The 55,801-nt window shown below is 62.9% G+C and carries 53 protein-coding genes (2 of these 53 only partly in view); 23 read left to right on the plus strand and 30 right to left on the minus strand.

Translation table 11 applies throughout. The annotated features are described in order from the left end of the window. Together WDB88_RS04880 and WDB88_RS04885 are read left to right on the plus strand one after the other, a co-directional pair. Window positions 1-313, plus strand: partial view of an aldo/keto reductase gene (locus tag WDB88_RS04880; RefSeq protein WP_339109082.1) — the final stretch only. The gene continues 632 nt to the left of window position 1, outside the view; only the last 313 of its 945 coding nucleotides appear in the window; its start codon lies beyond the left edge, outside the window; the stop codon is at window positions 311-313. A gap of 1 nt (window position 314) precedes the next feature. Beyond that, the gene (locus tag WDB88_RS04885) at window positions 315-671 is read left to right on the plus strand and encodes a YigZ family protein (protein WP_339109473.1); all 357 of its coding nucleotides are present in this window, start codon (window positions 315-317) and stop codon (window positions 669-671) included. Window positions 672-761: 90 nt separating this feature from the next. Here the strand turns inward: WDB88_RS04885 and WDB88_RS04890 are convergent, their stop codons facing one another. The 7 genes from WDB88_RS04890 to smc form a co-directional block, all read right to left on the minus strand. Further along, on the minus strand, window positions 762-1,175 hold the full coding sequence (locus WDB88_RS04890; protein ID WP_339109083.1) for a 4a-hydroxytetrahydrobiopterin dehydratase: 414 nt from the start codon (window positions 1,173-1,175) through the stop codon (window positions 762-764). Between the two features lie 78 nt (window positions 1,176-1,253). After that, complete coding sequence (locus WDB88_RS04895) at window positions 1,254-2,210, minus strand: mechanosensitive ion channel domain-containing protein (protein WP_339109084.1); 957 nt, start codon at window positions 2,208-2,210, stop codon at window positions 1,254-1,256. Between the two features lie 85 nt (window positions 2,211-2,295). After that, complete coding sequence (locus tag WDB88_RS04900) at window positions 2,296-3,462, minus strand: GNAT family N-acetyltransferase (RefSeq protein WP_339109085.1); 1,167 nt, start codon at window positions 3,460-3,462, stop codon at window positions 2,296-2,298. Between the two features lie 45 nt (window positions 3,463-3,507). Beyond that, window positions 3,508-4,275: a glycerophosphodiester phosphodiesterase family protein gene (locus tag WDB88_RS04905; RefSeq protein WP_339109086.1), complete on the minus strand. Its 768-nt coding sequence runs from the start codon at window positions 4,273-4,275 to the stop codon at window positions 3,508-3,510. Beyond that, entirely contained in the window at window positions 4,268-4,732 is a 465-nt protein-coding gene (locus tag WDB88_RS04910; RefSeq protein WP_339109087.1) for a RidA family protein, read from the minus strand. Before WDB88_RS04910 ends, WDB88_RS04905 begins: the two co-directional genes overlap by 8 nt. 118 nt (window positions 4,733-4,850) lie before the next feature. Further along, window positions 4,851-5,318 carry a YbjN domain-containing protein gene (locus tag WDB88_RS04915; RefSeq protein ID WP_339109088.1) on the minus strand — a complete coding sequence of 156 codons (468 nt, stop codon included), beginning with the start codon at window positions 5,316-5,318 and terminating at the stop codon, window positions 4,851-4,853. A 20-nt stretch (window positions 5,319-5,338) separates the two neighbouring features. Continuing rightward, on the minus strand, window positions 5,339-8,797 hold the full coding sequence (gene smc / locus WDB88_RS04920) for a chromosome segregation protein SMC (RefSeq protein ID WP_339109089.1): 3,459 nt from the start codon (window positions 8,795-8,797) through the stop codon (window positions 5,339-5,341). A 273-nt stretch (window positions 8,798-9,070) separates the two neighbouring features. On the opposite strand from smc, the gene WDB88_RS04925 reads away from it, so the two are divergent. Continuing rightward, complete coding sequence (locus WDB88_RS04925; protein WP_339109090.1) at window positions 9,071-9,427, plus strand: CidA/LrgA family protein; 357 nt, start codon at window positions 9,071-9,073, stop codon at window positions 9,425-9,427. Continuing rightward, complete coding sequence (locus WDB88_RS04930; protein WP_339109091.1) at window positions 9,424-10,140, plus strand: LrgB family protein; 717 nt, start codon at window positions 9,424-9,426, stop codon at window positions 10,138-10,140. The genes WDB88_RS04925 and WDB88_RS04930 overlap by 4 nt, the downstream gene beginning before the upstream one ends. Before the next feature lie 97 nt (window positions 10,141-10,237). Here WDB88_RS04930 and rnhA read toward each other — a convergent pair whose 3' ends face one another. The 4 genes from rnhA to trpS all read right to left on the minus strand — a co-directional run bounded on the left by rnhA (window position 10,238) and on the right by trpS (window position 13,321). Beyond that, window positions 10,238-10,696, minus strand: a complete 459-nt coding sequence (gene rnhA, locus WDB88_RS04935; RefSeq protein WP_339109092.1) for a ribonuclease HI — start codon at window positions 10,694-10,696, stop codon at window positions 10,238-10,240. 54 nt (window positions 10,697-10,750) lie between these two features. Continuing rightward, window positions 10,751-11,185: a hypothetical protein gene (locus WDB88_RS04940; protein ID WP_339109093.1), complete on the minus strand. Its 435-nt coding sequence runs from the start codon at window positions 11,183-11,185 to the stop codon at window positions 10,751-10,753. Further along, complete coding sequence (gene ispH / locus WDB88_RS04945) at window positions 11,185-12,132, minus strand: 4-hydroxy-3-methylbut-2-enyl diphosphate reductase (protein ID WP_339109094.1); 948 nt, start codon at window positions 12,130-12,132, stop codon at window positions 11,185-11,187. The genes WDB88_RS04940 and ispH overlap by 1 nt, the downstream gene beginning before the upstream one ends. 136 nt (window positions 12,133-12,268) lie before the next feature. Continuing rightward, window positions 12,269-13,321 (minus strand): tryptophan--tRNA ligase, encoded by a 1,053-nt coding sequence (trpS, locus tag WDB88_RS04950; protein WP_339109095.1) that lies wholly within the window; start codon window positions 13,319-13,321, stop codon window positions 12,269-12,271. Window positions 13,322-13,489: 168 nt separating this feature from the next. On the opposite strand from trpS, the gene WDB88_RS04955 reads away from it, so the two are divergent. Further along, complete coding sequence (locus WDB88_RS04955; RefSeq protein ID WP_339109096.1) at window positions 13,490-14,173, plus strand: rhomboid family intramembrane serine protease; 684 nt, start codon at window positions 13,490-13,492, stop codon at window positions 14,171-14,173. A gap of 33 nt (window positions 14,174-14,206) precedes the next feature. Here the strand turns inward: WDB88_RS04955 and murJ are convergent, their stop codons facing one another. From murJ to WDB88_RS04970, 3 genes are all read right to left on the minus strand, one after another. Continuing rightward, the gene (gene murJ, locus WDB88_RS04960; RefSeq protein WP_339109097.1) at window positions 14,207-15,754 is read right to left on the minus strand and encodes a murein biosynthesis integral membrane protein MurJ; all 1,548 of its coding nucleotides are present in this window, start codon (window positions 15,752-15,754) and stop codon (window positions 14,207-14,209) included. Between the two features lie 13 nt (window positions 15,755-15,767). Then, the gene (locus WDB88_RS04965; protein ID WP_339109098.1) at window positions 15,768-18,551 is read right to left on the minus strand and encodes a [protein-PII] uridylyltransferase; all 2,784 of its coding nucleotides are present in this window, start codon (window positions 18,549-18,551) and stop codon (window positions 15,768-15,770) included. Window positions 18,552-18,673: 122 nt separating this feature from the next. After that, window positions 18,674-19,855 (minus strand): penicillin-binding protein activator, encoded by a 1,182-nt coding sequence (locus tag WDB88_RS04970; RefSeq protein ID WP_339109099.1) that lies wholly within the window; start codon window positions 19,853-19,855, stop codon window positions 18,674-18,676. 89 nt (window positions 19,856-19,944) lie between these two features. On the opposite strand from WDB88_RS04970, the gene rsmI reads away from it, so the two are divergent. From rsmI to WDB88_RS04990, 4 genes are all read left to right on the plus strand, one after another. After that, entirely contained in the window at window positions 19,945-20,844 is a 900-nt protein-coding gene (rsmI, locus tag WDB88_RS04975; protein WP_339109100.1) for a 16S rRNA (cytidine(1402)-2'-O)-methyltransferase, read from the plus strand. Further along, complete coding sequence (locus WDB88_RS04980; protein ID WP_339109101.1) at window positions 20,841-21,278, plus strand: YraN family protein; 438 nt, start codon at window positions 20,841-20,843, stop codon at window positions 21,276-21,278. Before rsmI ends, WDB88_RS04980 begins: the two co-directional genes overlap by 4 nt. Before the next feature lie 157 nt (window positions 21,279-21,435). After that, window positions 21,436-22,380: a glutathione synthase gene (gene gshB / locus WDB88_RS04985; RefSeq protein ID WP_339109102.1), complete on the plus strand. Its 945-nt coding sequence runs from the start codon at window positions 21,436-21,438 to the stop codon at window positions 22,378-22,380. Between the two features lie 35 nt (window positions 22,381-22,415). After that, window positions 22,416-23,339 carry an alpha/beta hydrolase gene (locus WDB88_RS04990; RefSeq protein WP_339109103.1) on the plus strand — a complete coding sequence of 308 codons (924 nt, stop codon included), beginning with the start codon at window positions 22,416-22,418 and terminating at the stop codon, window positions 23,337-23,339. Here the strand turns inward: WDB88_RS04990 and WDB88_RS04995 are convergent. Continuing rightward, a complete protein-coding gene (locus tag WDB88_RS04995; RefSeq protein WP_339109104.1) occupies window positions 23,290-24,819 on the minus strand; it encodes a YifB family Mg chelatase-like AAA ATPase in 1,530 nt (509 codons plus the stop codon). The genes WDB88_RS04990 and WDB88_RS04995 overlap by 50 nt on opposite strands. A 314-nt stretch (window positions 24,820-25,133) precedes the next feature. On the opposite strand from WDB88_RS04995, the gene WDB88_RS05000 reads away from it, so the two are divergent. From WDB88_RS05000 to WDB88_RS05020, 5 genes are all read left to right on the plus strand, one after another. Beyond that, a complete protein-coding gene (locus WDB88_RS05000; RefSeq protein ID WP_339109474.1) occupies window positions 25,134-26,012 on the plus strand; it encodes an RNA polymerase factor sigma-32 in 879 nt (292 codons plus the stop codon). Between the two features lie 184 nt (window positions 26,013-26,196). Next, complete coding sequence (gene coaBC / locus WDB88_RS05005) at window positions 26,197-27,402, plus strand: bifunctional phosphopantothenoylcysteine decarboxylase/phosphopantothenate--cysteine ligase CoaBC (protein ID WP_339109105.1); 1,206 nt, start codon at window positions 26,197-26,199, stop codon at window positions 27,400-27,402. Next, window positions 27,399-27,851 (plus strand): dUTP diphosphatase, encoded by a 453-nt coding sequence (dut, locus tag WDB88_RS05010; RefSeq protein WP_339109106.1) that lies wholly within the window; start codon window positions 27,399-27,401, stop codon window positions 27,849-27,851. The genes coaBC and dut overlap by 4 nt, the downstream gene beginning before the upstream one ends. After that, window positions 27,852-28,622 (plus strand): HesA/MoeB/ThiF family protein, encoded by a 771-nt coding sequence (locus WDB88_RS05015; protein WP_339109107.1) that lies wholly within the window; start codon window positions 27,852-27,854, stop codon window positions 28,620-28,622. A 57-nt stretch (window positions 28,623-28,679) separates the two neighbouring features. Next, the gene (locus WDB88_RS05020) at window positions 28,680-30,698 is read left to right on the plus strand and encodes a M3 family metallopeptidase (RefSeq protein WP_339109108.1); all 2,019 of its coding nucleotides are present in this window, start codon (window positions 28,680-28,682) and stop codon (window positions 30,696-30,698) included. 43 nt (window positions 30,699-30,741) lie between these two features. Here the strand turns inward: WDB88_RS05020 and WDB88_RS05025 are convergent, their stop codons facing one another. Further along, on the minus strand, window positions 30,742-31,632 hold the full coding sequence (locus WDB88_RS05025; protein WP_339109109.1) for a cation diffusion facilitator family transporter: 891 nt from the start codon (window positions 31,630-31,632) through the stop codon (window positions 30,742-30,744). A gap of 78 nt (window positions 31,633-31,710) precedes the next feature. Next, window positions 31,711-32,178 carry an SH3 domain-containing protein gene (locus WDB88_RS05030; RefSeq protein WP_339109475.1) on the minus strand — a complete coding sequence of 156 codons (468 nt, stop codon included), beginning with the start codon at window positions 32,176-32,178 and terminating at the stop codon, window positions 31,711-31,713. A 311-nt stretch (window positions 32,179-32,489) separates the two neighbouring features. Between WDB88_RS05030 and WDB88_RS05035 the strand changes: the two genes are divergently transcribed. Together WDB88_RS05035 and WDB88_RS05040 are read left to right on the plus strand one after the other, a co-directional pair. Further along, window positions 32,490-33,476, plus strand: a complete 987-nt coding sequence (locus WDB88_RS05035; RefSeq protein WP_339109110.1) for a D-glycerate dehydrogenase — start codon at window positions 32,490-32,492, stop codon at window positions 33,474-33,476. A gap of 6 nt (window positions 33,477-33,482) precedes the next feature. After that, entirely contained in the window at window positions 33,483-34,943 is a 1,461-nt protein-coding gene (locus tag WDB88_RS05040) for a glycosyltransferase family 39 protein (RefSeq protein ID WP_339109111.1), read from the plus strand. A gap of 102 nt (window positions 34,944-35,045) precedes the next feature. On the opposite strand, the gene WDB88_RS05045 is transcribed toward WDB88_RS05040, so the two are convergent. Together WDB88_RS05045 and WDB88_RS05050 are read right to left on the minus strand one after the other, a co-directional pair. Continuing rightward, the gene (locus WDB88_RS05045) at window positions 35,046-36,113 is read right to left on the minus strand and encodes a PRC-barrel domain-containing protein (protein WP_339109112.1); all 1,068 of its coding nucleotides are present in this window, start codon (window positions 36,111-36,113) and stop codon (window positions 35,046-35,048) included. Between the two features lie 153 nt (window positions 36,114-36,266). Beyond that, window positions 36,267-37,016 (minus strand): hypothetical protein, encoded by a 750-nt coding sequence (locus tag WDB88_RS05050; RefSeq protein ID WP_339109113.1) that lies wholly within the window; start codon window positions 37,014-37,016, stop codon window positions 36,267-36,269. Between the two features lie 230 nt (window positions 37,017-37,246). Here WDB88_RS05050 and WDB88_RS05055 point away from each other — a divergent pair, with 230 nt between their 5' ends. Further along, window positions 37,247-39,751 carry an FAD-dependent oxidoreductase gene (locus WDB88_RS05055; protein WP_339109114.1) on the plus strand — a complete coding sequence of 835 codons (2,505 nt, stop codon included), beginning with the start codon at window positions 37,247-37,249 and terminating at the stop codon, window positions 39,749-39,751. Between the two features lie 33 nt (window positions 39,752-39,784). Here WDB88_RS05055 and WDB88_RS05060 read toward each other — a convergent pair whose 3' ends face one another. Then, window positions 39,785-40,609, minus strand: coding sequence for a GH25 family lysozyme (locus tag WDB88_RS05060; RefSeq protein WP_339109115.1), 825 nt, complete (start codon window positions 40,607-40,609; stop codon window positions 39,785-39,787). Window positions 40,610-40,706: 97 nt separating this feature from the next. Continuing rightward, window positions 40,707-41,042 (minus strand): carboxymuconolactone decarboxylase family protein, encoded by a 336-nt coding sequence (locus WDB88_RS05065; RefSeq protein WP_339109116.1) that lies wholly within the window; start codon window positions 41,040-41,042, stop codon window positions 40,707-40,709. 177 nt (window positions 41,043-41,219) lie between these two features. On the opposite strand from WDB88_RS05065, the gene WDB88_RS05070 reads away from it, so the two are divergent. Continuing rightward, the gene (locus WDB88_RS05070) at window positions 41,220-41,657 is read left to right on the plus strand and encodes a hypothetical protein (RefSeq protein WP_339109117.1); all 438 of its coding nucleotides are present in this window, start codon (window positions 41,220-41,222) and stop codon (window positions 41,655-41,657) included. Between the two features lie 53 nt (window positions 41,658-41,710). Here the strand turns inward: WDB88_RS05070 and carB are convergent, their stop codons facing one another. Together carB and WDB88_RS05080 are read right to left on the minus strand one after the other, a co-directional pair. Continuing rightward, window positions 41,711-45,043 (minus strand): carbamoyl-phosphate synthase large subunit, encoded by a 3,333-nt coding sequence (gene carB / locus WDB88_RS05075; RefSeq protein ID WP_339109118.1) that lies wholly within the window; start codon window positions 45,041-45,043, stop codon window positions 41,711-41,713. A gap of 231 nt (window positions 45,044-45,274) precedes the next feature. Further along, complete coding sequence (locus tag WDB88_RS05080; RefSeq protein ID WP_339109119.1) at window positions 45,275-45,514, minus strand: hypothetical protein; 240 nt, start codon at window positions 45,512-45,514, stop codon at window positions 45,275-45,277. Between the two features lie 403 nt (window positions 45,515-45,917). On the opposite strand from WDB88_RS05080, the gene aspS reads away from it, so the two are divergent. Continuing rightward, a complete protein-coding gene (aspS, locus tag WDB88_RS05085; protein WP_339109120.1) occupies window positions 45,918-47,693 on the plus strand; it encodes an aspartate--tRNA ligase in 1,776 nt (591 codons plus the stop codon). Window positions 47,694-47,786: 93 nt separating this feature from the next. Here the strand turns inward: aspS and WDB88_RS05090 are convergent, their stop codons facing one another. From WDB88_RS05090 to mce, 3 genes are read right to left on the minus strand one after another with little or no spacing between them, the layout of a single operon-like run. Beyond that, the gene (locus WDB88_RS05090) at window positions 47,787-47,957 is read right to left on the minus strand and encodes a YqaE/Pmp3 family membrane protein (protein ID WP_339109121.1); all 171 of its coding nucleotides are present in this window, start codon (window positions 47,955-47,957) and stop codon (window positions 47,787-47,789) included. A gap of 54 nt (window positions 47,958-48,011) precedes the next feature. Next, window positions 48,012-48,263 carry a DUF167 domain-containing protein gene (locus tag WDB88_RS05095; protein ID WP_339109122.1) on the minus strand — a complete coding sequence of 84 codons (252 nt, stop codon included), beginning with the start codon at window positions 48,261-48,263 and terminating at the stop codon, window positions 48,012-48,014. Window positions 48,264-48,266: 3 nt separating this feature from the next. Next, the gene (gene mce, locus WDB88_RS05100; RefSeq protein WP_339109123.1) at window positions 48,267-48,671 is read right to left on the minus strand and encodes a methylmalonyl-CoA epimerase; all 405 of its coding nucleotides are present in this window, start codon (window positions 48,669-48,671) and stop codon (window positions 48,267-48,269) included. Window positions 48,672-48,849: 178 nt separating this feature from the next. Between mce and WDB88_RS05105 the strand changes: the two genes are divergently transcribed. Further along, the gene (locus WDB88_RS05105) at window positions 48,850-49,560 is read left to right on the plus strand and encodes a response regulator (RefSeq protein ID WP_339109124.1); all 711 of its coding nucleotides are present in this window, start codon (window positions 48,850-48,852) and stop codon (window positions 49,558-49,560) included. Window positions 49,561-49,567: 7 nt separating this feature from the next. Here the strand turns inward: WDB88_RS05105 and WDB88_RS05110 are convergent, their stop codons facing one another. From WDB88_RS05110 to WDB88_RS05125, 4 genes are all read right to left on the minus strand, one after another. Then, window positions 49,568-50,290 carry a GNAT family protein gene (locus WDB88_RS05110; protein WP_339109125.1) on the minus strand — a complete coding sequence of 241 codons (723 nt, stop codon included), beginning with the start codon at window positions 50,288-50,290 and terminating at the stop codon, window positions 49,568-49,570. Window positions 50,291-50,361: 71 nt separating this feature from the next. Further along, window positions 50,362-50,778, minus strand: coding sequence for a DUF1489 domain-containing protein (locus WDB88_RS05115; protein WP_339109126.1), 417 nt, complete (start codon window positions 50,776-50,778; stop codon window positions 50,362-50,364). Window positions 50,779-50,844: 66 nt separating this feature from the next. After that, window positions 50,845-52,299 carry an ATP-binding protein gene (locus WDB88_RS05120; RefSeq protein WP_339109127.1) on the minus strand — a complete coding sequence of 485 codons (1,455 nt, stop codon included), beginning with the start codon at window positions 52,297-52,299 and terminating at the stop codon, window positions 50,845-50,847. Beyond that, window positions 52,296-53,021, minus strand: coding sequence for a response regulator transcription factor (locus tag WDB88_RS05125; protein ID WP_339109128.1), 726 nt, complete (start codon window positions 53,019-53,021; stop codon window positions 52,296-52,298). The genes WDB88_RS05120 and WDB88_RS05125 overlap by 4 nt, the downstream gene beginning before the upstream one ends. Before the next feature lie 273 nt (window positions 53,022-53,294). Here WDB88_RS05125 and WDB88_RS05130 point away from each other — a divergent pair, with 273 nt between their 5' ends. The 3 genes from WDB88_RS05130 to WDB88_RS05140 all read left to right on the plus strand — a co-directional run. Then, entirely contained in the window at window positions 53,295-54,542 is a 1,248-nt protein-coding gene (locus WDB88_RS05130; RefSeq protein WP_339109129.1) for an ABC transporter substrate-binding protein, read from the plus strand. A gap of 68 nt (window positions 54,543-54,610) precedes the next feature. Then, window positions 54,611-55,483: a sugar ABC transporter permease gene (locus tag WDB88_RS05135; protein WP_339109130.1), complete on the plus strand. Its 873-nt coding sequence runs from the start codon at window positions 54,611-54,613 to the stop codon at window positions 55,481-55,483. Next, window positions 55,476-55,801, plus strand: partial view of a carbohydrate ABC transporter permease gene (locus tag WDB88_RS05140; protein WP_339109131.1) — the 5' end (the start) only. Its footprint extends 565 nt past the window's final position; only the first 326 of its 891 coding nucleotides appear in the window; it begins with the start codon at window positions 55,476-55,478; its stop codon lies beyond the right edge, outside the window. The genes WDB88_RS05135 and WDB88_RS05140 overlap by 8 nt, the downstream gene beginning before the upstream one ends.

Here is a 55,801-nt window from a genome sequence, read left to right on the forward strand (position 1 = left end):
GCTGGCGGCAGGGTTTCTGTCTGGCAAATACCGCAAGCCGGACGATTTCAACGGCATTCCCCGTGCCCGCCATGCGGCGAAATATCTGGATGCGCGGGGCCTTCGCATTCTGGGGGCATTGTCGGAGGTGGCGGATGGCATGGGTGCGCCTATGGCACAGGTGGCCACCGCTTGGGCGATGGCGCGGGAGGGCGTGTCGGCGCCGATTGTCTCGGCCTCGACTATGGCGCAGCTAGAGACCCTTCTGGACGCGATCGACCTGCACCTGAATGACGAGGCGATGGCCAAGCTGGAGGCGGCCTCGGATGGCTAAGCTGACCACCATCGACAATATCATCAGCGACCGCGGCTCGAAATATGCGGTCTCCGGCGCGCCCTGCGCCTCGGAAGACGAGGCCAAGGCGCTGATCAGGGACCTCTGCCGTACCAAGAAATTCGCCAAGGCCACGCATAACACATGGGGTCTTCTGACGCCCGAGGCGCCGGTGAAAAACGATGATGGCGAGTCGGGCGCGGGCATGGTGATCCTGCGGATGCTGGAACGCGAGGGGCTGGAGAACCATCTGATCGTGGTCACCCGCTGGTATGGCGGCAAACACTTGGGCGGCGACCGTTTCCGCCATGTGCAAGACGCCGTGCGGATCTATATCGAGGACCTGCGGGGGGCGTGATCCCCCCGCCGACCGAGGGGCCGGAACATGCGCGTGTTCCGGCAGAGCCGACCCCGCCGGCTATCTGCCGCGCGTTTTCGAACCTATTGCCTAGTCCAGAAAATCCTCGCTCAGATCGGTGCCCAGATCGGGGCGGGGGTCGGGTTCATCAACCTCGTCCTGACCGGGTTCGCGCTCGGGCAGGGGGGACTGGAACAGCACCTTGCCCTTATGCGGAATGGCATCCAGCGCGCGGGCCAGTTCGTAATCCAGAATGCTGAGACCTTTGCAGGAATGGGTCGAAAGCTCGACATCCACCACGTTATAGACATTGCGCCAGTCGGGGTGGTGGTCCATCTTCTCGGCCAGCAGCGCCGCCTGCGCCATGAAGCCCCAAGCCTGCTCGAAATTCTCGAATTTCCAGACCTTGCGAATGGCGTCCGATTGCTTGGCCGTCCGCCAGCCATTCTCCTGTAGAACCGGCAGAAGAGAGGCGCGTTCGTCTTGGTTCAGCTTGCTTGCCATATCCGGTGATCCCTTTGGAAAGCGGGCAGGAAATTCCCGCCCGCCTGTTGTGTCGCGCCAGTGTAGCCGATTTGCGGCTTACTTCAATTTGTCTTCCTGCGTCACCGCCCCGACACCGGTTTCCGTCCCGTTTTCCAAACCGGAGGAAAGCCGCTTTTGGGGGTTTTGGTCTTTCAGTTTGACCATCTCCAGTTTGTTGTCGAACACGATCTCGCGGGTGGGGAAGGGAATGCCGATGCCATTCGCGTCAAATTCCTTTTTGACAAATTCGAACAGCTCCCAGCGGAATTTCCAGTAGACATCGGTATTGCACCACGCGCGGAACAGCAGGTTGATCGAACTGTCGCCCAGCTCTTTTACCCCGATGGTCGGGGCGGGGTCTTTCAGCACGCGCGGGTCTTCGTCGACGATCTTCTGCAGGATCTCCTTGGCCAGTTTGATGTCGCTGTCATAGGAAATGCCGATGGTGAGATCCATCATGCGGGTGGTATTGGCCGAATAATTGGTGATCGAAGACGACCAGATATCCGAGTTCGGGACCACGATCTGGATGCCGTCATAGGTTTTTAGGATGACATAGAACAGCGAGATCTCGGTCACGGTGCCGGATTCGCTGCCCGCTGCGATGTAATCGCCCACGCGGAAGGGGCGGAACATGATGATCATCACCCCCGAGGCCAGCGAGGACAGCGTGCCCTGAAGCGCCAGGCCGATGGCCAGACCGGCGGCACCGATCAGAGCGGCCAGTGAGGTGGTCTGGATGCCGAAGCGGTTGAGAATGAAGATGAAGCCGATCGCGAGGATCAGATATTTCGCGATATTGCCCAGAAAGCCGAAAAGCGTGTCATCAAGGCGGCGATGCCGCGCCGCAAGCCGCGAGATACGTCCCTTCGCCCAGCCCGAAATGAACAGGGCGATGATCAGGATCACCAGCGCGGTGAGCACATTGAGCGTGGCCAGAACCACGGCATCGACCCGTTCGGGGGTAATCCATTGGCTTACATCTGTCAGGTTTTGCAGGTTCAGCTCGTCCATGCGTCTTCGGTCCTTTATCTATCTGGGCGCGGCATTTGTTTATGCAGGCCTTCTGCGCGGCGGATAGAGGCAGGCCAAGCAGACTTCAACCCTTGCTCCGGAAGGGCCCCATCTCGGTCATGACCTCGACATCCTCGTCGATTGCCGCGCGTTCAGCCTCCAGATAGTCCGAAATCGCGTGGCGCAAACCCGGGTGGGTGATCCAATGCGCCGAATGGGTGATATGGGGCAGATATCCGCGTGCCAGTTTGTGTTCGCCCTGCGCGCCCGCTTCCACGCGCGCCAGCCCGTGGGCCAGCGCGTAATCCACCGCCTGATGGTAGCACAGCTCGAAATGCAGATAGGGGTGATCCTCGATACAGCCCCAATAGCGGCCATAGAGACAATCGCGCCCGATCAGGTTAAGCGCGCCCGCAATGGGGCGGCCTTCGCGCAGCGCCAGCACCAGAAGCACATCCTCGCGCATCTCGTGCAGCGCGTCGAAAAAGGCCCGCGTCAGATAGGGGCTGCCCCATTTGCGCGCGCCTGTGTCCTGATAGAACTCCCAGAAGGCGTCCCAATGCTCCGGGCGGATGTCATCGCCTGTCAGCTGCCGGATCTCGCCGCCAAAGCCCTGAGCGCGGGCGCGTTCCTTTTTCAGCGCCTTGCGTTTGCGCGAGGAGAGCTGCGCAAGGAAGGCATCGAAATCGGCATAGCCCTGATTGTAGAAATGGAATTGCTGGCCATGGCGGTGCAGATAGCCCGCGCCTTCGGCCAGATCGGCCTCATCCTCAAGGCAGAAGGTCATATGAACCGAGGACAGCCCGTTGTTTTCCGCCACCTGCGCCATGCCCGCCAGAAGGGCGGCGCGGCCTGTCTCGGCGTGATCTGGTGCGGTTAACAGCCGCCTGCCCGTGCAGGGCGTGAAGGGCACCGCGCATTGCAGCTTGGGGTAATATTGCCCGCCCGCGCGCTCAAAAGCATCCGCCCAGCCGTGGTCAAAGACATATTCGCCCTGACTATGGGATTTGACGTAAAGCGGCGCCACGCCCAGCACCGTTTCGCCCGCGCGGGCCACAATGGGGCGCGGGTCCCAGCCCGTGCCGCGCCCGACCGACCCCGAGGCCTCAAGCGCCGAAAGGAAGCGATGCGTGGTGAAAGGGTCATAAGGGCGCCCGCCGTCGCGGGTCTCAGGGCAGGCGCAGCTATCCCACAAAGCGGGGTCGATGGCCGAGACGCCCTCGGCCAGTTCCAGTTCAATCTGATCGGTCATCGCAGGCTCCTGTCGGAGCCGATGATGACCGGATCACGCCGCAGGTCAAGCCGCGGGCAGGGCCGAGGCATAGCCCTCGAAGGTCACGTTTTCGGCAATCTCGCGGGCCTTGGCTTCCTCTGCGTCGCTGCGGATCGTCCAGCACAGGATATGCGCGCCCTCGGCCTTCAGGGCAGCCACCCGCGCCATGCCGAGGTCTTTCCAGTGGTGCGAGATAAAGCAGGCCCCCACACGGTCATAATCGGCGATCCCGCGCAAGCGGGCGCGCTGGTCCTCGCTCAGGGTGGGGAAATCTTCGGCCGACCATTCGGCATAGGTGGTCAGCCCGACCGCCACAGCGGGGGCTGCCGCATGGAACAGGGCGATGGAGGCGGGGTTGAACCCCATCACAGCGACCGGCCCCTGATACCCCGCAAGCGCCTCTGCCGCGGCCTGTTCCAGCGGGCCAAGCCCCGCCCCGTCGGGGTCATCCTGATTTTTGATCTCGACCAGAAGCGGCACCTGTCCTGCCACCAGATCCAGCACTTCGGCAAATGTCGGGATGCCCTCATCGGCATCACGCAGATAGATGGCCTGCAACTCGGCGGCACTGCGGGCATGCAGCGGGCCGGTCGCGTCGGTCAGGCGGTCCAGAGAATAGTCATGGAAGACCATCGCCACGCCATCTGCCGAAAGCTGCAGGTCGATCTCTATGCCATAGCCCGCCGCGATGGCGGCACGAATGGCGGCCAGGCTGTTTTCGGGGCGGCCCTTCGCGCGGTCATGAAAGGCCCGATGCGCGATGGGCAGGCTGAGGAAGCGCGGGTCAAGCATCTGCGATCTCGAAGACGGCGTCGATCTCTACGGCCACACCCAGCGGCAGGGCGGGCGTGGCGACCGCCGAACGGGCGTGGCGGCCCGCATCACCGAAGACCTCGACCATCAGGTCGGAGCAGCCATTCACCACTTTGGGTTGGTCGATGAACTCTGCGGTGGAATTGACGAAACCGCCGAGTTTGACCACGCGGGTGATGCGGTCCAGATCGCCAAGCGCGGCTTTCGCCTGCGCAATCAGCGCCAGCCCGCACAGGCGCGCGGCGGCAGCGCCTTCGGCCACATCCATCGTTTCGCCCAGACGGCCCGTGACCAGACCTTCGGCGCTGGCCGAGATCTGTCCCGAGACATAAAGCTGGTTTCCGGTGATCACATAGGGCACGTAATTCGCTGCAGGCGCGGGGGCGGCGGGCAGGGTGATGTTCAGGTCGGACAGGCGGGTTTCGATTTTCGACATGGGGTCCTCATGATGCGCGCAAAAAGCGTGCACCGGACGCTAGGCGCGCATGGATGCGGGCGCAAGGGGAATGCACCCGCCGCGCGCCCTTTCATGGACCTGTCATGCAGGCAGGGGCTTACCAGTCGATGAAATGCTCGAAATCGCGGGTGACGGCCTTCCACAGGTCCAGCGAGACATCGAAATTTTTCTCGTTCACGCCGTCGCCATCCAGATTGATGTCCATCTCGAGGAAGGGGTCGCCCTCGTCATCAAGATAGGCACGTCCGAAGCGGTTATTGCGGTTCCATTCGTTGATCATGGTCGCGCTCATCGGCTGGTCCAGATCGTAGCCGGTCGAGAACTGGATGGTCCGGCAGTTGGTATTGCCACGGCAGCCGTAGAAATAGACCGAGAAATGCGTGCCGTTGATCCGGCTGTCCAGCATCGGATCACCCGAGTCATCCGTGCCCTGCGTGACCGGCAGGCCATATGCTTCGAGGAAGGCGGAAACCGTGCTGGGTTTGGCCGTGACCGCCGCGGCCTGAACCGTCGCGGCGCTCGCCAGAAGGCCCATACAGGCAAGAGGAAGAAGAAACTGTTTCATGTGGGTCCTTATGGTCCGTCTCAGGCGACCATTGCTTCGGCTTTTTTCAGATCGACCGATACCAGCTGGCTTACACCCTGTTCCTGCATTGTCACACCGAAAAGACGGTCCATGCGGCTCATGGTCACGGCATGGTGGGTGATGATCAGAAAGCGGGTATCGGTGCGGCGGGTCATCTCGTCCAAGAGGTCGCAGAAGCGGGTGACATTGGCGTCATCCAGCGGCGCATCGACCTCGTCGAGCACACAGATCGGCGCGGGGTTCGCCATGAAGACGGCAAAGATCAGCGCCATCGCGGTCAGTGTCTGCTCGCCCCCCGACAGAAGCGACAGCGTCGACAGTTTCTTGCCCGGCGGCTGGCACATGATCTCTAGGCCCGCCTCCAGCGGATCATCGGATTCCACCAGCGCCAGACGCGCGTCGCCGCCCGAGAACAGATGGGTGAACAGCTGGCGGAAGTTCTGGTTGACCTGCTCGAAAGCGGCCAGCAGACGCTCGCGCCCCTCGCGGTTCAGCCCGTTGATCCCGCCGCGCAGCTTGGCGATGGCATCTTCCAGATCGCCCTTCTCGGTGAATAGCGTGTCATGTTCTTCCTGAATGCTTCGCGCGTCTTCCTCGGCGCGCAGGTTGACCGCCCCCAAAGCATCGCGGTCGCGTTTCAGCTCGGCCACCGCCTTCTCAAGCTTCGAAATCGTGGGCATATCCTCGGGCGCGATCTCCAGCGATTTCAGCAGGCTCTCGGGGGCCAGATCCATCTCGTCGCTGATCCAGTCCACCGCCAGCGTCAGCGCCTCACGCGCGGATTCCACGCGGGTTTCGGCCCGCGCCCGCGCTTCGCGGATTTCTGACGCCTGTTTTTCCGTCTCGCGTTCGACGGTCTGGGCGGTGCGCAGGCGGGTTTCGGCATCCTGTAGCGCAGTCGAGGCCTTGGATTTGCGCGCCTCTGCCTCCTGGATCTGTTCGCGCAGCTCGTCGCGGCGTTCGTTAAGCTCTTCGGGCAGGGCCATAGCCTCTTCCAGCTCTTCCAGCGCCTCGGCGCGGCGGTCGGCCAGTTCGGCGCCATGACGTTCGGCGGTGGCAAGGCGGGTCTTCCAGCCCGCAAGCTGCTCGGTGATTTCCGTCTGGCGGCGCGCGCGGGCCTCGCCCTCGCGGCGGACCTCATCCTGCGCCGAGCGCCGCGTCAGCATGGTCATCCGCGCGGCTTCCACGGTGATCTTCACCTGATCCACCTCTTGGCGAGCCTTGGACAAAGCGGGTAGGGCATTGATCGCGGCCTGCGCTTCTTCAAGCGCCTCGCGGGCGGCGCGGGCTTCCTCGCCATGGCGGCCCTCGGCCTGACGTGCGGCTTCAAGGCGGCCTTCGGTGACCGAGCGGTCGGCTTCGGCCTTCGACATCTGGCGCTGCGCCTCGCCCATGCGGCGGTCGGCTTCGCGGCGGGCGTCGCGCGCACGGGTATAGGCCAGATTGGCATCGGCCAGCTTCTGCTTCAGCTGTTCATGGTTGCGCACGGCGGATTGGGCGGCGGCCTCGGCCTCGGCCAGATCGGCGCGCAGATCGCTCAGGCGGTTTTGCTGGCGCAGACGTTGCGCGGCGGCAGAGGGCGCATCTTCGGCGCCCGCGCGCAGCCCGTCCCAGCGCCAGAGGTCGCCGGCAAGCGTTACGATCCGCTGGCCGGAGCGCAGGTCCTGATGCAGGCGGTCGCCCTGATCCCATGTCTCCACCACGCCGATCTGCGACAGGCGGCGGGCCAGAGCCTCGGGTGCCTGCACGTAATCGGCCAGCGCGGGCACGTCGGCGGGAAGAGCGGGGGCATCGCCAAGGGGCGGCAGGGTCAGCCAGCCCGAGCCCGCATTGCCCGCCGCTTCGGGGGCATTGAGGTCATCGGAAAGAGCCGCCCCCAAAGCGGCCTCATAGCCCTTGGAAACCGTAATGCTGTCAAGGATCTGTGGACCCGACATGGCCTCGCGGTCCAGAAGGCGCGTCAGGGCGCTGACTTCGGATTTCAGCGCGGTTATCACCCCTTCGGCCTCGGCGCGGGCCTCGCGGGCCTCGCCTTCGCGGGTCTCAAGGGTGGCGCGCAGGTCCTCGGCCCCATGCAGCGCCTCTTCGGCCTGATCGGCCATATCGGTGGCCTCGGAAGCAGCCTCGCGGGCGGCCTCCATCCGGTCATTGACCTCGGCCAGCGCCTCCTCGGCCTCGGCGGCATTGACGCGGGCAGCGGCGGCTGCGCGGTCGAAACGCTCGGTTGCGGCCTGACTATCGGCCAGCTGGCGTTCGGCAGACTGGTGGCGGGCGGCCAGCTGGGCCACATCGCCCGTCAGCTGGTCAAGAATCTCTTCGCGGTCACGGGCAACTTCGGCGGCCTCGGCGGCGGCCTCTTCGGCGGCGGCCAGCGCATCCTCATGGCCCGCGCTGTCACGGGTGATCTGGCGCAGCTCGTATTCCAGCCGTTCCAGGGTCTCGCCCGCATCGCGGTTCAGGCCGGTCTCGCGCTCCATATCGCGGTCGATCTGGGCAATCCGGCCCTTGAGCATCTCGATCTGGGTGCGGGCCTGCGCTTCCTGCTGCGACAGCTGGTCCTGCGACAGAACAAGCCGCTGTAGAATGGCGGTGGCAACCGTGTCTTCCTCGCGCAGGGGCGGCAGGATCTCTTCGAGATTGGCACGCAGCTCGGCACTGTCACGGGCGGCGCGTTCGGCCACACCCGCATTGGCGATGATGGCGCTGAGAGCCTTTTCGGCCTCTTGGCGGGTCTCATCGGCCTCAAGCCAGCGCCGGTACAGCAGCATCCCCTCGGAGCGGCGCAGCTCCTCGCCGATCTGGCGGTATTTCGCGGCCTGACGCGCCTGACGGGCAAGGCTGTTCAGCTGCGAGGCCAGCTGGTCGATCACATCATCGACGCGTTCCAGATTGGCCTCGGTGGCCTTCAGCCGCAGCTCTGCCTCATGGCGGCGCTGATAAAGGCCGGAAATCCCTGCGGCCTCTTCCAGAATGCGGCGGCGGGCTTTCGGTTTGGCGTTGATCAGCTCGTTGATCTGGCCCTGACGTACAAGTGCGGGCGAATGCGCCCCCGTCGAGGCATCGGCAAAGAGCATCTGCACATCGCGGGCGCGCACATCCTTGGTATTGACCTTATAGGCCGAGCCCACATCGCGGGTGATGCGGCGGGTGATCTCCAGAAGGTCGCTGTCGTTAAAGCCCGAGGGCGCGAGGCGTTCCTCGTTGTCGATCTGCAGCACGACCTCGGCAAAGTTACGCGCCCCGCGCGAGGAGGTGCCCGCAAAGATCACATCCTCCATGCCACCGCCGCGCATCGCCGAGGGGCGGTTTTCCCCCATCACCCAGCGCAGCGCCTCAAGCAGGTTCGACTTGCCGCAGCCATTGGGGCCGACAACCCCCGTCAGCCCGTCCTGAATGACCAGATCGGTGGGGTCGACGAAGCTTTTGAAGCCGTTCAGACGCAAGCGGGTGAAACGCAAGGGCACCATTCCTTCTACAGGATGCGCGAAGCGCGCAGATATCTTGGCCCCCGAGGGCACCGGATAAGGCCGCCTTTTCCCAGCCGATCTGTCATGTGTCAATTCAAAGACACAGTCGCGCGCGGGGAAAGGCCGATTTATCCCCAGATTATCGCATTTATCGCAAGTCTGTGTATTGCTTCGGAGGTCATTGCCTTGTGGAGCGTTGGTCACAGTGCCATAGCTGACGCATCGGGAGGACATCTTTTTACGGTTTCGGGTGCCGGAGGGATCATGGTCGCTGCCTTTGCTTTCATCTTGTTGTTCCAGCTTCTGGGCGAGGTCATCTCGCGCGGGGTGGGGCTACCTTTGCCGGGACCGGTTCTGGGCATGATCTTCATGCTGCTGGGGCTGTTTGCCTCGGCACGGCTGCGCGCGTTGGTGCAGCCGACGGCCAAGGGGCTGCTGTCGCATCTGTCGCTTCTCTTCGTGCCGGTCGGGGTGGGGGTGGTGGCGCATCTTCACACGCTGACAAGCCACGGGCTTGCGCTGGGGCTGTCGCTGTTCGGGTCGACCGCGCTGGCGCTGATGGCGGGGGCTGCGGCCTTTGCCATTACGCTGCGCCTCACCAAGGGAGGGCGCGGCAAATGAGGGATGCTTTCACGATCTGGTCCTATCTCGCCTCGCAGCCGCTTCTGTGGCTTTGTGCGACGCTTTTTGCCTATTGGGCGGGAGATGCGATTTTCCGTGCGTCGGGGCGGAAGCCCTGGGCCAATCCGGTTGCCCTTGCGGTGCTGTTTCTGGGGGTGCTGCTGACGCTGACCAACACGCCCTATGACCAGTATTTCGAGGGCGCGCAATTCGTGCATTTCATGCTGGGTCCGGCGACGGTCTGCCTCGCGGTGCCGCTTTATGCCAATCGCGGCGAGATCAAGCGGACATGGCTGCCGATCACGGTGGGGCTTGTGGTTGGCAGTGCCACGGCGGTGATCTCTGCGCTGAGCATTGCCTGGGCTTTGGGGGCCGATCACAGCCTGCTGGCCACGCTGGCACCGAAATCGGCCACCGCGCCTGTGGCAATCGGCATCAGCGAGAGCCTCGGAGGCGAGCCCACTTTGACGGCGGCGCTGGTGCTGCTGACGGGGATGATCGGGGCGATTATCGTGTCGCCTTTGCTGAACCTGATCGGCGTGCGCGACTGGCGCGCGCGGGGGCTTGCGACAGGGGTTGCGGCCCACGGGATCGGCACAGCGCGGGCCTTTCAGGTGCATGAGCAGGCGGGGGCATTTGCCTCGATCGGGATGGGGCTGAATGCGATCCTGACCGCGATCATCGCGCCATTGGTGATGGGCTGGTTTTTCTGAACCAGGCGGCGCGCCGACCCTGCGGGCCGGCGCAAGAGTTTCTTACGGCGCAGGCCTTTGGAGGGCCTGCGCGGCGCCTCTGGCCAATGTTTGCGCGTTATTTCGAAGGTTTGAACGGGGCCATGCCGGAGCGGGCCAATTCGTCGGCGCGTTCGTTTTCGGGGTGGCCTGCGTGGCCTTTGATCCATTCCCATGTGACATCATGGCGGGCTTGGGCCTCATCCAGCCGCTGCCAGAGGTCGACGTTTTTCACGGGCTTTTTGGCGGCGGTTTTCCAGCCGTTGCGTTTCCACCCAAAGATCCAGCCGGTGACGCCGTTTTTGACATAGGCGCTATCGGTGACGATGGTGATTTTAGAGGGCCGTGCGAGGGTTTCCAGCGCCGAGATGGCCGCCAGAAGTTCCATGCGGTTATTGGTGGTGTCCGCTTCGCCGCCTTCGAGTGTGCGTTCCTTGACGATGGTCTCGCCATCTTTGGCCAGAAGCAGGACCCCCCAGCCACCGGGGCCGGGATTGCCGGAGCAGGCTCCGTCGGTATAGGCGAATAGGTCGGGCATGGGGGTCTCCTTTGCGGCCTGTGATAGCGGCAAGGGCTATTGTGGTCCAGAGGCTCAGGGGATCAGCGCGTAGAGACAGGCGAGGATCAGGAGGCTTTCGCCCAGACGCAGGCGGGCCCACCATTCGGGGCGGCGGTTCTTCAGGATCAGGTCGATGATGAGTGTGACCAGATGCGCGGCAAAGAGACTTTGCATGACCGGCAGCCCTGCGCGGATTGCCGCGATTGTGGCGAAGAAGGGCAGGGTATGGGCCAGCAGGAGCGATGTGCTGGCCTGCATCTTTTGGGCTGCGCGAAAGGCCCAGAGCGCCAGCAGGATCAGCGCCCAGAAGGCGGCGAGGTCACGCGGGGTGATGGTGATGGGCAGGGTGAGCTGCCCGTCGCGTGTGGCGATCACGGCCCAGACCAGCGGCAGGCAGGCAAGGGCCGTGACAGCCAGTGCCTTGCGCGGGATCGAGGGGCGGCCGGAGTGGCTGCGCGAGGCCCGCATCAAGCGGTTTCGCGCAACACGCGGGGGACCTTGAATTCCACCCGTTCCTGCGCGGTTTCTACCTGTTCGACGGTGACATCATAGCGGTCGCGGAAAGCGTCGATGACCTCGTTGATCAGCACCTCGGGGGCCGAGGCCCCTGCGGTGATGCCGATGGAGGAGATGCCTTCGAGTGCGCGCCAGTCGATATCGGTGGCACGTTGGACCAGCTGGCTGTAGCTGCAGCCTTCGGAGGAGCCGACCTCGACCAGACGGCGGGAATTTGAAGAATTGGGCGCGCCGATCACCAGAAGCGCGTCGATTTTCGGCGCGATGGCTTTGACGGCGGCCTGACGGTTGGTGGTGGCGTAGCAGATGTCTTCCTTTGCGGGGCCGACGATCTTGGGGAAGCGTTTTTGCAGGGCCGCCACGATGCCTGCGGTGTCATCCACCGAGAGCGTGGTCTGGGTGATGAAGGCCAGTGCCTCGGGGTCGCGGGGGGTCAGATGGGGGACATCGGCTTCGGTCTCGACCAGCAGGACCTCGCCCTCGGGGAGCTGGCCCATGGTGCCCAGAACCTCGGGGTGGCCTGCGTGGCCGATCATGATCATCTGGAGGCCTGCGGCGTGGTGACGCTCGGCCTCGATATGGACCTTGGAGACCAGCGGGCAGGTGGCATCGACATAGACCATCTCGCGGCGGGCGGCCTCGGCGGGGACGGCTTTGGGGACGCCATGGGCCGAGAAGATCACGGGGCGGTCATCGGGGCATTCGTCGAGTTCCTCGACAAAGACCGCGCCCTTGTCGCGCAGGCTGTCGACGACGAATTTATTATGGACGATCTCATGGCGGACATAGACCGGCGCGCCCCATTTTTCCAAGGCCATTTCCACGATCTTGATGGCGCGGTCCACGCCTGCGCAGAAGCCACGGGGGGCTGCGAGATAGAGGTTGAGCGGCTGTTTCATGGAGATGTCCTTTGGGGCCATTAGGCTTGAAGGTAGGCAGGATGGCGGGTTCTGCCAAGGGGGTGCGGGCTTCGGGGGCATCGAGCCCCCGTTCTCCCGCGGTTACGGGCCGGTGCGGCCCGTAACTCGGGAAAAATCAGCGCGAGCGCACCATGCCCATGATGTCATAGGTTTTCTCGACGATCGGGCGGGCGATGGCATCGGCCTGTTCTGCGCCTTTGCCAAGGATGCGATCGATCTCGGTCACGTCATCCATCAGGCGTTTCATCTCGGTGGAGATCGGTGCCAGCTTGTCGACCGCCAGATCGGCCAGAGCCGGTTTGAAATCGCCAAAGCCCTTGCCTGCGAATTCGGACACCACCTGCGCCTGAGTCATATCGGCGAGGGCTGCGTAGATATTCACCAGATTGCGGGCCTCGGGGCGTTCGCTGAGGCCATCGACGGCTTCCGGCAGCGGCTCGGCATCGGTACGGGCCTTGCGGAACTTCTTGGCGATCGTGTCGGCGTCATCGGTCAGATTGATGCGGCTTGCATCCGAGGGGTCGGATTTCGACATTTTCTTCGACCCGTCGCGCAGGCTCATGACGCGGGTGGCCGCGCCCTCGATCAGCGGTTCGGGCTCGGGGAAGAAATCCACACCGAAGTCATGGTTGAACTTATTGGCGATATCGCGGGTCAGCTCGACATGCTGCTTCTGGTCCTCGCCCACCGGCACCATCGTCGCGTGATAGAGCAGGATATCGGCGGCCATCAGCGCGGGATAGGCGTAAAGACCCAGCGAGGCCTTCTCGGCATTCTTGCCCGCCTTATCCTTGAACTGGGTCATCCGGTTCATCCAGCCCAGACGCGCGGTGCAGTTGAAAAGCCATGCCAGCTCGGCATGGGCCCCCACTTGGGACTGGTTGAAGAGGATGGATTTCGACGGGTCCACGCCCGAGGCGATGAAGGCGGCAGCCGCCTCGCGGGTCTGGCGGCGCAGCGCCTCGGGGTCCTGCCAGACGGTGATCGCATGCATATCCACCAGACAGTAGATCGTCTCGATCCCCTCGTCCTGCTTCTGGGCAAAGCGCTTGAGGGCCCCAAGATAGTTGCCCAGCGTCAGATTGCCGGACGGCTGGATGCCGGAGAAGATCCGCGGCTTGAAATTTGCATTTGGAGTAACGGGCGGGGTTACGGTCGTATCGCTCATCTGCGGCTCCCCTGCATGCAGGCTGGTAATATCGTCCTTGCTCGCTTATCCCCAAATGCGGCGGGGATCAATGTCTGGCCCGGCTCTATATCGGTTCCCGGCCCTTTCTTGGTTGAACGGGCGGCCTTTGCGCCCCATATCGGCGCCACCCAATACGAAGGATCCTCTATGCGCTCCGGTTACACTGAAGGCCCGCTTAACAAATTACCGCCTATCGTCTGGTTGCTGGCGGCCCCCATCATCATCGGCGAGCTGATGTTCGGGCTGGGGCAGGCGGGGCTGTTCCAGAACGGTATCGTCTGGCGGCCCGAAGCCTTGCAACGCTTTGCCTACGACCCGAACCTGATGCGGGCGATGATGGAGGCGGGCGTGCATCCGTGGAAGCAGATGGCGCGGGTGGTGACCTATCCCTTTGTGCATGGCAGCTTCACCCATGCCGCCTTCGTGCTGGTGTTCATTCTGGCGCTTGGCAAAATGGTGGGCGAGGTGTTCCGTGGCTGGGCCGTGGCGGTGGTGTTCTTTGCCTCGTCCATTCTGGCGGCGCTGATCTATACCGCGCTGCCCTTCACCCAGAGCGCGCTTTATGGCGGCTATCCGGCGGCCTATGGGCTGATCGGGGCGTTCAGCTTTATCCAATGGACCTATCTCGGCCATACCCGTGGCAACCGGATGCAGGCCTTCCAGCTGATCGGGTTCCTGATGGGCATCCAGCTGCTGTTCAGCGTGATCTTCGGCGGCACCGACCAGTGGATCGCCGATCTGGCGGGGTTCATCGTGGGCTTTCTGGTCAGCTTCCTTGTCTCGCCCGGTGGCTGGGGGCGGGTGCTCGCGAAGCTGCGCAACCGTCGCTGAAGCAAACGGCGCCCTGTGGGGCGCCGTTTCTGTTTATTTCCGGCGACGGCGCAGATTGGCCTTGAACTCCGCCAGCCCGAAGACCCCGAGCGCGAAGGCGGTCAGGAAATAGACCACGATCCCCGAACCGCAGAGAAGCCCGAGCGCGCCCCAGCGGGCACCGCGATCTGCCAGCGTCGGCGCGAGCCAGTCGGCGGTATAGCGAAGCTGCACGCCCATCACCGCGCAGGCGATCGCGATCCGCCACAGGCGCTTCCAGAAGCGCGCATCAGGGCGGGCCGAGAGGCCCATATTACGCGCGCCCCACCAGAGTTGGGCCAGCATGACCCAGCCGGAAATCGTGGTGCCCAAAGCCGCTGCCGAAAAGCCGATCAGGGGCATCAGCCCGATGGCGGCACCGGCATTCACCATCATCGAGACCAGCGCATAATAGAAGGGACGGCGGGTGTCCTCACGGGCATAGAAGACCGGTTGCAGCACTTTTTGCAGCACGAAAGCCGGTAGACCTACGCCATAGATCGCCAGAACCAGCGCCGTGGCGACGGTGTCTTCGGCGCGCCATGCGCCACGGTCATAAAGCACCGAAATCAGTTGCGGCGCGATCACCACCAGCGCCACTGCCGAAGGTAGCGTGAGAAACAGCGCGAATTCCGCCCCGCGTGAAAAGCTCTCGCGGCCCTCGGCTTCCTCGCCTGCGCGCAGATGGCGCGAGAGGGTGGGCAAGAGCACGGTGCCGATGGCGATGCCCACGACGCCCAGAGGCAACTGGTAGAGACGGTCGGCATAGCTCAGCCATGCCACAGCCCCTTCGGTGAAAGAGGCCACCTGACGCCCCACCAGCAGGTTGATCTGCACCACGCCGCCCGCCAGCACTGCAGGGCCTGCAATGATCAGCAGGCGCTTGAGTTCCGGTGTCATGCGCGGGCGACCGGGCAAAAGCGTGTAGCCGAGCTTATGGGCGGCAACCCATGCGAAGGCGAATTGCACGACCCCCGTGGCGGGCACCGTCCATGCCAGCGTCGTGCCCATATCCCAGCCCGCCTGATTGGCCGCCAGCATGGCAAGGATGAACATGACATTCATCAGGATCGGCACGATAGAGGCTTCGGTGAATTTCCCGAACGTATTGAGAATGCCCGATAAAAGCGCCACCAGCGACACGAAGAGGATATAGACGAAAGTGATCCGCCCGAAATCGACCGCCATATCGAAGCGCGCATCGCCCACAAAGCCCGCCGCCATCGCCCAGACCAGCCACGGCATCGCCATCGTGCCGAGGATGGTAAACAGAAACAGCACGCCGAACAGCCCCTTGAAGGCATCGCGGGCCAAGCCATGCGGGTCTTCGCCCGCCTCGACGCGCTTTGCGAACATCGGCACGAACGCCATGTTGAACGCCCCTTCCGCGAAGAAGCGGCGGAACATATTGGGGAGCGAAAACGCCACCATGAAGGCCTCGGCCACCGGTCCGGTGCCCAGATAGGCCGCCATCATCATATCGCGCACAAAGCCCAGAACGCGGCTGCCCAGCGTCCATAGCCCCACCGTCAGGAAGCCCCTGACCAGCCGTCCTGCCTTCATCGCATGGCCTTCATCAGTTATTCGCCCGCTTTGCACCGCTTTCGATGTAATCGCGCAGCCGTTGTTCCAGTTTCTGCCGCTTGCTCTCGGCATGGAGCTTATGGCCGAACATATCCTTCACATAGAAGGTATCGACCACCTGCGCCCCATAGGTCGCGATCTGCGCCGAGGCGATGTAGATATTGCTCGAGGCCAGGGCCCGCGTCAGGTCATAAAGCAGGCCGGGGCGGTCGCGGGTATCCACCTCGACGATGGTGTAAAGTTCCGAGCCGTCATTGTCGAACATGATATGGGTGGGGAAGCGGAACTCGCGCTCGCGTTTCTTGACCTTGTCGCGGTCTTTCAGCGCATCGCGGGCCACGACCTCGCCCTTGAGCGTCTTGTCGATCATATTGCGCAGGCGCGGCAGGCGCGAGGCCTCGAAGGGGTGGCCATCGGCATCCTGCAACCAGAACACCGCCGTCGCATAGCCGTCTTTGGTGGTATAGGTGCGGGCATCCACCACATTGGCCCCCACCAGCGCGATCGCGCCCGACAGCCGCGCAAAAATGCCCGGATGATCCACCAGCGCGAAGGCCGCACGGGTGGCATCGTGATCGGCATCGACCTGCACATCGATGCGGATCTCGTCATCGGGCAGATCCTTGAGAAGATGTGCGAAGGCATATTGCGTCTGGGTGGACAGCCCCTGCCAGTAGGCGGGGGTATGGCGGGCCACCTCGGCGCGGCGCACCTTGGGTTCCCAGCCTTCGGCCTCCAGCCGGTCGCGCAGGGATTTGCGGGCATCCTGTTCGCGCTGGTCGCGGTTGATCGCCTCCAGCCCGTGCTCCAGCGCCTCCGCTGTCTCGGCATGCAGGCGCCGGATCAAGGTGGCCTTCCAGTTGTTCCACACATTCGGCCCCACGCCACGGATGTCGCAGACCGTCAGCACTGTCAACAGGTCCAGCCGCTGGCGGGTCTTCACCACCTTGGCGAACTCCTTGATGGTGCGCGGGTCGGAAATGTCGCGTTTCTGGGCCATGTCGGACATGACCAGATGGTTGCGCACCAGCCATTCCACCGTTTCGCATTCGCTTTCCTTCAGGCCCAGACGCGGGGTGACGCTGCGCGAGATCTTGGCCCCCAGAATGGAATGGTCCTCGGGGCGGCCCTTGCCGATATCGTGCAAGAGAAGCGCCACATACATGACCTTGCGGTTGATGCCCTCTTTCAGGATTTCCGACGAAAGCGGCAATTCCTCGATCAGCTCGCCGCGCTCGATCTGTGCGAGCGCCGAGATCACCTGAATGGTATGCTCGTCGACCGTATAGCTGTGATACATGTTGAACTGCATCATTGCCACGATGGGCTCGAATTCGGGGATGAAGGCCCCCAGCACGTTCAGCTCGTTCATCCGGCGCAGGGCCCGTTCCGGATTGCCATGCTTGAGCAGCAGATCAAGGAAGATCCGCCGTGCCTCCCGGTTCCGGCGCAGCTTGTCATCGAACAGATGCAGGTTGGATTGCACGAGCCGCATCACGTCGGGATGGATCAGCAGGCCGGTGCGCAGCGCCTCTTCGAAGACCCGCAGCAGGTTGAGGGGGTCCGACAGGAAGGTGCTTTCATCGACCACATTGATCCGGCGGTTATCGTCGATGAAGGGAGGCTTCAAGTGGCGTCGGCGGCGGAAGATGCGGGTCAGTTTGGGGGCGTGTTTGACATGCTGCGCTTCAAGCTTGGTCAGGAAGATCCGCGTTACATCGCCCACGATGGTGGCATGACGGAAATAGTCCTGCATGAAAATCTCGACGGCACGGCGTCCGGCGCTGTCTTTATACCCCATCCGGCTCGCCACCTCGACCTGCATATCGAAGGTCAGCTGGTCGGCGGCGCGGTTCGCGATCAGATGCAGGTGGCAGCGCACGGCCCAGAGATAATCCTCGGCGGTGCGGAAATTGCGGTATTCCTCTTCGGTGAAGGCCCCGAGCTTGACCAGCTCTGCAGCACGATTGACCGAATGCACGTATTTCGCGATCCAGTAGAGCGTCTGGAGATCGCGCAATCCGCCTTTGCCCTCTTTCACATTGGGCTCCAGAACATAGCGCTGCCCGCCCTGCCGCTGGTGGCGCTTGGCGCGCTCGTCGAGCTTTGCCTCGACAAATTCGGGGGCGGAATTGGCAAAGAGGTTCTTGCGAAGCTGGGTCGCCAGCTTGTCGGCCAGTGCCGCATCGCCACAGAGGAAACGCTGCTCCAGAAGCGCGGTGCGGATGGTGAAATCCTCGCGCCCCAGATGCAGGCAGTCCTCGATGGTGCGCGAGGCATGGCCCACCTTCAGCTTCAGGTCCCAGAGCATATAAAGCATGCTCTGGATCACGGCTTCGGTCCACGGGCTGAGCTTCTTGTCGCCCAGAAACAGCAGGTCGACATCGGAATGGGGGGCCATCTCGGCGCGGCCATAGCCGCCCACGCCCAGCACGGTAATGGTCTCCGGGGTCTTGGAGGTTTGCGGGTTGAGATAATCCGAGGCCACATGCACCACGGCCCGCACCATCCCATCGGTCATGCGCGCGTAATTCTCGACCGTGGCGCGGGCGATGCGCGGATGCCCTGCCAGATCGGCCTCGATCCACAGCCGCGCCGCATCGCGGGCGGTGTTGAGGAACCGCACCGTTGCGGTGCTGATCTCTTTGGGGTCGGTGATGCCGTCCAGCACATGGTCAAGAGCGGGGATCAGCTCGTCGCTTTTCAAAAGCAGCGGGGCCTCGGCAGGCAGCGGGGTGATTAGCCTTTGTTCGGCAGCAGCGCTTTGGTCCATCATCAACTCCCTTATCCGCCGTCTTTGCCACGGCTTTAACAGGCAAGGGGCGGCCCGCAGATGCGTGGCCGCCCCTCCTTGCGTTATCCTGTGTTACCAGTTGGCTGGCACGCGGGAAAGAGTGATCAGAAGCCTGCACCCGAGAAGCTGCGCGGGGCCGGATCGATCACCTGCACCTGACCGTTATTGACCTGTGCCACGGCAAGGCCACGCTCGTTGGTGCCATCCGAGCGCAGACGGAAGATGCCGTTCACACCCACAAAGCCCGAGCGCTGGGTCAGACCCGATTTCGACAGCGCATTCGGGTTGCCCGATTTCACGAGCGCGCCGATTGCCGCGATCCCGTCATAGGCCAGCCCTGCAATGGGCGAGGGAGCCTCGCCGAAGGCCGCCTGATAGCGCGCGCGGAACTGGGCGTTGAGGTTCGGGTCGGGCGTGGCGAACCAGCCGCCTTGCAGGCCCGGCAGTTGCAGCGTGGCTTGCGGCACATCCCAGCGGGTCAGGCCGATGAATTTCTTCTGCTGCGTATTCACGCCGCGTTCGGGCAGAAGCTGCGACAGAAGCGGCAGCGCGCCTGCGGTATCGGCGGTCATGAAGACAGCATCGACATCATCGGCTTTCGCACGGTCCGCGATCTGGCCTGCCGCGTTGATCACCCCCTGCTGCGAGAAGGGATAGGCCATATTGCCAGCCAGTTTCGCGCCAGAGCTGCTGATGGCGCTTTCAATGGCCTGCGCCCCTGCCTGACCGGCGGTGTTCTGTTCATGCACGACCAGAATGTTGCGTTTGCCATTGCGGGCGGCATAGCGCACCAGACGGTTGGCCGTGTTCTGGAAGGTCGGGCCCAGCACGAAGACGTTGCCGCCTGCGATCGAGGTGTTGTTCGAGAAGGCCAGCACGTTCACATCGCGCGCGGCCACGGCATTGCCCACGGCATTGGCCGATTGTGCGAAGACCGGACCAAGGATGATTTTCGCGCCATCATCCACGGCTTTGCTGGCGACCTGTGCGGCCTGAGCGGCATTGGCACTGGTATTGTAGACGCGCAGATCGATCTTCACCCCATCGAGATCGGAGATCGCGAGATCGGCAGCCTGCTTGAGCGAGCGCGCCAGAGCCTCGTCACCGGAATTGCCCGAGCCGCCCGGAAGCAGTAGGGCGACAGGAACCGGTTTGGAGGTGTCGATTCGTTGGCCCGATCCGCTGCCAGTCATCGCGTTCGGGTCACAGGCGGCGACCCAGAACGCAGACATCACGGCTGCGAGACGGATCAATGGGTTGCGGCGCTTTCGTAAAATCGCGAACATACGTGGTCCTCTGATCATTCGGCAGGGATTGAATTAGGGCAGACCCTATGCGTTTCCATAGGGGAAGTAAACGTGACGGAAGGGGCGCAATGAGCGGTAATTGGCAGGCCGGAAAAACGGTGACGGTGGGCGCGAAGGCCGGACAGGGGGCGCTGGCACCGGGGCTGCATTTCATTGCAACCCCCATCGGGGCGGCGCGCGATATCACTTTGCGGGCCCTCGATATGCTGGCCACAGCCGATGTGCTGGTGGCCGAAGACACCCGCTCTTTGCGACATCTTATGGAAATTCATGGGGTTGCACTGGATCACCGGCCTCTGATCTCCTATCACGACCAGAATGGCGATCAGGCGCGTCCCAAGGTGATGCACCATCTGGGCGAAGGCCGCTCGGTGGTCTATGCCTCGGAAGCCGGCACGCCGCTTGTGGCCGATCCGGGCTATCAGTTGGGGCGTGCGGCGATTGATGCGGGCGTGCCGGTCCATACCGCCCCCGGTCCGTCGGCGGCACTGGCGGCGCTGACCGTTTCGGGGCTGCCATCGGACCGGTTCCTGTTTGCGGGCTTTCCGCCGCGGGCGTCCAAGGCCAAGCAGGACTGGTTCCGCACGATGGATAACGTTGCCGCGACGATGATCTTTTACGAAAGCCCGAAGCGGGTGAAGGACACTCTGGCCGATCTGGCGGCGGCCTATGGTGCGGATCGTCAGGTGGTGATCTGCCGTGAACTGACCAAGCGGTTCGAGGAGGCTCTGCGCGGCAGCGTGGCCGAATTGCAGGCGCAGCTTGAGGACCGCGAGATCAAGGGCGAGATCGTTATTCTGGTGGATCGGGCGGGCAAGCGCGAGGCCGCCCCCGAAGATATCGAGACCGCGCTGCGCAAGCTTCTGCCGCATATGAGCGTCAAGGATGCCTCTGCCGAGGTCGCGCAGCTTTTGGGGCTGAAGCGCCGCGAGGTCTATCAGATCGCGCTGGGGCTTGAGGATCTATGAGCGAGGACCCCGAGGCGGCACGTCGCAAGGCGCGCGGGCTTCGGGCGCATCTTGCCGGTGCGGTGGCCGAGGCCCAGGTGGCGCGGCACTATGCGGCGCAGGGCTTTGTCTGCCGTGAGACACGCTGGCGGGGTGCCTATGGCGAGATCGATCTGGTTCTGGAAGGTCCGCTGCCGGAGGGCGGGGGCTGCGGTGGCGCGTCGGACGGGGCCTGTCTTGTCTTTGTCGAGGTGAAGCGGGCGCGCAGTTTTGCGGCTGCCGCGCCACGCCTCGGGGCGGCGCAGACCCGCCGTATCGGGCGCGCGGCACTGGATTATGTGGCCCGCCACCCCGAGTGCCAGCAGAAGCGGCTGCGCTTTGATCTGGCGCTGGTGGATGGCACGGGCGAAATCCGGCTGGTGACCGACGCTTTCCGTTTCGATGGCTGGCTGTAGTTTGCGGCCATAAATCCCCGGGCACAGGCGGGCACCGCTGTTACAACGGGGCTTGCAGGAAGATTCTGTGGAAAACTGAACAGACCATGCGGAGAACAGCACGATTGCATGTGCTTTTGGTTTCGGTGCACTAAGTCACCAACGAAAGGGGGCGCCCATGGCCTTGAAAGTTGCAATTCAGATGGATCCGATTGGTCCGATCAATATCGATGCAGACAGCACCTTCCGCATTGCCGAGGAAGCCCAAGCCCGTGGGCACGCGCTGTTCTATTACACGCCCGACCAGCTAAGCTACCGGGAAGGCGCGATTTATGCGCGGGGCTGGCCGCTGACCGTGAAGCGCGAAAAGGGCAACCATTTCACTTTGGGCGAGAAACAGGATGTCGATCTGTCCACATTCGATGTGGTCTGGCTGCGGCAGGACCCGCCGTTCGATATGGGCTATATCACCACCACCCACCTGCTGGATCGCATCCATCCGAAAACCCTTGTGGTCAACGACCCCTTCTGGGTGCGCAATTCGCCGGAAAAACTGCTGGTGCTGAATTTCCCCGATCTGACGCCCCCCACCATGATCGCCCGCGATCTGGAGACCCTGCGCGAGTTCAAGCACAAACATGGCGATATCATTCTCAAGCCGCTTTACGGGAATGGCGGCGCGGGGGTGTTCCGTCTGGACCCGAATGACCGCAATCTGGCCTCGCTGCACGAGCTGTTCTCGGGGATCAATCGCGAGCCGCTGATCGCGCAGAAATTCCTGCCCGCCGTGTCCAAAGGTGACAAGCGGATCATTCTGGTCGATGGCGAGCCCGTGGGAGCGATCAACCGTGTGCCTGCCGAGGGCGAGACGCGGTCCAACATGCATGTCGGCGGGCGTCCGGAAAAGGTCGAGCTGACCGAGCGGGATCGCGAGATCTGCGCGCGTATCGGCCCGCATCTGCGCGAGAAGGGCCAGATTTTTGTGGGGATCGATGTGATCGGGGACTGGCTGACCGAAATCAACGTAACCTCGCCCACCGGCATTCAGGAGCTTGAGCGGTTTGACGGGGTCAATATCGCCGCCAAGATCTGGCAGGCCATCGAAGCACGGCGCGCGGGCTGACGCGCCATCACCTTCCATAACGGGGAAGCCGGCGAATGAGCGCGCGTGTGCAGCTTTTCAATCTATTTCTGCGCCATTTGGTCAAACGCCGGTTTCGCAAGATTACAGGGCCGCAAGAGGCCCGCGCCGCCCTCGAGGCGGGCACCCATCGTCTGCCGATCCCGCCCGCGCTTCTGGTGCTGCGCCGCGATCTGGGGCAGGTGGCGGCGTTGTCGGTGCGGGCGGGGGCGATCACCGATTACGATCATGTCGTGCTGTATCTGCATGGCGGGGCCTATCTGGCGGGGTCGGCGTGGCATTACCGCGGGCTGGCCGGAGAGATCTCGCGGCATCTGGGCTGCGAGGTGGTATTGCCCGAATACCGTCTGGCCCCCGACCATCCCCTGCCTGCGGCACCGGAAGATGCGCTGGCGGCATGGGACGGGTTGCTGGCCAAAGGCTTTCGCCCCGACCGTATCGCGATTGTGGGGGATAGTGCGGGCGGGGGGCTGGCGCTTGTGCTGCTGGCGGCGCTTTGTGCGCGTGGCACGCCGCCCGGCGCGACCTGTGTGATGTCGCCCTGGACCGATCTGACGGGGCAGGGCGCGTCCATGCGCGACAATGCCGAGGCCGACCCGATCCTACCGCCAGAGCAGTTTGGCACGCTGGTTGACTGTCTGCTGGCGGGGATGGATCCGGAAGATCCGCAGGTCTCGCCGCTTTATTCGCGCTTCGAGGGGGCAGGGCCGGTGCTGATCCAGCACTCCCTGACCGAAATCCTGTGCGATGACAGTCTGCGCATGGCGGACCGTCTGCGCGGTTTCGGGGTGGAGGTGACAGTGCAGAGCTGGCCCGATACGCCGCATGTCTGGCAGATGTTCGCCCGCTACCTGCCCGAGGCGGAAGAGGCGATAGAGGACCTGTCGCGCTTCATTCGCCGCGCATGGTCTGCGGCCCCCCGAACAACAGCCGGTAACTGATGGCCTCGGACAGATGCGCCTTGCGGATAGGCTCTGTGCCCTCCAGATCGGCGATCGTGCGGGCCACGCGCAGGATGCGGTGATAGCCCCGCGCCGAAAGCCGCAGGCGCTGCGCGGCCTTTTCCAGCAGGGCGGCCCCTTCGGCATCGGGGCGGGCCACCGTGTCCAGCAAGACGCCGCTGACATCGGCATTGGCGTGGATCTCGGGACAGGCGGCATAGCGCGCAGCCTGTGCCTGACGGGCCTGCGTCACGCGTGCCAGAACGCGGGCGCTTGGTTCGCCGGCGGGGCGGGCGGCAAGCTCTGTATAGGCCACAGGGGGCACCTCGATGCGCAGGTCGAACCTGTCCAGCAGCGGCCCCGACAGTTTCCCCAGATAATCGGCACCACAATCGGGCGCACGGGCACAGGCGCGGGCGGGGTCGCCCAGATGGCCGCAGCGGCACGGGTTGGCCGCCGCCACCGCCAGAAAACGGCTGGGATAGGTGAGATGCGCATTGGCACGCGCAACGCTGACCTCGCCGGTTTCCATCGGCTGGCGCAGGGTCTCCAGCACATCGCGCTGGAATTCGGGCAGTTCGTCCAGAAACAGCACCCCGTTATGCGCAAGGCTCATCTCTCCCGGTGCGGCCCCGCGCCCGCCCCCCGTAAGGGCCGCTTTCGAGGCCGTATGATGTGGCGCACGATAGGGGGCCGCGCGCGACAGCCCGCCCTCGGGCAACTGCCCCGCCACCGACTGGATGACCGAGGTCTCGAGCGCCTCTGCCGGTGTCAGCGGGGGCATGATGCCGGGCAGGCAGCGCGCCAGCATGGATTTGCCCGCGCCCGGTGGCCCGACCATCAGCAGGTGATGGCGACCGGCGGCGGCGATTTCCAACGCGCGGCGGGCGCGTTCCTGCCCCTTCACGTCTGTCAGATCATAGCGCGGGGCATCGGTTTGCGCATTGGCAGGGACGGCTGGTACCAGCGGCGCAGCCCCCGACAGATGACGCACCATCGCATCCAGATGCGCGGCGGCAAAGACCAGATCCTTTCCCGCCCAAGCTGCCTCCGAGGCGCAGGCGGCGGGGCATAGAAGCACGCGGTCATGGGCGGCCGCAGTCATGGCACTGGGCAATGCGCCGGGCACCGCGACCAGCCGCCCGTCCAGAGACAGCTCGCCAATCGCCACCACCTGCGCCGCCTCCTCTTTGGGGATAATCCCCATTGCCGCCAGTAACGCCAGCGCAATGGGCAGGTCGTAATGCGCTCCGGTTTTGGGGAGATCCGCCGGTGCCAGATTGACAGTGATCCGTTCCAGCGGCAGCGCGATGGCCAAAGCCCCCAGCGCGGCCCGAATGCGTTCGCGCGCTTCGCTGACGGCCTTGTCCGGCAGGCCGACAATGGAAAAGCCCGGCAATCCTGGCGAAAGGGCGCATTGGATCTCGACAGGCAGAGCCTCCACGCCTTCGAAGGCTGTGGTGTAAATCGTTGCAACCATAAGATGCCCCTTGGCGGATGGCGATATGCCGAGTGTAAAGACAATCAAATTTCGCGCAATGGTTGCGTTACGCGCCGGAAGACGCCGATGCAGAGGATTTTTCTTGCTGGCAAGGCTTGACCCGCAGGAATGTGTCTAGAGGTCTGACGTTAAAAGAAAAATTGCCGTCGTTTTGGAAAGAACGGCGTGATTTTCCCGAAAAGGTTAAAAATCTTTTCCAGTTTCACGGAACCGTTTCGCTGCCGGTGCATTGTCAGATCATGAAACGGATTTGAATGCGGGCGCCAGTCTCGCTCAGGATCGGGAGATAGATGATGGCACTCGATGGTATGACCGATGAAACCCTGCCGCGCCGCGCGATGAAGGCCGAGTTTCTGGATGCGGAGACCGAGCTGGAATTGGCGAAAGCATGGCGCGAGAGCCGTGACGAGGTGGCCCTTCATCGTCTGATCAATGCCTATATGCGTCTGGCGATCTCGATGGCAGCCAAGTTCCGCCGCTACGGGGCCCCGATGAACGATCTGATCCAGGAGGCCAGCCTTGGTCTGATGAAAGCCGCCGAGAAATTCGACCCCGAACGTGGTGTGCGGTTCTCGACCTATGCCGTGTGGTGGATCAAGGCCTCGATCCAGGAATTCGTGATGCGCAACTGGTCAATGGTGCGCACCGGCTCGACCTCCTCGCAAAAAGCCTTGTTCTTCAATATGCGCCGCGTGCAGGCGCAGATCGAACGCGAGGTCGAGGCCGAGGGCGGCAAAATCGATGCAGCCAGCCTGCGCAAGCGCGTGGCCGAGGAAATCGGCGTGCCGCTGGCCGATGTCGAGATGATGGAAGGTCGTCTTTCGGGCAGTGACTTCTCGTTGAACGCCACGCAATCCTCCGAGGATGAGGGGCGTGAATGGGTCGACACGCTGGAAGATGAAAACGCCGATACGGAGGGCAGCGTTTCCGCCAATCAGGACGGTATCACGCTGCGGGCGTGGCTGGGCGAGGCGATGGGCCGTTTGACCGAGCGCGAGCGTTACATCATCCGCGAGCGCCGTCTGATCGAGGATCCCCGCACGCTTGAAAGCCTTGGCCAGGAGCTGGGTCTGTCGAAAGAGCGCATTCGCCAGCTTGAAGCGCAGGCCTTTGGCAAAATGCGCAAAAGTCTCGAGATGCACGGGACCGAGGTGCAGACCTATTTTGCCTGACCGTCCGGATTTCTCCGTCGTAATCAGTGGCTCCCTTTTACGTTCTCCCTGTTGAACTTGGCCCGGCGCTTGCGTCGGGCTTTTCTTTGGCGGGGGAGTTCGTGAATGGCGTGGCATCTGCGGGTGCTTGCACGGCTGGGGCAGGTGGCTTAGATCTGAAGGCCGTTTTCTGCGGAGAAAGATCATGCTGAACGGCAAACGCATTGCTTTGATCATCGGTGGCGGCATCGCGGCCTTCAAAGTGCCCGAGATGATCCGTGCCCTGCGCGCCGAGGGCTGTGCGGTGACGCCGATCGTCACTAAGGCGGGCGCCGAATTCGTGACGCCGCTGACGCTGTCGGTGGTGGCCGGAGAGCCCGCGCATGAAGATCTGTTCGATGTCTCGCGCGAGGCCGAGATCGGCCATATCCAGATGTCGCGCAATGCCGATCTCTTGGTCGTGGTGCCCGCGACCGCCGATCTGATGGCGAAGATGGCGCAGGGGCTGGCCAATGATCTGGCCTCGACGCTGCTTCTGGCGACCGATAAGCCCGTGCTGATCGCGCCCGCGATGAATGTGCGCATGTGGGACCATCCCGCGACACAGCGCAACATCCGCCAGCTTCAGGCCGATGGGGTGCGCTTTGTCGGGCCGGTCGAGGGGCCGATGGCCTGTGGAGAATTCGGAGAGGGGCGCATGAGCGACCCCGCCGAGATTATCGCCGCGATCCGTGCCGCGTTAACCGAAGGGCCGCTTTCGGGCCGCCATATCGTGGTGACCTCGGGGCCGACGCATGAGCCGATTGATCCGGTGCGCTATATCGCCAATCGCTCCTCGGGCGCGCAAGGGACGGCGCTGGCCTGTGCTTTGCGTGATCTGGGCGCGCAGATCACCTTTGTCACGGGGCCTGCCTCGGTGCCGCCGCCCGCAGGCGTGAAGGTGGTGCGGGTGGAGACCGCGCGGCAGATGCAGACAGCCGTGCAAGAGGCGCTGCCTGCCGATGCGGCGGTCTGTGCCGCAGCCGTGGCCGATTGGCATGTGCTCAATGCCGGTCAGCAGAAGATGAAGAAGGACGGCACGGGCCGCGCGCCCGCGCTCGAATTCGGTGAGAACCCCGATATTCTGGCGCAGGTCTCGCAGATGCCCGAGGGGCGGCCCGCCTTGGTGGTGGGCTTTGCAGCCGAGACGGAAAAGGTTATGGAGCACGCGACCGCCAAGCGGGCGCGCAAGGGCTGCGACTGGATCGTGGCCAATGATGTCAGCCCCGCAACCGGTATCATGGGCGGCTCCGAAAACGCCGTGACGATTATTGATGCGCAGGGTCCCGAGACCTGGCCCCGCCTTGCCAAGGAAGAGGTCGCCCGCCGTCTGGCGCTGCGCATCGCTTCCGCTTTGACGACGAAGGAATGACGATGGAAATCCGCTTCAAACGCGCCGAGGGCAATCTGGACCTGCCCCTGCCCAGCTATGCGACCGCCGGTGCGGCGGGTATGGACCTGCGCGCCTTTCTGCCCGACGGGCCGATCACCTTCGAGCCCGGGCAGTTCGAATTTATCTCGACGGGTTTCCATGTGGAGCTGCCCGCAGGGACCGAGATGCAGATCCGTCCGCGCTCGGGTCTGGCGCTGAAGCACGGGTTCATCATCCCCAATAGCCCCGGCACGGTGGACGAGGATTATCGCGGCGTGGTGCAGATCGGGCTGATGCTGCTGGGCAAGGTGCCGTTCCGTATCTCGCATGGCGACCGGATCGCGCAAGCGGTGATCGCGCAGGTGCATCGCTTTGACGTGACCGAGGTCGAGACCCTGTCCGATACCGCGCGCGGTGCGGGGGGCTTTGGCTCGACGGGTATCGGCTGAATGGCGGCCTTCTCCGACCGCGAGCTGGAACGCTACATGCGCCATATCCTTCTGCGGGAGGTGGGCGGCACGGGCCAGCGGCGGTTGAAGGAGGCGCATGTGATTGTGGTGGGCGCAGGCGGGCTTGGCGTGCCTGTGCTGATGTATCTGGCGGCCGCAGGGGTGGGCCGGATCACGGTGGTCGATGATGACCTTGTGTCGCGCTCGAACCTGCAGCGGCAGGTGATCTATACCGAAGCCGATATCGGCCAGCCCAAGGTGGCAGTGGCGGCCCGCTGGCTTAGGGCGCAAAACCCCGATGTCGAGATTGTGCCAATCAATGCCCGTCTGACGGCGGAAATAGCGGCTGATATGTTCGAAAACTGTCAGCTGGTGATTGATGGCTGCGATAATTTTCCGACCCGCTATCTGGTCAATCAGGCCTGTGTCGCGGCCCGCGTGCCGCTTTTGTCAGGCGCGATCACGCAATGGGAGGGGCAGCTCTCGCTTTATGATCCGGCGCATGGTGCGCCGTGTTTTGCCTGTGTCTTCCCCGAACCGCCCGCCGAAGGGCTTGCGCCCAGCTGTGCCGAGGCGGGCGTCATTGGCGCTTTGCCCGGCGTTCTGGGCGCGCAAATGGCCGCCGAGGCGATCAAGGAGATCACGGGGGCGGGCCAAAGCCTGCGCGGGTCTTTGCAGATGGTCGATATCCTCTGGGGTGAAAATCGCCGCATAAAACTGACCCGCGCTCCCGATTGCGCGATCTGCGGGGGAAAACCTCACGGCATTTGAAGCAGCCCCTTTCCATAGCCGAACCAAGCGCCTAGCTTCCTTGGAAAGGAGATCTGCATGACAAATCCGCTTCTGTCCGATTGGACCGGCCCGTTTTCCCTGCCACCTTTTGCGCAGATGGAGGATGACCAGTTCGGCCCCGCCATCGAGACCGGCCTGACCGTGGCTCGCGCCAATATCGCCGCCATTGCCGCCAACCCCGAGCCGCCGACCTTTGCCAATGTGATCGAGGCGCTGGAAGAGGCCGAAGAGCTGCTCAACCGCGTGGCGGGGCTGTTCTACACCGTCTCGGGCGCCGATAGCACGCCTGCGCGTGAGGCGCTGATGCGCGAACTGGCGCCCAAGATGTCGGCCTTTTCGTCGGAAATCATCATGAACGAAACGCTCTACCAGCGGATCGCCGTGCTGTGGCGCGCTCGGGAGACGCTGGGTCTGAGCGCCGAACAGGACCGGATGCTGGAGCTCTATCACCGCATGTTCATCCGTGCCGGAGCCGCGCTGACAGGGGCCGAGGCCGAGCGGATGACCGCGATCAAATCGCGTCTGGCGGTGCTTTACACCCAGTTCTCGCAGAACCTTCTGGCGGATGAGCGTGCGTGGTCGCATCCTTTGACCGAAGAGGATCTGGCAGGGCTTCCGGCCTCGCTGGCTGCGGCGGCGCGGGCCGCAGGTCAGGACCGCGAGGAAGACGGCCCCGTGCTGACGCTGTCGCGCTCGCTCGTGGTGCCTTTCCTGCAGTTTTCCGACAATCGGGAGCTGCGCCGGATTGCCTATGAGGCGTGGACTGCGCGGGGTGCCAATGGCAATGAGACCGACAATACCGCGCTGCTGGACGAGATCCTTGCCTTGCGCGAAGAACGCGCCAAGCTTTTGGGCTATGACAGTTTCGCGGCCTATAAGCTGGAGACCGAGATGGCGGGCAGCCCCGAGAAGGTGCGCGACCTTCTGATGGGCGTCTGGGGGCCTGCGAAGGCGGCGGCCGAGGCCGATGCCGAGGTGCTGACCGAGATGCTGCATCGTGACGGAACCAATGGTCCGCTAGAACCTTGGGACTGGCGCTACTATTCCGAAAAACGCCGTGTGGCGGAATTCGACTTCGATGAAGAGGCGCTAAAGCCCTATTTCTCGCTGGATGCGATGATTGGCGCGGCCTTTGATGTGGCCAACCGTTTGTTTGGGCTGGAATTCACTCCGATGGAGGGGCCTTTCTACCATGAGGATGTGCGCGGCTGGGAGGTCACCCGCAGGGGCCAGCATATCGCGGTCTTCCTGGGCGATTACCATGCACGCGGGTCCAAACGCTCGGGCGCTTGGTGCACGGCGATGCGCTCGCAGAAGAAGCTGGGCGGGGATACGCGCCCGATCGTGATGAATGTCTGCAACTTCGCCAAGGGCGATCCCACGCTTCTTAGCCATGATGACGCGCGGACCCTGTTCCATGAATTCGGCCATGCGCTGCATCAGATGCTGTCGGATGTGACCTATGAATTCATCTCGGGCACTTCGGTCGCGCGGGACTTCGTTGAACTGCCGAGCCAGCTTTACGAGCACTGGCTGGATGTGCCGGAGGTGCTGCAAAAACACGCTCGCCACTATCAAACGGGCGAGGCGATCCCGCAGGAGCTGCAGGACAAGCTGAAGGCTGCGGCCACCTATGATCAGGGCTTCTCGACGGTGGAATATCTGGCCTCGGCGCTGGTCGATCTGGACTTCCATGATGGCGCCGCGCCCAAAGATGCGCTGGCCCGTCAGGCGGAGGTTCTGGCAGACATCGGCATGCCCCATGCGATCCGTATGCGCCATGCGGCGCCGCATTTCGGGCATGTCTTCTCGGGCGATGGCTATAGCGCGGGCTATTACAGCTATATGTGGGCCGAGGTCATGGATGCCGATGCCTTCGAGGCCTTCGAGGAAGCAGGCGGCCCCTTCGATCCGGCGATGGCCGAAAAGCTGGAAGACTGGATTCTGTCGAAAGGGGGCTCGCAAGAGGCCGAGACGCTCTACAAGGGCTTCCGTGGCCGGATGCCGGGGGTCGAGGCTCTGCTGAAGGGCCGTGGTCTGCTGGATAAGGTCTGACCCCAAGGGGCGCCATATAGGTGGGCGGGCTTGCGGGCCTGCCCTATTTGCCAGAGCGCCAGACATCCTTATGGATGATGACATCCGCATTGGGATAGGTGTCGATGATCTTGTGCTTGAGGCGGGCCGCAATCTCATGCGCGTCCTCCAGCGTCTGCTCCCCATCCAGTTCGACATGCAGCTGCACGAACATCGTGGCCCCCGCAGTGCGGGTTTTCAGGTCGTGGAACGCGCGCACGCCCGGATGGGTGCTGGCGATATGGCGGATGTTCTTGACGATCTCGGGGGCAACAGCCCCGTCCATCAGGGCGTTCCAGCCGCCGGTGCCAATGGTCCACGCGCCTTTGAGCATCACCAGCGCCGCCAGCAGCGCCACCACCGCATCGACCTTGTGCCAGCCAAGCGATTTTGACGCCCAGAGCGCGAAGACCGCCCCAAGGGCGGGGATCATATCGCCCACATAATGCAGCCGGTCTGCTGCAACGACCTTATTGCCGGTGCTCTTGGCCACACGCCCCTGCCACCAGACCAGAACAAGCGTGAGAAGGACCGAGAAGATCATGATGGCGATGCCGGTGCCCTCGGCCTCCAGCTTGTAGCTGGCCGCGGGCATCAGCAAGCGTTCGACGGCTGTCCAGATGATGATGCCGGAAGAGGCCGCCACAAAAAGCGCCTGCCCCAACGAGACGAGATCTTCGGCAGAGCCGTGGCCGAAGGCATGGTCATGATCGGCGGGTTTGGCGGCGTAGAGGATGGTGATCAGGCCCAGAACCGAGATCAGCAGGTCCATCGCGCTATCGGCCAGAGAGGCCCCGATAGACACTGCCCCTGTCTGCCATAGCGCCCATGCCTTCAGCCCCACCAGCACCATCGCCACGGCTACCGAGGCCAGCCCCGCAGAGCTGTTAAGTTTCACGCTTTCAGAATCATACATGGGGCAGGCCCTCTTTTGGCCGATCAGCTATCTCCCTGCGCGGCAGACCTAGCCCAACCTGACAGACCGGTAAAGGCGCTAGTCGCGAATTTCGTCGGGATCGACGCCCCAGATTTCGGTTTTGCGCACCCAGCCTTCCGCGCCTTCCGCACGGATCTCGCACCAGTCATGGGTGCATTTGCCCAGATGCAGGATGGCACCGGATTCCGCGCGCGCGGTGATGGCGGCATTGTCATCGGGCTTCGCATGCAAAAGCGCCATATCCTCCTGGATGACCACGGTGCGGACCCCCGAGATCAGCGCATAATGGACCCAGCCCCCCGCGCCGTCACGGTCTTCGATCCGCCGCCAGTTGCCGTATTCGGCGGTGATCTTCAGCGGCATGCCCCGATGTTTGAAGACCCAGTCGATCCGGTGCGACAGGGAGGGGCCTCGGCGCACATTGCCGGTCGAGGTCTTCAGCGAGACATAGCGCGGAATGGGCAGGTTGGTGGCCGAACCGAGTTTGGTCTTGCCCGCATCGGCCCCTTCAGGCGCCAGATCCATCTCGGGGGTAGGGCCGTTATCCTCCTCGGACAAAAGCGCGCTTTCCTCCGGTGATTCCTGCGCATGGGAATAATGCCCGTAGACGAAAGTCAGGAAGCTGGCCGAAAGGATCGTCAGGAAGATCGCGCGCAAGGTTGCCCGTTTCGTAATCATGTGCTTGCTACCCATAGGTTAATGAGATCATCGCGCAACATAATTGCGATGATATAGCTGTTTTTGCCATTTTCTGCCTCGGCGGGTCTTGTATCTTTGACCCTTGAGGCGCAGTTTGCCTGTAAGGACGGAGAGTTGGAAGAGGGGGAGAGCAGACCATGCCGATCCAACGACTGAGTGTTGTTGTCACGCGACGGTTGCCCGAGGTTGTCGAGACCCGGATGAAAGAACTGTTTGATGTCGAGCTGCGCGATACGGATGCGCCGATGACGCGCGACGAACTTGTGGCCGCGATGAAGCGTGCCGATGTTCTGGTGCCGACCCTGACCGACAAGATCGACGCCAATATGCTGGCGCAGGCGGGCGACACCTTGAAACTGATCGCGAATTTCGGGGCAGGGGTGGATCATATCGATGTCGCCACCGCCCGTCAGCGCGGTATTCTGGTGTCCAATACGCCCGGTGTGGTGACCGACGATACGGCGGATATGACGATGGCGCTGATTCTGGCGGTCACGCGGCGGATCCCCGAAGGTCTTGTGGTGATGCAGTCGGGCCGCTGGGAGGGCTGGTCGCCCACCGCCTATCTGGGCGGTCGAATCGGCGGCAAGCGTCTGGGCATTCTGGGCATGGGCCGGATCGGGCAGGCGGTGGCGCGGCGGGCGCGTGCCTTCGGCATGCAGATCCATTATCACAACCGCCGCCGTCTGCGTCCCGAGATCGAGGGGGCGCTGGAGGCGACCTATTGGGAAAGCCTCGACCAGATGGTCAGCCGCGTCGATGTGATCTCGGTCAACTGTCCGCATACGCCTTCGACCTTCCATCTGCTGAATGCGCGCCGTCTCAAGCTGTTGAAGCCCTCGGCGGTGGTGGTGAATACCTCGCGCGGCGAGGTGATCGACGAAAATGCCCTGACGCGGATGTTGCGCGCGGGCGAGATTGCCGGTGCCGGTCTTGATGTCTTCGAAGGGCGCTCCGAGATCAACCCACGCCTGCGTGAGCTGCCCAATGTCGTGCTTCTGCCGCATATGGGGTCTTCGACGATTGAAGGCCGCGTCGAGATGGGGGAAAAGGTGTTGATCAACATCAAGACCTTTGCCGACGGGCACCGCCCGCCGGATCAGGTTCTGCCCTCAATGCTGTGAGCCTTCATGACCCGATTTCTTCAAAACGAGCGCGCAGTTTATCTCGCGCTCGTTCTGTATTTTACACTTGGTTTTCTGGTGCGGCTCTTTTGCGGGCCGGGGCTGGAACTGGACGAGGCCGAGATGGTGCTGCGCGCGCAGGATCTGGCGCTTGGCTACGGGCCGCAGTTTCCGGTCTATAACTGGTATCAGAGCCTTGTCTTCGACCTGTTCGGCCTGTCGGTCGCCTCGATTGCGGCAGCCAAATTCGCCTTGCTGGCACTGGCGGCCTGTCTGGCGGTGGCGGGGCTCCGGCGGCTGACCGGTGATCGGGCGGCAGGCGCCGTGGCGGGGCTGTCACTTGCGCTTCTGCCCGATCTGATGTGGGAGGCGCAACGCAGCCTGACACATTCGGTTGCGGTGATCGCTGCAACCACCGCGCTTATCTGGGCCTATGCCGCCGTGCTCGACCGTGGGCGCTGGCGCGATTACGGCGTGCTAGGCGTGGTCTTCGGGCTGGCCTGTCTTTCAAAGGCCAATATCTATCTGATGATCGTACCTGCCATTCTGGTGCTGTTGGCCTTGCGGCCCGCGCGGGCGGGGTTCCGGCCTTTGCGTATCGGGCGGCTGGCACTGGCGGCAGGCATCGCCGCCTGTATCGAGGGGCTGCCGCTTTGGTGGATGGTCAGCCATCCGGCCGCTGCGACGGCCTCGGGTGGCAAGTTCTATCGTGGCGACGAGTCTGCGGTTCTGGCGGTGTTGGGGGGCGAGCTGGGTGCGGTGATCCTGTGCCTGTTGTTCTGGGCTGCGATGGCCATTTTCCTGCGCCGCAGGCCAAAGGGGCTGCAGAGCGCCCGACTGGATATGGTCATTCGGGCGCTGTTTGGCCTGTGGGGTCTGGCGGCGCTGCTTATTCTGGGGGCGGCGCTGGGGATCGGGATCACCCGTCTCAGCCCGCGCTGGCTTCTGCCCCTGTCGATCTGCTTCACGATAGCGGTCGCGCTTTGGGCCTATCGCAGGGCGCCCGAGGTGGCGGGGCGGGCAATGGGCTGGACTGCGCTGGCGCTTGGTCTGGTGGTGCTGGCCGGTCTGGGCGTGACGCGCGGCCTGATGCCGTCGCGGCTGAATGCCGATGCCCCCGAGCTGGCCGCGCGGGTCGGCGCGATGGCCGATCGCGCGCAGGCGGAAGTGATCACGGGAGATAGCTGGCTGCTGGGGATGGTCGGTCTGCGCGATCAACGGGTGCGCGATGATGCCCTGCAGACCTGCCCGCACCATCCGCTGCGTCTGGTGACGGTCGAACGTGATTTTGGGGATACGGTGCCAAGCCGTGCCGCACTTCCCTCCGATGGTGTGGCCTGTCAGGCGCGATTGGTATCGCAACAACGTTTCGTGCTGCCCTCTGTGGCCCGCTGGGCACAGGAGGCGGATGGTGCGCCGGTGCGGTTGTCCGTCTGGGACTATGCGCCGGCTGTCACGCAGCCCTGAGGCCTACGCCGGTCCGGCCCAAGATGCGCGCCCTCAGGGCGCATATGGGAAAGGCCCGGAGCTGTCTCCGGGCCTTCGTTTTGTCGTGAGAGGCGGGTGGGGTCAGCCGGTATATTCGGGCATCTGCTCCAGCTCGTCCTGCGTGGCGGCCACGTGGATCGACAGGCCTTTCTCGCCCTTGGTGACTTCCATCTGGTCCGGCGTCAGCGCAACGGATTTCGCGCCCAGACCGAGGAAGCCGCCGACATTGACGATGACTTTGGTCACGCCCTGACCCGCATCGGTCACCACATCGCTGACCTTGCCGATGGTTTCGTCATTGGGGCCGTAAACCGGCTGCCCGTTCAGATCCTGCGCCGTTATCTGCGTCCAGTCGGTGATCGGGGTGCCATCGGGATTGGCCGGCGTATCCGCTGCGGATTTCATATCCGCTTTGGTATGATCGGCGGCCTGCGACATGTCATCGCCTGCCTTTTCCATCGCAGAGCCGGCCTGGGCGGTCTTATCCTTGGTCCAGTCGGCCGCCTCGCTTGCTGCGCCCGAAACGGCGGCACCGGCAGCGGCGGCCTTATCCTTTGTCCAACCGGCGGCCGAATGTGCGGCATCCGCGACATCATTGCCCGCAGCTTTCATGCTGCTGCCGGTCGTGGCGGCGGCATGGTCCATCCTGTCCATCGCGGGATCATAGGCCGGAGCCGTCTCAAGCGCGCCCTTGTCGCCTTGCATGACCAGACGGTATTCGTCGGCATTATCGCCATTGGGCACAATCTGCAGGGCATCCAGATTGACCGCCACGGTTTTCTCGCCAATGCCGAGGAAGCCGCCCACATCAATCAGCACAGCCTCGACATCGCCCCGCATGCCGATCACGACATCGCTGACTTCGCCAATATCATCCATATCGCTCTGTGCGGTGATATCGGTGGTCTTTTCGGCTGTCGCGTAGACACGCTTACCGATGAAATCCGACGCCATGACGGCATCCGGCACCGAGGCAAAGAATGTTTTACCCGCAGTCTCGGCGCTGGCCCCCGCACTGGCCTTGTCCGCACTGGCCTGGCCCGCACTGGCCTTGGGGGCCATATCGGTGCCTGCGGTCGCGTTGGATTGTGCCATGACCGGCAGGGCGGCCATAACGGTGATTGCGGTGGTTGCAAGAAGCTTTTTCATATGTCTTCTCCCTCTTCATTCTCGGAGGCCGGAACAGGTTCGCCTCGCTGTGTGAAGAGGAAAACCCCGACCTCCCCTTTTCGGGTCCATCGGGATGGGTCACAAAAAATTTAGTGATATTGGGGGCTTGAGAGGGAACCCGCCGATGGGGTTCTAAAGCTGCATGCGCAACTGGCTGGACACCAACCCCTGCGCATCGAAGACTTGCGTCCCGCCACGCGCCACTGACGAGAACGCATCGGCAAAGATCGGGCTGAGCGCTTCGTAAAGCTTGGCGGCCTGCGTCTGGCTGAGGCGGTTGGACGCGGTGTGGCTTTGTGCGGCAGGCAGGAAGCTTTCGGCGGTCTGGCGCAGCCGCTCGATAAGGTTTTCCTGCCGTGTGGCCACAATGCGGGCCTGCGCGTAGGCACGGGCGCGGCTTTCGTTTCCGGTGCCATAGCCCATCTGGGCAAAGACCGCGCTGGCCTGATCCTGAAGGTCGGCATCCAGCGGCACGGTAACGGCATTCTCCGCGATGCTGCGGCTCAGGCCAAGGCCGAGCCCCGTCGCGGGCAGGATGTCCGCACCGGGGGGCTGCGGCTGGGCGGTGGCAGAGGGGGGCGTGGGCAGGGCAGGGGCGCTTTTGGGATATGTCGCGCTGTCTTGCGGCGGGATGGCGGTCTCGCCGCGCAGGGCGGATTCGACGACAAGCCCGATCTGGGTCGTTTCCGTCGGTGCGGCGCTTTGCGGCGCCATCGTGCCCGCGCTGGTCATGCCCTGTGTCGCTGCCGCCTGAGACGATGCGGAAACCGCGCCGCTTGGTTGGGCTGTGCCCGCTTGCTGCGCGGAGGGGCTGTTCTGCTGGCTGAGCCAGAGCTTGAAGAAATAACTCAGCAGTCCGGAGAGATAGCTCGACAGGGACATGGGGGGCTCAATGGTTAAGAGGCTACTAACGAATTGTGATAAGTTTGATATAACCTCTCCCTACCTTCCGCGCGACAGATTCATGAACCATTGGTAAACGCGATCCGTGCCATATATCGCCGCCCGCGACAGGGCGCCGTGTCGTTTTTTGCCGCCAAAGGTCGGGCGCGGCGCTCCGAAGATTTGGGCTTCTGCCAGAAATGGGTGAAAGGCCAACAGGAGATGCCCCCATGAAAACCCATGTCAAAGCTTTGGTCGTCGGTGGCGGCGCCGTCGGCTGTTCGATCGCCTACCACCTTGCCAAGGCGGGCTGGAAGGATGTGATGCTTGTCGAGCGCGACGAGCTGACCGCAGGCTCCACCTGGCACGCGGCGGGTCTCTTGCCGCTGTTCAACATGGGCTATGCGACGACCCATATCCACAAATACTCGGTGGATTTCTACAAGACGCTTGAGGCCGAGACCGGTCTGAATGCGGGCTTCTCGATCTGCGGCAACCTGCGTATGGCGCAGACGCAGGACCGGATGGACGAATATCTGCTGTATAGCTCGATCGCTGAAACGGCGGATGTCTACCACGAGTTCCTGACCCCCAAGGAGATGAAGGACCGCTGGCCGCTGCTGAATACCGACGACCTGATCGGCGCGCTCTTCCACCCGCAGGACGGCTATATCAACCCCGCCGATGTGACCCAGGCCATGGCCAAGGGCGCGCGCCAGCGCGGCGTCGAGATCGTGCGCAAGCTGCAGGTCAACGCCTATAAGTGGACCGGTTCAGAATGGATCGTGACGCTTGAGAAGATGGTCGATAAGGGCGGCAACCTTGTGGGCTCGGGCGAGATGGTCGATATCCACGCCGAGCATGTCGTCACCGCAACCGGCAACCACGCTCAGCGTACCGCGCAGTTGTTGGGCATCAAGATCCCCGCGATTCCGGTGGAGCACCAGTTCATCGTGACCGAGCCCGATCCGGCGCTGCTGGCCTACCGCGAGGCAGGCAACCCCGAGCACCCCGTCCTGCGCGATTCCGACAGCAAGTGGTATGTGCGCGAAGAGCGCGGCGGCTGGATCCTTGGCCCCTATGAGCGTGGCGCTCCGGCCTGCTTCCGCCATGGCGTACCGGATACTTTCCGCGCCGATCTCTTCCCGCTGGATCTCGAGCGGATCGAGGAAGAATATATGTCGATGATCCACCGGCTTCCGACCACCGAGACCGCTGGCCTGAAAGACGATTTCAACGGCCCGATCTGCTACACCCCCGATGGCAACCCGCTGGTGGGTCCGGCTCCGGGGCTGCGCAATATGTGGCTGGCCGAAGGCTTCAGCTTCGGGATCACCGCCGCAGGCGGCACCGGCTATTATCTGGCGCAGATGATGGTGGAAGGCGAAGCCGAGATCGACATGGCCTCGCTTGATCCCAAACGCTATGGCCAGTGGATGACCAATGAATGGGCGGTCAAGAAGAACGAGGAATGCTACGAGCACGTCTTCATCCTTCACCACCCCGATGAAGAGCGCGAAGCCGCACGCCCGCTGCGCACCACGCCGAATTATGACGCCCAGATTGCTGAGGGCGCGCAGATGGGTCAGGTCAATGGCTGGGAACGCCCCAACTACTACGGCCCGAAAGATGCGCCCTCGAATTTCGACCATGACTCGCGCTCTTTCCGTCGTGGCGCATGGTGGCAATATGCCAAGGAAGAAGCTGAGGCGATCCGCAATACGGCTGGTCTGATCGACGCCTCCGCCTTCACCAAACATCTGGTGCGTGGCCCCGGTGCGACGGCCTTCCTAGACATGTTCACATGCAACAAGCTGCCGAAAGTTGGCCGCATCAACCTGACCTATGCGCTGACCCCCGCAGGCACGACCCGCACCGAATATACCATCGTGCGCATTGCCGAGGATGAATATTACCTGATCTCCGCCGGTGCATGGACGGATTACGACGCCGATTACCTCAAGAAATCGGCCGAGGACTTCCGCGCAGCGGGCGGTGACTATCTCGACATCCACGACATCACCACGCAATGGGGCGTCTTCGCGCTGGCAGGGCCCAATGCCCGTGCGATCCTCAATGAGCTTGTCGTGGATGCCGAGCCTGAAACCGTTCTGTCGAACAAGCGCTTCCCGTGGCTGTCGATGCGCAATATCGAGCTGGGCATGTGCCCTGTGCGTGCGGTCCGCGTGGCCTATACCGGCGAATTGGGTTGGGAGCTGCACTTCCCCATCGAATTCTCGCGTTACCTGTGGAAAGCGCTCAACGAGGCTGGTGCCAAGCACGGCATGAAGCTGGTCGGTGCCCGTGCGCAGAACTGGCTGCGTCAGGAGAAATCCTACCGCGCCTTCGGCAACGAGCTGGGCCGCGATGCCACTCCGCTTGAGGCCGGTCTGAACCGCTTTGTCGATCTGGAGAAAGACTTCACCGGCAAGCAGGCGATGCTGGATAAGGGGATCCGCGCGATGTGTGTCACCCTGCTGATCGACGGGCCGGAGGATGCCGATACATGGGGCCGTGAGGCGATCAAGCTGGATGGTGAGAAAGTCGGGCGTCTGACCTCGGGCGGCTATTCGGTGGCCTTCGGCAAGCAGATCGGCATGGGCTATGTACGCCCCGATCTGGCCGAGCCGGGCACCAAGCTAAGCGTGCGTATCTTGGGGCAGGACTATCCGGCGGAAGTCACCGTCGACAGCCCGCATGACCCTGAAAACGTGCGTATCCGCATGAATGGCTAAGGAAAAGGCCGCCCCTCGGGGCGGCCTTTCACATCAGGGTTGCTGGCGGGCGGTGTACCAGTTGGCCCAGCCGGTGGGAGACCCTGCGAATGCGTTCAGGTCCACCGTGCCGCCGATGCCCGGCACAATGCCGGTGCCGGTATATTGCCAGAAGGTCCAGCGCACGCCCGGATAGCGGTCACGCGGGTGATCGGCGACCGAGCGCAGCCAGAAATCATAATTGCCCAGCCGCTCCAGATCATTGTCATGCCAAAAATCGACCGTGGTATAGATCACCGGACGGGTGCCGTAATGGGCGGTCACGATATCGAGGAACGTGCGCATTTCGGCACGCACGGTTTCGGGATTGGGGAAGCGGCGGCAGGTCTTCGACTGATGGTTCCACTCGATATCCAGAACGGGGGGCAGATCGCCCGAAACCCGTTTGACGCGGCTGATATACCAGCGCGCCTGCTCTTGCGGGGTGCGGCAGAAATAATAGAAGTGATAGGCCCCGACGGCCACGCCTGCCGAGCGGGCGGATTTGGCGTTCAGCCCGTAACCCGGATCGATATAATCGCCGCCCTCGGTGGCCTTGAGCCACGCGAACCGGATGCCCGAGCTGCGGGCACGCCGCCAGTCGACCAGCCCCTGATAGCGCGCCGCATCAATCCCGTGGACCGAATAGCTGGCAGGCGCGAGATCGTCCCACGGATGGGGGGAACGGTCGCCGAATTGTAACGGAATGCCGGGCGCTGTGTAATCGGCGGGGTTGAGCGGGCTCGGGTTGACAAGTTTGCCCACCATCGGGCCGCTGCCACAGCTTGCAAGAGAAAGAGCGAGGCCAAGCGTGGCCACCAGCTTTCGGATCGAGGTCATGACCATCTCCATAAGGGATGGGGCCAAAATCTCGTATTTTTGTGGAAATGTCATCCCCCCGTGAAGGGGAATGACAATGATATATCCGGAATACGCGTTATCCTGCGAGTTCGTCCCATGCGGCCAGCGCGTGGCCCGCATACATGACCCCCGGGCCGCCGCTCATCTGGATGGCCATGCCCAGCACGTCGCCCAGTTCCTCGCGCGTGCCACCGGCTTTGCGGAACGCTTCTACATGGAACAGGATGCAGGGCTCGCATCTCTGTACCAGCGCCATTCCCAAGGCGAGCATCTCTTTTTGCTTTTTATCAAGCACACCGCCTGTCTCGACATTCTCCGACAGGGTGCGGAACCCCTTCATTGTGTCCGGAATGGCCTGCGCCATTGTCCGCAACTCGCCGCGCATGGAGGAGATCTTGTCTGAATAGCTCATAATGGTCCTCATATTTAATGGTGTGAATATGAGGCCGAAGTCCAACGGGCCGCATTGATGCAGATCAAACCCACTTTTTTGATTTTGGAAACAAACCCGAGTTTATCAATTTTTTGTCCATCATTTCGGCGCATGCTGACGGGCAGGGAGAGAGGCACGAAACGACGGGAGGGAGAGATGTTTTTACGATATGGCGCCTTGATGCTGATGGCGGGGCTTGCCTTGGGCGGGCCGTCGCGGGCAGAGCCGCGCGCCCAGCAGATCGCCACCTGTCTAGAGGCGCTGTCGGCCTATGGGGCATGGCTTGAACAGACCGAGGCCATGCGCCTTCCGGGGGTGATCAGCGGATTTTACGGCAGCCCCGCGCGCGAATTGGCGCGGGTTGATAACGGGCGGTATCTGTTGCTGGCCGAATTGGCGCAGGACCATTCCGACACCGAAATGCGCCCCTATTTCGACCACGTGGCCAACCCGTGGAAGGCGCGTCTGGCCGAGGCGGAGACGGCGGATTTCGCGGCGCTCGGGCAGGGGCTCGGGGAAGAGGTCGCAGCGTGTACCAAGGCCGTTTTCACGCCCTCCTTGGCCGGACATCGTGAAGCGTTGAACAGGCAGTAGGTCATAAAAAAAGGCGGCACCGGAGTGCCGCCCGTTTCTGGATGCAGGGCTGCTTAGGCTTGCAGCGAACGCACGATCACATCCCCTTCGGCGCGGCTCTTCATCGCGGCGACGGCTGCGATGGAACCGGCGGCCGTGGTGAAGTAGGGGATATGGTCATAAAGCGCGACCGAGCGGATTTCACGTGAATCAGAGATCGACTGCGTGCCCTCGGTCGTGTTGAACACGAGCGCGATCTGGCTGTCTTTCATACGGTCCACGATATTCGGGCGGCCTTCATAGACCTTGTTGATCAGCTCTGCTTCGACGCCTTTCTCGGCCAGCCATTTGGCGGTGCCGCGGGTGGCGGTGATCGCAAAGCCCATCGAAATCAGGTCTTTCGCAGCCGAGGCCAGATCTTCCGACTTGTCGGCATCCTTGATCGACATGAACACACGGCCCTCGGTCGGCAGTTGGGTGCCTGCGCCCATCTGCGCTTTCAGGAAGGCGCGCGGGAAGTTGCGGTCCCAGCCCATGACCTCGCCGGTCGAGCGCATTTCCGGACCAAGCAGCGTGTCCACACCCGGGAAGCGGGCGAAGGGCAGCACGGCTTCTTTTACCGAATACCAAGGGGTGATCGGATCGGCCAGCGTCATCTCGTCTGCGAAGGGCAGGTCGTCTTCGGGGCCCGCATCCGCCGGATAGGGCGCGCGCTCGGGGAAGGCCGACATCGGCTCGCCCGCCATCAGACGCGCGGCAATCGACGCAATCGCCGAGTCGGTCGCCTTGGCCACGAAGGGCACGGTACGCGAGGCACGCGGGTTGACCTCGAGCACATAGATCACGCCGTCCTTGATCGCGAATTGCACGTTCATCAGACCCTTGACGTTGAGACCCAGCGCCAGTTTCACCGTCTGCTCTTTCAGCTCGGCGATCATCTCTTTCGACAGCGAGTAGGGCGGCAGCGAGCAGGCCGAGTCGCCCGAGTGGACGCCCGCTTCCTCGATATGCTGCATGATGCCCGCCACATGGACGGTCTCGCCATCCGACAGAGCGTCCACGTCGATCTCGATGGCACCGGTCAGATAGCTGTCGAGCAGCACGGGGCTGTCGCCCGACACCACAACGGCGGTGTTGATATAGCGCTTGAGCTGATCCAGATCGCGCACGATCTCCATCGCGCGGCCACCCAGAACATAGGACGGGCGGATCACCAGCGGATAGCCCACACGGCCCGCGATTTCATAGGCTTCGGCCTCGGAATGCGCGATACCGTTGATCGGCTGCTTCAGGCCCAGATCATTGAGCAGCGCCTGGAAACGCTCGCGGTCTTCGGCAAGGTCGATCGCATCGGGCGTGGTGCCAAGGATCGGAATACCTTCCGCTTCCAGCGCATTTGCCAGTTTCAGCGGCGTCTGGCCACCGAACTGCACGATCACGCCGTGTAGCGTGCCTTTATCCTGCTCCACGCGCAGGATTTCCAGCACATGTTCCAGCGTCAGCGGCTCGAAATAGAGACGGTCCGAGGTGTCATAATCGGTCGAGACGGTCTCGGGGTTGCAGTTGACCATGATGGTCTCGTAGCCCGCATCCGACAGCGCGAAACATGCATGGCAGCAGCAATAATCGAACTCGATGCCCTGACCGATCCGGTTCGGACCGCCACCCAGAATGACCACTTTCTTGCGGTCCGAGGGGCGCGCCTCGCATTCCACATCGCCCATCGCGGGGGCTTCATAAGTGGAATACATATAGGGGGTCTGTGCTTCGAATTCGGCGGCGCAGGTGTCGATACGCTTGAACGAGGCCACAACGCCAAGGTTGCGGCGCGCGCGGCGCACCTGACCTTCGGTGCGACCGGTCAGTTGCGCAAGGCGGGCATCGGTGAAGCCCATCATCTTGATCTTGCGCAGACCTTTCTCGTCCATCGGCAGGCCGTTCTTGCGGATATCGGCCTCGGCGTCGATGATCTCGCGGATACGGTCAAGGAACCACGGGTCGAAGGAGGTCGCGGCGATGATTTCGTCATTGGTCAGCCCGTGGCGCATGGCTTGCGCGATCAGACGCAGGCGGTCGGGGGTCTGTTTGGAGATTTCCTTGATCACAGCGGCCTTGTCAGGCGCGCCTGCGATTTCGATCTCGTCAAAGCCCGACAGGCCGGTTTCCAGCGAGGCCAGCGCCTTTTGCAGCGACTCGTGGAAGGTACGGCCGATGGCCATCGCCTCGCCCACGGATTTCATCGCGGTGGTCAGCGACGGCTCGGAGCCCGGGAATTTTTCAAAGGCGAAACGCGGGATCTTGGTGACGACATAGTCGATGGTCGGCTCGAACGACGCCGGCGTGACCTTGGTGATGTCGTTGTCCAGCTCGTCAAGCGTATAGCCCACGGCCAGTTTCGCTGCGACTTTCGCGATCGGGAAGCCGGTGGCCTTGGAGGCCAGCGCCGAGGAGCGCGACACGCGGGGGTTCATCTCGATCACGACCATACGGCCATCGGCGGGGTTGACCGCCCATTGCACGTTGGAACCACCGGTTTCCACGCCGATCTCGCGCAACACGTTGATCGAATGGGTGCGCATCAGCTGGTATTCTTTATCGGTCAGCGTCAGGGCAGGGGCAATGGTGATCGAGTCGCCGGTATGCACGCCCATCGGGTCGATATTCTCGATGGCGCAGACGATGATCGCGTTATCCGCCTTGTCGCGGACCACTTCCATCTCGAATTCTTTCCAGCCCAGCAGGCTTTCATCGACAAGGATCTGCGCCACGGGCGAGGCATCCAGACCCGAGCGGCAGATGCGCTCGTAATCGTCGCGGTTATAGGCCACACCGCCGCCGGTGCCACCCATAGTGAAGGCGGGGCGGATGATCGCCGGAAGGCCGATGTGATCCAGCTCGGTCAGCGCCTGTTGCACGCCTGCGTTCACGTCGAATTTGCCATCGGCTTTCTTCGGCGCGGTGACGATGGTTGCCTTGGGGTTTTCGATGCCCAGACGGTCCATTGCCTCGCGGAACAGCTTGCGGTCTTCGGCCATCTCGATGGCTTCGCGGTTGGCGCCGATCAGCTCGACGTTGAATTTCTCCAGCACGCCCATATCGGCCAAGGCCAGCGCGGTGTTCAGGCCGGTCTGGCCGCCCATGGTCGGCAGGATCGCATCGGGGCGTTCCTTCTCGACGATCTTGGCGACGACCTCGGGGGTGATCGGCTCGATATAGGTGGCATCGGCCATATGGGGGTCGGTCATGATCGTGGCGGGGTTCGAGTTCACCAGAATGACGCGGTAACCCTCTTCGCGCAGAGCCTTACAGGCCTGAGCGCCCGAATAGTCGAATTCGCAGGCTTGCCCGATAATGATAGGCCCTGCACCGATAATGAGGATGGACTTGATGTCAGTTCTCTTCGGCATGGTGCGGTTCCTTCGATTCGGCGCATAACAAAGGGCGCGGGCCTAGATGGCCTCACGCAAATTGGTGGGGGTTATAGTCAGCCTGCGCCTCGGCGCAAGTCCTGATCTGCCCTCTTGCAAGGGGAATCCGCAAAAGCCCCGCTCCGGAAACCGGCAGGGTGCAGGGTTTGATCTGAAGGTTGGATCGGTCGGCCCGATTATTCTGCGCCTTCGGGCTGTGCCTTGCGGATTTCAGCCCGTGCAGCTTGGGTGTTCTGTATGGCTGCCGCCGTGCAAGGGGGGTACGGCGCGCATCGGCTTGAGCGGCGGATTGTAGAAGCCATCACGGGTCGGAGGCGCGTCCCCGACCACGCCCAGATCGGGGTTGAGCACGATGCGGCGCGACAATTCGGGGCCTTTTATGGTGATCTTTACGCCACGCTGCATCATGTGGCGGATAATGCGGTCCATAAGAAGGTCCCAAGGCATCATCTCTCTCCTTCGTCACTGTCGTAACCACCGGGCCTTGGCAAAACCGGCCCAGGCGTGCTGTCTTGCAGGGAGGAGCGCTTGCACGGGGCGCGGCGTCGGCCCTGTTGCAGGTGTTCGCGCCGTCAAGAGAGGAATCGAGAAGTGGCCGTGTGAATCCACGCCGGACAGGGCGGGCGGTGTGGCACAGGATGCATGTGTTTTGCCTCCTTGCCCGCTAAATAGGCATGTAACAGCGCCTGTCCGCCGCGCTGCATGGGCCTGCCGTGCACAGAAAGCACCGCAGGCAGGCTTTGAAATCTCTTCCGGCCTTGACTTTCCTGCCCCCAGAATGTGTATCGGCGCAGAGCCGAACGCCCATGTTTCATGGGCCGATTTAGCGAGCCTAAACACTGAGGGAAGTCACATGCACGCCTATCGTTCCCATACCTGCGCCGATCTGAGCGCGGCCAATGCCGGTGAAACCGTCCGCCTGTCGGGCTGGGTGCATCGGGTGCGAGACCACGGTGGCGTGCTGTTCATCGACCTGCGCGACCATTACGGCATGACGCAAGTGCTGTGCGATGGCGACAGCCCCGCCTTCAAGGCGCTGGAAAAAGTGCGCTCGGAATGGGTGATCCGCATCGACGGGTCGGTGAAGCTGCGCGATGCCTCGCTTGTGAACCCCAAGATCCCGACCGGCGAGATCGAGGTCTATGTCCGCGATATCGAAGTGCTGGGCGAGGCCGCCGAGCTGCCGCTGCCGGTCTTTGGCGAACAGGACTATCCCGAAGAGACGCGCCTGACCTATCGCTTCCTCGACCTGCGCCGCGAGAACCTGCATAACAACATGATGCTGCGTTCCAACGTGGTGCGCAGCCTGCGCAACCGCATGTGGGATGCGAAGTTCAACGAATTCCAGACGCCGATCATCACCGCCTCCAGCCCCGAAGGCGCGCGTGACTTCCTTGTGCCCTCGCGTCTGCATCCGGGCAAATTCTACGCGCTGCCGCAGGCGCCGCAGCAGTTCAAACAGCTGATCATGGTCGCGGGCTTCGACCGTTACTTCCAGATCGCGCCCTGCTTCCGTGACGAGGACCCGCGCGCCGACCGTTCGCCCACCGACTTCTACCAGCTCGATGTCGAGATGTCCTTCGTCAACCAAGAAGACGTGTTTGCCGCCGTGCAGCCCGTTATTCAGGGCGTCTTCGAGGAATTCGGCAAAGGCAAGCGCGTCGATAGCGAATGGCCGCTGATCCCCTATAAGGAATCGCTGCTGAAATACGGCTCGGATAAGCCCGACCTGCGCAACCCGATCGAGATGCAGGTGGTTTCCGAGCATTTCGCTGGCTCCGGTTTTGCGATCTTCGCCAAGCTGCTGGAACAGGAAGGCACCGAGATCCGCGCGATCCCCGCGCCCAAAGGCGGCTCGCGCAAGTTCTGCGACCGGATGAACAAATTCGCGCAAGAGCAGGGTCTGCCGGGCATGGGCTATATCTTCTGGCGCAAGGCCGAGGATGGCTCGGTCGAGGCCGCAGGTCCCTTGGCCAAGAACATCGGCCCCGAGCGTACCGAGGCGATCCGCAGCCAGCTGGGTCTGGGCGAGGGTGATGCGGCCTTCTTCCTTGGCGGCAAGCCCGAAAGCTTCGAGGGCGTGGCGGGCCGTGCGCGCAATGTCATTGGTGAAGAGCTGGGCTTGACCGAGAAGGACTGCTTCAAATTCGCATGGATCGTCGATTTCCCGATGTATGAGAAAGACGACGAGGGCAAGATCGACTTCAGCCACAACCCCTTCTCGATGCCGCAGGGCGGGTTGGAAGCGCTGGATGGCGACCCGCTGGATGTGCTGGGCTATCAGTATGACCTTGCCTGCAACGGCTACGAGCTGATCTCGGGCGCGATCCGGAACCACGATCTGGCGATCATGTATAAGGCCTTCGAGATCGCGGGCTATCCGCATTCCGAGGTCGAGAAGCGTTTCGGCGGTATGGTCAAAGCGTTCAAATATGGCGCTCCGCCCCACGGTGGTTGCGCGGCAGGGATCGACCGGATCGTGATGCTGCTGGCCGAAGAGCAGAACATTCGCGAAGTCATCATGTTCCCGATGAACCAGCGCGCCGAAGATCTGATGATGGGGGCCCCCTCGGAGCCGATGAACGAGCAGCTGCGCGAGTTGAACCTGCGCGTGATCCCGCAGGACTGAGCTCCGGCGTAATCCCGCCCTCTATCACGACATCAGAAAAGGGCCCCTTGGGGCCCTTTTTCACAATCGTTGATCCTGTCGTCTTGCGGGGTCTCAGGCGTGGCTGGGAGTGCGCGCGATCACCCAGACCGCATGGACGATGCCGGGAATGTAGCCCAGAATGGTCAGCAAGATATTGATCCAGAACTGTTTACCCAGTCCCACTTGCAGGAACACACCCAAAGGCGGCAGGATGATCGCCACGATGATGCGAATGAGGTCCATGTCGTTTCCTCCTGTGATTTGAAAGGAAAACGACGGGCGTGGGAAAAGGTTCCCTCAATCGAGGCGGAACACTTTCTGGCGGCTGGTCTGGCCACGCAGCAGCGTAAGGCGCGATTTCGCCACGCCCAGCGTCTTGGCCAGAAGCTTGGTGACGGCGGCATTGGCCTTGCCGTCTTCGGGCACGGTGGTCACATAGGCCCGCAGCCCGTCCTCGGCGAGGAGGATCGCATTGCGCGAGGCTTTGGGGGTCACGCGCAGCGCCACCTCGGCCCCGTTGGCAAATAAAGCAGCGATCTCCTCGCTCATGGGTCAGACCTGTTCCAGCTCGATCAGGCAGCCGTTGAAGTCCTTGGGATGCAAGAACAAAACAGGCTTGCCATGCGCTCCGATTTTCGGCTCGCCGGTGCCCAGAACACGCGCACCCTCGGCTTGCAGCTTGTCCCGCGCCGCCAGAATGTCATCGACTTCGAAGCACATATGGTGAATGCCGCCCGAAGGGTTCTTTTCCAGAAAGCCGTTGATCGGGCTGTTCGCGCCCAGCGGGTAGAGCAGTTCGATTTTCGTATTGGGCAACTCGATGAAGACCACGGTCACGCCGTGATCGGGCTCGTCCTGCGGTGCGCCGACCTTGGCCCCGAGCGTGTTCTCATATTGCGCCGCCGCTGCCTTGAGGTCCGGAACAGCGATTGCAACATGGTTAAGACGACCAATCATTTTTCCTCCTATGCGCCGGGAAATCTGGCGCTTTCTCCTGCGCGGGACGTTGCACCCCTTTGGCCCCGAGGTCAATCACGACCAAAAATGCAGGAAGCAGGTATGCGTTAACCGTCTGTTCACTCTATCTCGGCTTAACTCTCTATATACGCCGATTCACCTGACTGTGGAGACCGAGATGAGTGATGACCTTGCCGGCCTTATCGGCCAGCGCCCCGTAAACGCCGCCCGCCCGCTTCTGGGCCTGACGATTCTGGTCGTGGAAGATAGCCGCTATGCCTCCGAGGCGATGCGGCTACTGTGTCTGCGGTCGGGGGCGCGTATCCGTCGTGCGGATTGCCTGCGTTCGGCGCATCGTCACTTGCGCACCTACCGCCCGTCGGTGGTGATCGTCGATCTCGGGCTGCCTGATGGCTGCGGGGACGAGCTGATCCGCGAGATCAAGAATGCCGATCAGGCTCTGCCGGTGGTATTGGGCACGTCTGGCGATACCGGCATGGAGGCCAAGGCCTTTAGCGCGGGGGCCGATGGTTTCCTGCCCAAGCCGGTTGAAAGCCTTGCCCTGTTCCAGCAGGCCGTGCTGTCTGTCCTGCCGCCCAGCGAGCGCCCGAAGATGCCGATCCTGCTGAATGATGCCACGATCAGCCCCGATCCCATCGCTTTGCGCGACGATCTGAACCATATGGCCGAAGTCCTTTCGGGGGCGCAGGATCCGGCCTCTCTGGGCTATGTCGCGCAATTCCTTTCGGGTGTGGCGCGCTCGGCGCGTGATGATGCTCTTGAGGATGCCGCCGTGGCACTGGGACGCGAGGGCGGGCCGTCGGATGCCGATATCACGCGCCTGTCGGGGATGGTACAGGACCGTCTTGCGGCGGGCAGCGCGTTCTGACGCAAGGCTATCCGCGGTGGTCCGCCAGTGCCGGATCGGACGATACCCGCACAAGTCGCGTCAGATCGGAAAGCCGTTCGATCTGCGTGCCACTTGCATCGAAATTCGACGGATCGAGCCAGGCGTAATACGCTTCGCGCAAGGCAGGCCAGTCCTTGTCGGTGGCTGCAAACCATGCCGTGTCGCGATTGCGTCCCTTGTAATGGAGCGCCTGCCGGAAGGTTCCCTCATAGCTCAGGCCCAGCCGTTCAGCAGCCCGCCGGGAGGGCAGGTTGCAGGCATCGCATTTCCACTCGAACCGGCGATAGCCTGCCTCGAAAGCCCATTCGATCATCCGGATGAAACCTTCGCTGGCGGCGCGGCTGCGCTGAAGCTGCGCGCCCAGCACAATGGAACCCAGTTCGATCGTGCCGATTTCGGGCGCGATACGGAGATAGCTTTGCAAACCGGCTGCCTGCCCTGTCACAGGGTCGATGACAGCATAGAACAGCGGATCTTTCGCGGCGATCTGTTCGTTGATCCAGCGGATGAAGGCGGTTTCGGCATGGAAGGGCCCGACAACCATATAATCCCACAAGGCATCATGATTATCCGCCAGTGCCTGATAGAGCGCGTGGGTATGCACGGATGACAGGCGTTCCAGATGCATGTAACGGCCTTCGATCCGCTCCGGTCCCGGAGGTGGTGGGGCAGTCCAATCGCCAAGCGGCGCACCAAAGGCTTTCGGCATCTTCTCTCCTGCGTTTTATCGAACGCTAGCGGGAGTTTGCCAAGCTGGCAATATGCAGATTGACAGCCGGTTCAGCGCAGCCCCAGTTCCGAAAGCGCACTTAGCAACTCGCGCGGTAGCGGCTCTTCGCGGGTCCGGCCTGCGGGCAGGTCTTTCGGGGCATCCTCGGGGCTCAGATAGCGCCAGCCCTGAAACGGGCGGCGGGGCAGGGCCTCGGTGCGGATGATCTTGCGGTCCAGCACGATGGCACAGCGCGCGATCCCGTCTTCGCCCATGCGCTCTTCCAGCCCGATGATTTTCTGCCGCGCCAGCACCGCGCCTTTGAAGACCCAGTAAAGCGAGCCGCCATCCAGCACCTCTTCGGCGCGTTTGGGCCACATGCGGGTGACATGTTCGGCGGGCGATGTACCAAAACGGGCCTCCTGCCAAGTGGCAAGATCCTCGACCTTTTCGGCACCGACGCAAAGTTTGATAAGATGTTGGGGCATGGGCAATCAATCTGACCGTCTCTGGTAAGGCCCATATAGGCGCTACAGGCTGGGCCGACAACCGCGCTAGAGGCTGCGCGCGATGGTCAGCGTAACCCGAAGCCCCTGCGCGCCCTGCGCAAAGCGCAGATGGCCGTTATGGCTTTCGGCGACGGTTGCGGCAATGGTCAGCCCCAGACCATGCCCCGAAACCTGCGCCTCCTGCCCGCCGCGCTCGAAAGGGGCCACCAGGGCGGCGATCAGCTCGGGCTGGGCCGTGCCGCCTTCGTCCTCGATCACGATCATCGCCTCGCGCGAGCTGGCCTCCAGCCGCAATGTCGCGCGGCGACCGTATTTCAGCGCGTTATCCACCAGATTGGAAATCGCGCGTTGCAGCGCCATCGGGCGGGCCGTGACAAGGATCTGGCGCGCGCCCAGATGGCCATGCCCCGTCCGGCTGGAAAACAGGCTCTGGCCGCCGGTGCTTTCGATATCGGCCACGGGCTGCATCTCGACCGGCTGGCCGGAATCGTGGTAATTATCCACCAGGGCCTCGACCAGCGCGCCAAGGCTCAGTTGCCGCGGGGCTTCGACATCAAGTTCCGAGCGTGTATAGGCCAAGACGCCATCGATCATCTCGCTCATCCGCTCGATATCGGCGGTCAGCTTCTCGCGCAGGGCGTCATCCTCGATCAAGGCGGCCCGCAGGCGCAGCCGTGTTGCTGGCGATCCCAGATCGTGGCTGACCCCCGAGAGCACCATCAACCTTTTGGCCAGGCGCTGTTTTTCGGTGGTCAGATGCTGGTTGACGGCGGCGACTATGGTCGCAAGCTCGGCGGGGCCCTCATCCTCGTATATATCGGGGCCGCCCTGCATCTGGCGCTGGCCGAGCCGGGTGCCGAAATCGCGGAAACGCTGTGCCACACGGGCCGAGGCGATCAGCAGCGCGAGCAGGGCGAACCCGCCCAGAATGACGGCCTGCAGCCGCAGATCGGGCGGGGTGGCGTGGCAGCTCCACAGATCCGCGCCTGACAGCCGGAACCATTGTCCTTGCGAGTTGCGCATCACCACCAGTGGTGTGCCGCAATAGGTGGAGAGCAGGCGGGTGATCTGCCCGAACATCTCCTGCGCGGTGACATCGGGGCCGCTATTGAGCCGTGCCACGGGATAGGTGAGGCTGGGCGAGAGCACCCTGACCAGAGCCTGCGGCGCATTAGTGCCGCTGGGGTGCAGGCCCGTCACGGGGATATGGGTGATGCGGGCGGGGCGGGGGGCTTCGGGCAGCAAAAGGAACTGCCCGGCCTCGGCATGGGCGGCCTCGGTTGCGGAAAGCGGATGGGCCTGCAGGGCCTTGGGCATCGGTGCTCCGCTTTCGGTTGCGGCAAACAGCAGCTCTCCGGTCAGCTCGGCCCGGTCCAGATGTGCCTGCCATGCCCGCTGGCTGCTGATCCACAATCCGGTCGCCAGCGCCCCTGCCGCGAATGCCGCCAGCACCCAGAAAACCGCCATTGCCTTCAGGCTGGGATGGGACAGGGGCGTCATTCGGCCTCGTGGGTGACATCGCAGGCCAGCACGTAGCCGATCCCGCGTTCGGTCCGCAACAGGACAGGTGCTTTCGGATTGCGCTCGATCTTCGAACGTAGCCGCCCCACCAGCACATCAATGGCCCGCCCTGTCGGATCGGCCTCGGCCTGATCGGTGAGGGCGGCGGCAATCTCCTCGCGCGAAAGCGGGATGCGCGGATTGGCCAGAAGCGTCTTCAGCAGCGCCGTCTCGCGGGTGGACAGGATCACCTGATAGCCGTCAGGGGCATGGACCTCGTCGCGCCGCCCGTCATAGCGCCAGCCGTCGAAATGCCAGATGCCGGTGGACCGGCGGTAGCTGAGCGAGGGCGTGCGCCGTATCCGCCGCAGCACCGCCTTCACCCGCGCGATCAGCAGATCGGGGTTGAAGGGCTTGGCGATATAGTCATCGGCCCCCACTTCATAGCCCGCCATGCGCTGGTGATCGGCAGAGAGCGCCGAGACCAGAATGATCGGCAGGTCCTGCTCGGCCCGCAGGCGGGCGCAGATTTCCACGCCATTCTCGTCGGCCAGCATCACATCCAGCAGGATCAGATCCACCCGATGCCCGTCCATATGGGCGCGGATTTCGGCCTCGTTCGCGGCAGGATGGGCGGCAAAGCCATTGCGTTGCAGGAATGTCACCATCATCTGTCGCATATCGGCATCGTCATCGACAACCAGCAGATGCGGTATCGCCATCGGTTTTCCTCCCCCCCTGTCGCCTGCCCTGTCGCCGCATGGCCGCGTGTCTGCCCTGGCCAAACCGGCATGACGGTGCAAATCGCCCATCTCCGGCGGTCTTGGCCACCAGATATGTTTCCTTTGGTAACAAGATGTAACAAAGCGGGCAAGAAACCCACGCCGCAGCGCAGAAGTCCGGCGGTAACACCATTGCGAGAAAAGCTTGAGGTGGCGCTATACTGTCGGGGACCATGCGCTGGGGAGTGGCGCAGGTATTTGGGAGGATTTCGAATGAAACATATGACTGCATTTGCAGCCCTGTCGGCGGCAACCCTGACCGCGACTGTCGCCATGGCCGAGCCGCAGGCGGAAGTCCTGCACTGGTGGACATCGGGCGGCGAGGCCAAGGCCGTGGCCGTGCTGCAAAAGCAATTCAGCGACCGTGGCGGTGTCTGGACCGATATGCCGGTCGCCGGTGGCGGTGGTGATGCCGCGATGAGCGCGCTGCGGGCGCGTGTGCTGTCGGGCAATGCGCCGACCGCCGTGCAACTCAAGGGCCCCGCGATTCAGGAATGGTATGACGAGGGCGTGCTGGCCGATATCTCGGATGTGGCCGAGGCGCAGCATTGGGATGATGTGCTGCCCGCACAGATCGCCGAGCATATGAAATGCGACGGCCACTGGTGTGCCGCGCCGGTCAATGTGCACCGTGTGAACTGGGTCTGGGCCAATAAGTCGATCCTCGAGGCCAATGGCATCGAGATGCCCACCACTTGGGAGGAGTTCAACGCCGCTGCCGACAAGCTGAAGGCTGCAGGGATCACGCCTTTGGCGCATGGCGGTCAGGCATGGCAGGATGCAACCATCTTCGAAACCGTCGTGCTTGGCATTGGCGGCCCCGATTTCTACCAGAAGGCGCTCGTTGATCTGGACCCCGATGCGCTGACTTCGGACACGATGAAATCGGTCTTTGACGAGATGCGCAAACTGCGCGGCTATGTCGATGACAACTTCTCGGGTCGCGACTGGAACCTTGCCACCGCGATGGTCATGAATGGCGAGGCGGCGTTCCAGATCATGGGCGACTGGGCGAAGGGCGAGTTCCTTGCCGCAGGCAAAGAGCCGGGCGTGGATTTCGTCTGTGCGCCGACCCCGGGGGATGCGGGTTTCCTTTATAACGTCGACAGCTTCGCGATGTTCAAGGTGGATGGCAAAGACAAGCAGGACGGCCAGAAGCTGCTGGCCGAGCTGATCGTCGGCCCCTCCTTCCAGGAAACCTTCAACCTCAATAAGGGTTCGATTCCGGTGCGGACCGACGTGTCTCTGGACAAGTTCGACGATTGCGCCAAGAAATCCGCTGCCGATATGAAGGCCGATGGTGCGGCGGGCTCGCTTCTGCCGTCGATGGCGCATGGTATGGCGCTGCATGGTGCGCAATCGGGCGCGATCATGGATGTGGTCACCGCGCATTTCAACTCGGACATGTCGTCGGATGATGCCGTGAAAATGCTGGCGGATGCTGTCGCCAACTCGATGTAATCTGCCGATTACACCTTTGCCGTCCGATGCATGGCGTCGGGCGGCCCTCCAACTTTCAGGACATTCCTATGACCGACTGGCTTTCCCGCCATGTCCCAAAGATCGTGCTTGCGCCGACCTTCTTTGCGGTGCTGCTGTTCGTCTATGGTTTTATCGCGTGGACCGCGTGGGTGTCGTTTACCCGCTCGAAGCTGATGCCGCGCTATGACATCGACGGGCTGATCCAGTATGACAGGCTGTTTTCCAACCCGCGCTGGGATACGGCGCTGAACAATCTCTTCGTCTTTGGCGCGCTGTTCATCGTGATCTCGATGGTGCTGGGGCTGCTTCTGGCGATTTTCCTTGACCAGAAGATCCGCATCGAGGGCGCTTTGCGCACGATCTACCTTTACCCGATGGCGCTGTCGATGATCGTCACCGGCACCGCATGGAAATGGATCCTGAACCCCGGTCTGGGCATTCAGGCGATGGTGCAGGGCTGGGGCTTCCCGAATTTCAAATTCGACTGGCTGATCAATCCGAAGATGGCGCTATATACCATCGTGCTGGCCGCGATCTGGCAGGCCTCGGGCTTTGTGATGGCGCTGTTTCTGGCCGGTCTGCGCTCGGTCGATGGCGAGATCATCAAGGCCGCCCAAGTGGATGGCATCCCGACATGGCGCGTCTATACCGCGATCATCATCCCCTCGATGGCGCCGATCTTCCTGTCGGCCTTCATCGTGCTGGCGCATCTGGCGATCAAGAGCTTCGATCTGGTCATCGCGCTGACCGGCGGCGGGCCGGGCTATGCGACCGATCTTCCCGCGACCTATATGTATGCGATGGCGTTTTCGCGCGGCGATCTGGGGCAGGCGGCTTCAAGCGCCATGATCATGATGGGCGTCGTTTTTGCCATCGTGGTTCCCTATCTCTATTCGGAATTGAGGGCGAAACATGACTGATATGCCGCTTCCCCGCTCTCAAGGCTCGCTTCTGGGGCGCCGTCTCCTGCGCTGGGGCCTTTATGCGATGCTCTGCGTCTTTGCGCTCTATTACCTGCTGCCGCTGTTCGTGATGCTGACCACCTCGCTCAAAAGCCTCGAGGAAATCCGCACCGGATCCTTGGTGGCCCTGCCGCGCGAGATCACCTTTGACGCATGGTCCAAAGCTTGGTCGGGTGCCTGCACGGGCATCCAATGCGAGGGGCTGAAGCCCTTTTTCTGGAACTCCATCCTGATCTCGGTGCCCGGCGTGCTGATCTCGACCATCATCGGCGCGAT

Source organism: Thioclava sp. GXIMD4216 (assembly GCF_037949285.1).
Lineage (GTDB): Bacteria > Pseudomonadota > Alphaproteobacteria > Rhodobacterales > Rhodobacteraceae > Thioclava > Thioclava litoralis.

Coding starts and splice junctions, on each gene's coding strand:
- WDB88_RS04890 (WP_339109083.1), bottom strand. CDS start 1,175: ATGGCAAGCAAGCTGAACCAAGACGAACGCGCCTCTCTTCTGCCGGTT.
- WDB88_RS04895 (WP_339109084.1), bottom strand. CDS start 2,210: ATGGACGAGCTGAACCTGCAAAACCTGACAGATGTAAGCCAATGGATT.
- WDB88_RS04900 (WP_339109085.1), bottom strand. CDS start 3,462: ATGACCGATCAGATTGAACTGGAACTGGCCGAGGGCGTCTCGGCCATC.
- WDB88_RS04905 (WP_339109086.1), bottom strand. CDS start 4,275: ATGCTTGACCCGCGCTTCCTCAGCCTGCCCATCGCGCATCGGGCCTTT.
- WDB88_RS04910 (WP_339109087.1), bottom strand. CDS start 4,732: ATGTCGAAAATCGAAACCCGCCTGTCCGACCTGAACATCACCCTGCCC.
- WDB88_RS04915 (WP_339109088.1), bottom strand. CDS start 5,318: ATGAAACAGTTTCTTCTTCCTCTTGCCTGTATGGGCCTTCTGGCGAGC.
- WDB88_RS04925 (WP_339109090.1), top strand. CDS start 9,071: ATGGTCGCTGCCTTTGCTTTCATCTTGTTGTTCCAGCTTCTGGGCGAG.
- WDB88_RS04930 (WP_339109091.1), top strand. CDS start 9,424: ATGAGGGATGCTTTCACGATCTGGTCCTATCTCGCCTCGCAGCCGCTT.
- rnhA (WP_339109092.1), bottom strand. CDS start 10,696: ATGCCCGACCTATTCGCCTATACCGACGGAGCCTGCTCCGGCAATCCC.
- WDB88_RS04940 (WP_339109093.1), bottom strand. CDS start 11,185: ATGCGGGCCTCGCGCAGCCACTCCGGCCGCCCCTCGATCCCGCGCAAG.
- ispH (WP_339109094.1), bottom strand. CDS start 12,132: ATGAAACAGCCGCTCAACCTCTATCTCGCAGCCCCCCGTGGCTTCTGC.
- trpS (WP_339109095.1), bottom strand. CDS start 13,321: ATGAGCGATACGACCGTAACCCCGCCCGTTACTCCAAATGCAAATTTC.
- WDB88_RS04955 (WP_339109096.1), top strand. CDS start 13,490: ATGCGCTCCGGTTACACTGAAGGCCCGCTTAACAAATTACCGCCTATC.
- murJ (WP_339109097.1), bottom strand. CDS start 15,754: ATGAAGGCAGGACGGCTGGTCAGGGGCTTCCTGACGGTGGGGCTATGG.
- WDB88_RS04965 (WP_339109098.1), bottom strand. CDS start 18,551: ATGATGGACCAAAGCGCTGCTGCCGAACAAAGGCTAATCACCCCGCTG.
- WDB88_RS04970 (WP_339109099.1), bottom strand. CDS start 19,855: ATGTTCGCGATTTTACGAAAGCGCCGCAACCCATTGATCCGTCTCGCA.
- rsmI (WP_339109100.1), top strand. CDS start 19,945: ATGAGCGGTAATTGGCAGGCCGGAAAAACGGTGACGGTGGGCGCGAAG.
- WDB88_RS04980 (WP_339109101.1), top strand. CDS start 20,841: ATGAGCGAGGACCCCGAGGCGGCACGTCGCAAGGCGCGCGGGCTTCGG.
- gshB (WP_339109102.1), top strand. CDS start 21,436: ATGGCCTTGAAAGTTGCAATTCAGATGGATCCGATTGGTCCGATCAAT.
- WDB88_RS04990 (WP_339109103.1), top strand. CDS start 22,416: ATGAGCGCGCGTGTGCAGCTTTTCAATCTATTTCTGCGCCATTTGGTC.
- WDB88_RS04995 (WP_339109104.1), bottom strand. CDS start 24,819: ATGGTTGCAACGATTTACACCACAGCCTTCGAAGGCGTGGAGGCTCTG.
- WDB88_RS05000 (WP_339109474.1), top strand. CDS start 25,134: ATGGCACTCGATGGTATGACCGATGAAACCCTGCCGCGCCGCGCGATG.
- coaBC (WP_339109105.1), top strand. CDS start 26,197: ATGCTGAACGGCAAACGCATTGCTTTGATCATCGGTGGCGGCATCGCG.
- dut (WP_339109106.1), top strand. CDS start 27,399: ATGACGATGGAAATCCGCTTCAAACGCGCCGAGGGCAATCTGGACCTG.
- WDB88_RS05015 (WP_339109107.1), top strand. CDS start 27,852: ATGGCGGCCTTCTCCGACCGCGAGCTGGAACGCTACATGCGCCATATC.
- WDB88_RS05020 (WP_339109108.1), top strand. CDS start 28,680: ATGACAAATCCGCTTCTGTCCGATTGGACCGGCCCGTTTTCCCTGCCA.
- WDB88_RS05025 (WP_339109109.1), bottom strand. CDS start 31,632: ATGTATGATTCTGAAAGCGTGAAACTTAACAGCTCTGCGGGGCTGGCC.
- WDB88_RS05030 (WP_339109475.1), bottom strand. CDS start 32,178: ATGGATCTGGCGCCTGAAGGGGCCGATGCGGGCAAGACCAAACTCGGT.
- WDB88_RS05035 (WP_339109110.1), top strand. CDS start 32,490: ATGCCGATCCAACGACTGAGTGTTGTTGTCACGCGACGGTTGCCCGAG.
- WDB88_RS05040 (WP_339109111.1), top strand. CDS start 33,483: ATGACCCGATTTCTTCAAAACGAGCGCGCAGTTTATCTCGCGCTCGTT.
- WDB88_RS05045 (WP_339109112.1), bottom strand. CDS start 36,113: ATGAAAAAGCTTCTTGCAACCACCGCAATCACCGTTATGGCCGCCCTG.
- WDB88_RS05050 (WP_339109113.1), bottom strand. CDS start 37,016: ATGTCCCTGTCGAGCTATCTCTCCGGACTGCTGAGTTATTTCTTCAAG.
- WDB88_RS05055 (WP_339109114.1), top strand. CDS start 37,247: ATGAAAACCCATGTCAAAGCTTTGGTCGTCGGTGGCGGCGCCGTCGGC.
- WDB88_RS05060 (WP_339109115.1), bottom strand. CDS start 40,609: ATGACCTCGATCCGAAAGCTGGTGGCCACGCTTGGCCTCGCTCTTTCT.
- WDB88_RS05065 (WP_339109116.1), bottom strand. CDS start 41,042: ATGAGCTATTCAGACAAGATCTCCTCCATGCGCGGCGAGTTGCGGACA.
- WDB88_RS05070 (WP_339109117.1), top strand. CDS start 41,220: ATGTTTTTACGATATGGCGCCTTGATGCTGATGGCGGGGCTTGCCTTG.
- carB (WP_339109118.1), bottom strand. CDS start 45,043: ATGCCGAAGAGAACTGACATCAAGTCCATCCTCATTATCGGTGCAGGG.
- WDB88_RS05080 (WP_339109119.1), bottom strand. CDS start 45,514: ATGATGCCTTGGGACCTTCTTATGGACCGCATTATCCGCCACATGATG.
- aspS (WP_339109120.1), top strand. CDS start 45,918: ATGCACGCCTATCGTTCCCATACCTGCGCCGATCTGAGCGCGGCCAAT.
- WDB88_RS05090 (WP_339109121.1), bottom strand. CDS start 47,957: ATGGACCTCATTCGCATCATCGTGGCGATCATCCTGCCGCCTTTGGGT.
- WDB88_RS05095 (WP_339109122.1), bottom strand. CDS start 48,263: ATGAGCGAGGAGATCGCTGCTTTATTTGCCAACGGGGCCGAGGTGGCG.
- mce (WP_339109123.1), bottom strand. CDS start 48,671: ATGATTGGTCGTCTTAACCATGTTGCAATCGCTGTTCCGGACCTCAAG.
- WDB88_RS05105 (WP_339109124.1), top strand. CDS start 48,850: ATGAGTGATGACCTTGCCGGCCTTATCGGCCAGCGCCCCGTAAACGCC.
- WDB88_RS05110 (WP_339109125.1), bottom strand. CDS start 50,290: ATGCCGAAAGCCTTTGGTGCGCCGCTTGGCGATTGGACTGCCCCACCA.
- WDB88_RS05115 (WP_339109126.1), bottom strand. CDS start 50,778: ATGCCCCAACATCTTATCAAACTTTGCGTCGGTGCCGAAAAGGTCGAG.
- WDB88_RS05120 (WP_339109127.1), bottom strand. CDS start 52,299: ATGACGCCCCTGTCCCATCCCAGCCTGAAGGCAATGGCGGTTTTCTGG.
- WDB88_RS05125 (WP_339109128.1), bottom strand. CDS start 53,021: ATGGCGATACCGCATCTGCTGGTTGTCGATGACGATGCCGATATGCGA.
- WDB88_RS05130 (WP_339109129.1), top strand. CDS start 53,295: ATGAAACATATGACTGCATTTGCAGCCCTGTCGGCGGCAACCCTGACC.
- WDB88_RS05135 (WP_339109130.1), top strand. CDS start 54,611: ATGACCGACTGGCTTTCCCGCCATGTCCCAAAGATCGTGCTTGCGCCG.